Here is a 57173-nt window from a genome sequence, read left to right on the forward strand (position 1 = left end):
TCAACCTGGCCGTCCGGCAGGTGCACGCGGCCGGCCTGGTCGACGAGGTCAGCGCGCTGCTGGACCGGAGCGGCCTCCCGCCGCAGCGGCTGCAACTGGAGATCACCGAGAGCACCATGATGAGCACCGCCGAGGAACCGGTACGCGCCCTGCGGATACTCAGCGACCTCGGCGTCCGGATCGCCATCGACGACTTCGGCACCGGCTACTCCAACCTGGCGTACCTGCGCGACCTGCCGGTCAACGAGCTGAAACTGGCCGGGTCCTTCGTCACCGGGCTGCGGGCCCCGGCGGACGACCCGGCCAGCCGGACCGACGAACGCATCCTCGCCTCGCTGGTCTCCCTGGCGCACGCCCTCGACCTGACCGTGACCGCCGAGGGAGTGGAGACCCCGACGCAGGCCGAACGGCTGCGGGCGATCGGCTGTGACGCGGCGCAGGGCTGGCACTTCGGGCGGCCGGCACCGGCGGAACACATCCTGGAGCGGCTGCGCTGACAGCGGCGGGCCAGCGCCGGACGTGGTCGGGGTGAGGGTGACCTCGACGGTGGACCGGTCCCCGGCTACCCGCTGCCGAGCAACGCCGCCATCCGCTGGGCCTGGGTCTCCCAGCGCCATTCCCGTTCCACCCAGGCCCGGCCGGCCGCCCCGAACCGCCGGGCCAGGTCCCGGTCGGCCAGCAGGGTGGCCACCCGGTCGGCCAACTGGGTCAGGTCCCGTCCGGAGACGACGTACCCGGTCTCCCCCTCGCGGACCGCGTCCGGCGCGCCACCGGAGTCCCCGGCGACCACCGGCAGCCCGGTCGCGGACGCCTCCAGGTAGACGATGCCCAGCCCTTCCACGTCCAGGCCACGGTTGCGGGTACGGCATGGCATCGCGTAGACGTCGCCGGCCGCGTAGTGGGCCGGCAGCTCGGCGGCCGGCACGGACCCGGTGAAGACCACGTCCCGTTCCACACCCACCTGCCGGGCGAGTTTCTGCAACGTCGGGCGGTAGGGACCACCACCGACGATGAGCAGCGCGGCATCCGGTACCCGCCGACGGATCTGCGGGAACGCCCGGATCAGCGCGTCCTGTCCCTTGCGCGGCACCAGCCGGGAGACACAGACCACCACCGGCCGGTCGGTCAGCCCCAGTCGGGCCCGGACCGGCTCACCGTCGACCCCCGGGTGGTACGCGTCGACGTCCACCCCGGGTGCCAGCCGTTCCAGCTCGGTCACCCCGTGCAGCGCCCGGTCCAACCGGACCCGGGTGTACTCCCCGAGGTAGGTGGTGACGTCCACGCCCCGGCCGATGCGGCGCAGCGCCGCACGCGCCCCGGGCAGCGCGGCCCAGCCGATCTCGTGCCCGTGGGTCTGGGCCACCGCCCGACGCACCCCGGCCCGGCGCCGCAGTCCGGCGGCGAGCAGGCCGAGCGGGGCCGCCGCGCCGAACCAGACGGTGTCGCAGTCGTACCGGCGGGCGAGCCGGGCCGCCCGGCGGGCGATCAGCGGGGTGGGCAGCAGGACCTTGGTCCGCTCCCGGATCACCTCGAACGGCTGGTCGGCGTCGAACTTCTCGGCCCCCCGCCAGCTGGAGGCGTAGACCACCACGGAGCCCGGGGGTTGCCGGACGGCCAGGTTGTGGACGAACGACTGGATGCCGCCGGGCCGGGGCGGGAAGTCATTGGTGATCAGCAGCGTCCGGCTCAACGACCGGCTCCCCTCGCGTAGGCACGGGCGGCGGCCATCCGTTCCACGGTGGAGGGATGGGAGGCGGAGTAGAGGTACTCCCAGCGGGGTGGGTCCGGGTCGCTGAGGTTGACCGTGGCGAGCCGGCGCTGCATCGCCTCGAAGGTGGCCGGGTCCCGGGTGAGCGCCAGGGCGTGCGCGTCGGCGCGGGCCTCCACCTGCCGGGACATCAGCGCCTGCACCGGGGCGGTGACCAGCCCGGCGACCGTGACCATCGCGATCAGCAACGGGAATGCCCGCGGGTCGGCGACCGAGTCGACCCCGGCCAGCCGGAGCAGGCCACCCCACGAGCCGAGCAGGTAGAGCGCGACCACGGCGAGCGCGGCACCGAGGGCGCCGGTCAGCGTGCCGGCCACCACGTCCTGCCGCTTGGCGTGCCCCAGTTCGTGCGCGACCACGCTGGTGACCTCGGCCGGGGTCGCCTCGGCCAGCAGGGTGTCGTAGACGACGATCCGCCGGGTCGGGCCGAAGCCGGAGACGTAGGCGTTGACCGCCCGGGTCCGTCGGGAGGCGTCGGCGACCAGCACGTCCCGCACCGGTACGTCGTCGGCCTCGGCGAGCGCCAGCAGTTCGGTACGCAGCGGCCCCGGTGGCATCGGGGTGAACCGGTTGAACACCGGCTCCACCAGCACCGGCAGGACGAACGACAGCAGGACCACCAGGGCGGCGGCGCCCGCCGCGCCCCAGGCCCACCACCAGCGCGGGGCCAGCCGGATCACGGTGTAGAACCCGAGCAGGGCGGCCGCACCGATCACCGCGCTGACCGCGTACGACTTGAGCAGGTCCACCGTCCAGCCACCCCAACCGGAGGTGGCCAGCCCGTACCGGGTCAGCACGGCGTGCCGCCAGGCCGCGAACGGCAGGGTGAGCAGGTCGGCCAGGAGTACCACCGCCATACCGCCGAGGACGGCGCGGGCGATCCAGTGGTCACCGAACGGCCGGCCGGCGAACTCGACCAGGCGGGCGCCCAGCGGGGTGAGGCCGAGCAGCAGCGCCACCAGCAGTCCGACGACGAGTGCGCCGTACGTGCCGGGGCGCAGCGTGGAGCGGAACTCCCGGGCCCGGTCGACGTCGGCCGGTGGCAGCTCGCCCAGGGCGGCGAGCTGGTCGGCCCGGGGTGCCGGCGGCCGGCCCCACGGGATCAGCAGCGCGGCGACGGCCACCAGCGCGACGACCAACGCGGCGAACACCAGCATCGCCCAGCCGCGCGGGGTCACCCGCGCACCGTGCTGTTCCCGGCCATCGCGCCGCTCCTCCCACCACCGTGAGCGCCCATCCTATTGCCCTTCGGTGGTGCTGCCGGCGTGACCGTGGGTGGGCGGCGGCTCTGCCGCAACCGGCCCCCTGACCAGGGCGGGAGTCGTCCGGTCAGGACCGGGCCAACCGGCGCAGCAGCGAGTCGGCGCCCAGCGGGTACGCGCCGTGCCGGCGCACCCCGTCGGCCACCTCCCGGTCGGACGAGATCACCACCACCGGCCGCCCGGGTGGTTCGGCGCGGACCAACCGGCGGATCAGCTCGTCGGCGGTCTCCCCCTTGCGGGAGAAGAGCACCCGCACGCCCCGGGGGGCGGGTGGCAGCCCGTGCATCCGTTCCGCGCCGTCGAAGACCACGGTCACCTCGTCCCCGGTCTGCGCGGCGATGCCGCCGAGGCCGCTGATCAACCGCTTGCGCTGCTGCTCCAGCGACATCTCACCGAAGCCGCGCTTGGTCACGTTGTAACCGTCCACCACGAGGTGGGTACGGGGCAGGGCGAGCAGTTCGTCCAGGCGGGCCGGGTCGTCGGTGTCCCGGGCGCGGGCCGAGGAGGTGGTGGTCGGCTGCTCGGCGAACGCCTCGGCGACGAAGTCGGCCGGCCGCCGGTCGGTGGGTTCCAGGGCCAGCTCCCGGCGCAGCCCGACCGCGGCCTGCCCGATGGTCTCCAGCAGCAGCCAGAGCCGGGCGTCGTCGACCGAGCGGGCCTCCTTGGCGTTCTGCCGGGCGACCCCGGCGACGGCCTCCGCCTCGGCCAGCCGGGCGCGTACCCGCCGCAGTTCCGCGTCGTGGTCGGCGGCGGCCCGGTTGGCCCGCCCGCGTTCGGTGGCCAGCAGTTCGGTGGCCCGGCGTTCCCGGGCCTGGGTCTCGCGCAGCGACCGGGCCACTACCCGGGCCTCCTCGCGGAGCTGACCCAGCTCCTCGCGTACCCGGGCCAGCTCGTCGCGGAGCTTGTCGGCCTCGACCCGGGCCACCGCCCGGTCGTGTTCGGCCCGGGTGGCCCGCTGCTCGGCCTCCCGGATCAGTTCCGCCACCACGGCGCTGTCCACCTCGGCCCGGACCGCCGCACCGCTGGCCTCGACGAGATCGCGCCAGCCGGTCGGGCGGGCCAGGTAGCCCAGGGCTGCCACCTCGACCGGGTCGGCGGCGGCCGGCGCCGTCCCCTCGACGACGGCGGCACCCAGTTCCCCCGCCTCGGCGATGACCCGCGAGGCGACCCGCTGCCGGAACAGCGGGTCACCGGCGAGCTGGGTGGCGATCGCCGGGGCGCCCAGTCGGGCCCGCCGGTTGGGAGCGAACTTGGCCACCCGGCGCAGCGGCACCGGCAGCTCGTCGGTGGGCAGGCCGGGGAGTACCGCGGCGGTGAGGGTCACGATCCGCTGCCGGACCGGTTCGGGGAGCGTCGGCTCCGGCTCGGCGTCCCGCCCAACCTCCGCTCCGGCGTCCGATTCGGTGGCCGGCCCGGCGTCCGCCTCGGCGTCCCGCCCGCCGTCGACGTCGGTGCCGTGCGCGGCCTCCGCGCCGACATCCCACATACCGTCCGGGTCGGCGCCCCGCGCGACGTCGACCGACTCCTTCTCAGGAAGGTGGTCGTCGAACGGCTCGGTGAGGGGCATGTGGTAAGTCTCCCACCGGTACCGGGCCCACCGCCGGGTGAGTGAGCCGATCTCTCATCGTAAGCGGATCGTCGCCACTCGCCCCTGCTGGGGTCTTCCTACGGTTAGCGGGCGGGTCGTCCGGATCTGGCGCGGTCCGCGACCCCGTTCGGACATCGACACGATACCGTGCCCCGTGACGGCGGGTCATCCACCGGGGCCGGCGGGTGACCCCGACCCGGCCGCACCACTCGCCGCCCTGGCCCGCCGGTGCCGGTCCACTCCGGTCCGGAGCCGAGGTCGCGGCCGGTGTGTCGTACCGGGACGCTAGCGTGCCCGGCGATGGCCGCACCGGAATACGTCCAGCAGACCCTGGCCGGGCTCGGCACCGCCGGGTCCGGCGGGGTCGACCCGGCACTGCCGCTGTACGCCACCACGTTCGTGGTGGTGGACCTGGAGACCACCGGCGGTCCGCCGGACGGCGGCGGGATCACCGAGATCGGCGCGGTCAAGGTCCGGGGCGGCGAGGAGCTGGGGGTACTGGGCACCCTGGTCAACCCGGGTCAGCCGATCCCGCCGTTCATCACCGTGCTGACCGGGATCACCCAGGCGATGCTGCTGCCCGCGCCACCGATCGAGCAGGTGCTGCCGAGCTTCCTGGAGTTCATCTCCGACGCGGTGCTGGTCGCCCACAACGCCCCCTACGACGTCGGCTTCCTCAAGGCGGCCTGCGCCCGGCACGGCTACCGCTGGCCCAACCCCCGGGTGCTCGACACGGTGACCCTGGCCCGCCGGGTGCTGACCCGCGACGAGGTGCCCAACCACAAGCTCGGTACGCTCGCGGCCCACTTCCGCACCCCGCGCCAGCCGACCCACCGGGCGCTGGCCGACGCCCGGGCCACGGTGGACGTGCTGCACGGACTGATCGCCCGGCTCGGCGGGCACCGGGTGCACACCCTCGGCGACACCATCGAGTTCGCCCGGGCGGTCACCCCGACCCAGCGGCGCAAGCGGCACCTGGCCGAGGGGCTGCCCCGGGTGCCGGGGGTCTACATCTTCCGGGCCGCCGACGACCGGCCGCTCTACGTGGGCACCTCCGGTGACATCGCCACCCGGGTCCGCAGCTACTTCACCGCCGCCGAGAAGCGCGCCCGGATGTCCGAGATGCTCGCCGCCGCGGAGCGGGTCGAGGCGGTCGAGTGCGCACACGCGCTGGAGGCGGAGGTACGCGAGCTGCGGCTGATCGCTGCGCACGCCCCGCCGTACAACCGCCGGTCGAAGTTCCCGGAGCGGGTGCTGTGGCTGAAACTGACCGACGAGCCCTACCCACGGTTGTCGGTGGTCCGCGCGATCGGGCCGGACGACCGGGCGTACCTCGGCCCGTTCGGCTCCCGCCGCGCCGCCGAGCTGGCCGCCGCCGGGTTCCACGACGCGGTGCCGCTGCGCCAGTGCACCCACCGGCTCTCCACCCGCACGGTCACGCCGGCCTGCGCGCTGGCCGAGCTGGGCCGGTGCCCGGCGCCCTGCGAGCACCGGATCACCCCGGAGGAGTACGACGTACGCGCCGCCCGCCCGTTCGCCACCGCCACGACCGCCGACCCGCAGCCGGTGGTCGACGCGCTGCTCGCCCGGATCGAGGCCCTCTCGGACGGTCAGCGCTACGAGGAGGCCGCCGTGGTCCGGTCCCGGTTGGCCGCGGTGCTCCGGGCCACCGTACGGATGCAGCGGCTGGCCGGGTTGACCGGCATCGCCGAGCTGGCCGCCGCCCGGCCGGCCGCCGCCGGTGGCTGGGAGCTGGCGCTGGTCCGGCACGGCCGGCTGGCCGGCGCGGGGGTGTCCCCACCCGGTGTCCACCCACGACGGACGCTGGAGCTGATCCGGGCCACCGCGGAGACCGTCTCCCCCGGCCACGGTCCGGTGCCGGCCGCCACCGCCGAGGAGTCCGAACGCGTCCTGTCCTGGCTGGAGCGTCCGGAGACCCGGCTGGTGGAGATGTCGTCCGGATGGTCCTCCCCGGCCGACGGTGCGGCCCGCTTCCGCGACCTGCTCGCCAGGGCCGAGGGCGCCCCGTCGGCCCAAGTTACGTCCAAACGCCCATGAGCAACTGACCGATCGGACTACGTCGACTCACTTAGGCTGTTAGAGAAGTGCAGTCCTGCCCGTTTCGTGGGCCTGCTCCCGGTTACTCAGATAGACGGGTACCGTGGAGCCGGGGTGAGGAGGTGTCCCAGGTGGACCTCGACGCCGGTCAAGGCGCCGCCCTCGGGGGCGCCCTCCCCACAGGCCTGCCGCTGACCCGCCGGCTGCGGTCCCTGCTCTCCTGGCCTGCGGCGGAGCCCGACCCGGTGAACCACCTGGTCCGCTCGCACCGGGCCATCCACCCGGGCGTCGACCCGTCGGTGCTGCGCCGCGCGTACAAGATCGCGGACAACATGCACCGGGGCCAGTTCCGCAAGAGCGGTGAGCCGTACATCACCCATCCGCTGGCGGTCGCCGAGATCTGCGCCGACCTCGGCATGGACAGCACCACCCTGGTCGCCGCGCTGCTGCACGACACCGTCGAGGACACCCGGTACACCCTGCAGGCCCTCGCCGGGGACTTCGGTCCGGAGGTGGCCCACCTGGTCGACGGGGTGACCAAGTTCGACAAGGCGTTCTACGGCAAGGCGGCCGAAGCCGAGACCATCCGCAAGATGATCATCGCGGCCGGCAAGGACGTCCGGGTGCTCATCATCAAGCTGGCCGACCGGCTGCACAACATGCGCACCCTCGGGGTCCGCTCCGCCGCCTCCCGCAACCGGATCGCCAGCAAGACCCAGGAGGTCCTGGTCCCGCTCTGTGACCGGCTGGGCATCCAGGCCCTCAAGCGGGAGCTGGACGACGTGGTGCTGCTGCACCTGGAGCCCGACGAGTACGCCCGGATCGACCGGCACGTACAGCACCGGCCGGGTTGGCACGAGTACCTGGACGCGGTGGTCGCCACCGCCCGGGGCGCGCTCCGGCGGGACCGGGTCGACGCCGAGGTCAAACCCCGCCCCCGGCACTACTACTCGATCTGGAAGGACACCGTCGCGGGCAGGCACAGCGAGCCGTTCGACCTGCCCCGCATCGTGATCATCGTGGACGGCCCGGCGACCGACTGCTACGCCGCCCTGGGCGCGGTACACGGACTGTGGCGCCCCATCCCGGGCCGGTTCAAGGATTTCATCGCCTCCCCCAAGAACAACCTCTACCGGTCACTGCACACCAGTGTCGCCGGCCCGCAGGGGCGGACCGTCGAGGTGCTGATCCGGACCCAGGACATGCACCGGTCGGCGGAGTACGGCATCGCCGCCGACTTCCGTTTCCCCCGCACCCGGGACCAGCGGTCCGTCCACGCCGAACAACTCGACTGGCTGCGCCGGGTACTCGACTGGGAGCACAAGACGACGGATCCGGCGCAGTTCCTGGAGACGCTCCGCTGCGACCTGACCGAGGCGCAGATCCAGGTCTTCGCCGAGGGCCGACAGGTGGTGCTGCCGGTCGGGGCCACCCCGGTCGACCTCGCCTACGAGCTGGGCCGGGAGCGGGGTGACCGGTGCCTCGCCGCCAAGATCAACGGCCGGCTCGCCCCGCTGGCGTCCCAGCTCGCCGAGGGCGACGTGGTGGAGATCTTCACCGAGAGCGACCCGCAGACCGACGTGGACGTGCGGGTCGCGCCCCGGGGTCCGCGCCGGGAGTGGCTCGACTTCGTGAAGAGCCCGCACGCGCAGATGCAGATCAACCGCTGGTTCGCCGAGCACTCCGAGCCGGGGATCTCCATCGCCGACAAGGTCCGCCTCGGCCGGGCCACCATCGGGCTGGCGCTGCGTAAGCAAAACCGTGGTCTGGCCAGCGATCTGCCACTGTTGCAGCTCTCCGAGGAGCTGGGCTACCCGGACCTGGAGACCATGCTGGTCGCCGTGGTGGACCGCAGCATCGAACCGGACGAGGTGGTCCGGCAGCTCATCGAGCTGGTGGACCAGCGCCCGTGAGGCCGGCCGCCCCGGCTGCCGCGCGACGCCGCCCCGACCTCTAGCCTGGTGTGGTGACCCCCCGCCGCAGTCCCGCCCTCCGCGCCCTGGTCTACCGCGTCTTCTACCGCCTGCCCGTGCCGGTACGCCGCCGGCTGGTCCGGCTGGCCGTACCGAAGTACATCGTGGGGGCGGTCACCCTGGTGCGGGACTCCGAAGCCGGCGGCGCGGGCCGGTTGCTGCTGCTGCGCCAGCCGCCGGGGCACAGTTGGACACTCCCCGCCGGCCTGCTCCAGCGCGGTGAGGCCCCGGTGGTCGGCGCCGCCCGGGAACTGGCCGAGGAGTCCGGGATCCGGTTGTCCCCCGACGCGCTGCGGCCCGCCGTACCGAACGCGGTGGTGCACGCCAAGGGCTGGGTCGACGTGGTCTTCGAGGCATCCGTACCGGCCTCCCGGACCGAGCTGGTGGTGGACGGCGCGGAGGTCTTCGAGGCCGCCTGGCACCCCCTGGACGATCTGCCCCGGCTGAGCCGGGCCACGGCCAACCTGCTCGGGTACTACGGCATCGGGCCGAACGCCGGGCAGCCCGGGGCCGAGCCGGGGACGGGCGGACCGGCAACGACTTCCGGGCCGGAAACCGGGGACAGGGGCACCGCCCGGTGAGCGCAGCGGGCAGCGGGGCGCCCCGGGTCGAGGTCTGCGCGGTGGTCCTCGCCGCCGGCGAGGGCACCCGACTGCGGCCCCTGACCGAGCGGCTACCCAAGGCTCTCTGCCCGGTCGGCAACGTCCCGCTGCTGGACCGGGTACTGGCCCGGCTGGCCGGTCTCGGCCTGACCGGTCCGGAGCGGGTCGCGGTCAACGCCTGCTACCTCGGCGAGCAGGTGGTGCAGCACGTCGGCGGCCGGGCCACCCTGTCGGTCGAGCCGGGTGCGCCGCTGGGTACCTCCGGTGCTCTGGGCAACCTGCGGAACGTCATCGACGGGCGCGGGGTGCTGGTCGGCAACGCCGACGGCTACCTGGCCCACCCGTCGCTCGCCCCCGGCCCGGACATCGCGGCACTGCTCGCCGGCTGGGACGGGGAGACGGTACGCCTGCTCGGGCAGCCCGCCGACAATCCCGGTGAACCCGGCACCTTCTCCGGCCACCGCTTCGCCGGGTTCTCCCTGCTGCCGTGGCGGCTGGTCCGTGGCCTCACCGCCGAACCGGGTGACCTGGTCCGGACGGTGTGGCGACCGGCGGAGGCGGCCGGCACGTTGGAGGTGGTCCCGTTCGACGGCACCTACCTCGACACCGGCACACCGCGCGACTACCTGGCGGCGAACCTGCACGCCGCAGCCGGCGGCAACCTGGTCGGTGCCGGTGCCACGGTCGACGGCCGCTGCACCCGGGCGGTGATCGGCGCGGGCGCGGTGGTGCACGGCGAGGTGACCGACGCGGTGGTCTGGCCGGGCGGGACGGTACACCGGGGCGAGCGGCTATGTCGGGTGATCCGCGCCGGTGTCGACCTGACCGTTGCGGGGTAGATGCGACGTCCTGATCCGGCCGTCCCGATCAACCTCTAGCATGGGCCACGACGTCGACGAGAGGAGTCCCTCGGTGATCACCGCGATCGTGCTGATCGACTGCGCCACCGATTCGATCCCCGAGGTGGCCGAGGCGCTGGCCGCCCTGCCCGGCGTCAGCGAGGTCTACTCCGTCGCCGGCCACGTGGATCTGGTCGCGATGGTGCGGGTCCGCGAGTTCGAGCAGATCGCCAAGGTGATCGCCGGCCGCATCTCCAAGGTCCCCGGCGTGCTCAACACCGAGTCGCACATCGCGTTCCGGGCGTACTCCCAGCACGACCTGGAGGAGGCGTTCGCGATCGGGCTGGCCAGCGCCGACTGAGCAGGGACGGCCCGGCGGGACGACCGGACCGGCAAACGGGTACGTCGTCAGCCCGCGCACCGCAGGCTGACGACGTACCGCCGGTGGATCAGCTACCGTTCGGGGTCGGTACCTCGGTGGGGGTACCACCCGGATCCGGCGACTCAGTGGTGCCACCCGGATCCGGCGTGGTGGTCGTACCACCCGGGCTCGGCGTGGCGCTACCGCTCACCTGCGGGACCGGGATACCCAGGCTCTGGGCCAGGGCCACCAGCGCGTCGTAGTGCGCCTGGAGCACCGGCAGGGCGTCCTGCGCCAGCTGGATCACCGACTGGTCGGAGCCCTGGGAGATCTCGGTCTGCACGGCCTGGATGGCCTGGACGTGACCCGCCAGCTCGGCGGTCACCCACTCGCGGTCGAACTCGGCGCCGTTGACCTTGTTCAGCTGATCGAGCACGGACTGCTCGTCAGCGGTCGGCTTGTCCGGCAGCGTGATGCCCAACGACTGCGCGACGCTCTGGACCGTCTGGTCGACCTGCGTGTGGTCGGTGACGAACCGCTGACCCAGGTCCTTGACCTGCTGGTTCTGCCCCTTCTGCTGGGCCAGGTTACCGGCCTCGATCTCCGCCAGGTTGACCTGGTGGATCGCCTGCACGAACTGGGTGTCCTGGGTCGACGGCTGTACCGCCGCCTGCGCTGCGGCGGCCGGTGCCAGTCCCAGCACCACCAGGGCTGCCAGCAGTCCCAGGCGTTTCATACCCAACATGCTTCCCCCCCTTATTCGTTGGACCGCACGGATACCCGGCTGAGCCGGTTTAACCCCGGCGATCCGCCCCTTCCGGGAACCCCGCGCGGATCGATCATGGAGTTGTCCAGCCCCGCAAAGGTCGCAAAGGGGGTCTTTCCTCCCACCACAACTCCATGATCGGCGGGGCTCGTCGGGGCGGGAGGGGGTGGTGGGAAAAGCGACGTGGCGCCCACCGGGATCGGTGGACGCCACGTCGGCGCATTCTCACGGGTGGGTGCACGCCCACCCGACCGGTCAGTGGCTGGACTTGCCGCTGCCGATCTCCTGCCGCTCGGGACGCGGCTCGACCGGGGGGTGCCCCGGCGAGACCGGCGCCTCGGCCGGCTTCTCGATCGGGTAGAAGAAGCCCTTGATGGCCGGGCCGAGGGCCCCGAGCCGGTTCATCTTCTTCGGTACCACCCAGCCGACGTACTCCAGGCCGTGGCCGTCGTGGCCGTCGACCTTGCTCAGCGGCTGGTGCACCTCCTCGAACCGGCCGTCCGGCAGGCGCCGGATGATGCCGGTCTCCACACCGTGCGCGAGCACCTCCCGGTCGTGCTGCTGGAGACCCAGGCAGAGCCGGTGGGTGAGGTAGTACGCCAGCGGCGGGACGATGAGCAGACCGATCCGGCCCGCCCAGGTCATCGCGTTCAGGCTGATCCGGAACTTGTCCGCGATCACGTCGTTGGCGCCGGAGAGGGTGAGCACGACGTAGAACGACACCGCCATGGCACCGAGCGCGGTCCGGGCCGGAACGTCCCGGGGACGCTGGAGCAGGTGGTGCGTGCCCTTGTCCTTGGTCAGCCGGGCCTCGATGAACGGGTAGAAGATCGGCAGCATGGTCAGGATGCCGGGGAGTACCACCGTCGGCCAGAACAGCGGCGGGATGACGTACCCGTCGCCGATCGGGATGTTGATCTCCCAGGCCGGCATGAGCCGGGTCGACCCGTCCAGGAACATGACGTACCAGTCGGGCTGGCTGGCCGCGGAGACCACCCACGCCTCGTACGGGCCGAAGAGCCAGATCGGGTTGATCTGGAACAGACCACCCATCAGCGCGATGACCCCGAAGACGACCATGAAGAAGCCGCCCTGCTTGAGCGCGTAGCGCGGGAACATCCGCTCGCCGACCACGTTCTCGTTGGTCCGGCCGGGGCCGGGCCACTGGGTGTGCTTCTGCTTGAAGACCAGACCCAGGTGGGCACTGATCAGGGCGACCAGCAGACCCGGGATGAGCAGCACGTGGGCGATGAAGAACCGGCTGATGATGATCTCGCCGGGGAACTCCCCGCCGAACACCGCCGCGGTGGCCCAGGAGCCGATCACCGGGATGGAGAGCATGATCGCCGAGGCGATCCGCAGACCGGTGCCGGAGAGTCCGTCGTCCGGGAGCGAGTAACCGGTGAAGCCGGCCAGGAAGCCGATCCAGAAGAGCAGCGTACCGATGATCCAGTTCGCCTCACGCGGCTTGCGGAACGCGCCGGTGAAGAAGACCCGCATCATGTGCACCACGATGGCCGCCATGAACAGCAGCGCCGACCAGTGGTGCATCTGCCGCATGATCAGACCGCCCCGGACGTCGAACGAGATGTCCAGGCTGGAGGCGTACGCGGCGGACATGTGGGTGCCCCGCAGCGGCGCGTAGCTGCCGTTGTAGGTCACCTCGGTCATCGCCGGCTCGAAGAAGAAGGTCAGGAAGACACCGGTCAGCAGCAGGATCACGAACGAGAAGAGCGCGATCTCGCCGAGCAGGAACGACCAGTGGTCGGGGAAGACCTTGTTGAGCAGGCGGCGCAGCGGGGTGGCCACCTGGAACCGGTCGTCGACCCCGATGGCGGCCTTGCCGGGGAGGGCCCCCACATCTACCTTTCGGCGCTTCACGGCCGCTCCCAGAAGTCTGGTCCGACAGTCTCGGTGAAGTCGGACTTGGCCACGAAGAATCCCTCGTCGTCCACCTCGATCGGCAGCTGGGGCAACCGACGGCTGGCGGGGCCGAAGACGGGCTTGGCGTTGTCGGTGATCAGGAACTGCGACTGGTGGCACGGGCAGAGCAGCCGGTTGGTCTGCTGCTCGTAGAGGCTGGCCGGGCAACCCGCGTGGGTGCAGATCTTGGAGAACGCGGTGTAGTTGCCCCACATGTAGCCCTCGTGCCCGACCTTGGCGTTGGCCTGCCGGGCGCTCTGCGCATCCGACTCGCGCAGGTGGATCAGCAGGGTCGGCGAGTCGGCGTGCCGGTTGCTCACCCCGTGCGGGATGCCGGGGAAGACGGTGATCTGACCGCCGGCGCTGACCTCCTCCGGCCGGACCGGGGTGCCGTCCTCGCGGACCAGCCGGATCAGCTCGCCGTTGTGCGGGGCGAAGCCGGTGGTGAACATCTGGTTGTTCTTGTGCGGCTGGTTGATCAGGCCGCCGAGCAGCGGTGCGGCCGCGACCGCACCGACCGGCGCGAGACCGGCGAGCAGCGAGATACCCAGCAGCGGGCGGCGCTTCACGCCCAACTCGTCAGCCATGTAGAGCATGGTGTTACCGACGATCTTGCGGTCCTCGTCGGAGGTGTGGACCAGGTGCCGGTCCTGGATCGACACCTCCTTGGGCAGGAGCTTCTTGCCCCAGGTCAGGATGCCGAAGCCGACGAAGAGCAGCGCGAGACCGAGGGTCAGACCGAGCAGCGGGGTGTAGAACTTGTCCGCGCCCGCCCCGGCCTCGTACTTCCACGGCCACCAGATGTAGATCACCAGGAACGCGGTGGCCGCGAGCCCGGTCAGCAGGAACATGCCGGCGACCGTCCGGGTCATCCGCCGCTCGGCCTTCGTGCCGGCCACCGGGAACTGCGGCTCGTAGTGGACGATCTCGATGTCGTCCCGACGGGCACCTTCCTGGACGATCTGGAACCGGGTCAGCTTCGGGTCGTCGATGTCGAACGCCGCACGGTCCGTGCCGTTGGCGGCGCTGTCGGTGTGGGTGCTCATGACTTACCCGCAATCCACAGGCTGGCGAAGACGAGCGCGACGATGCCGACCAGGAAGATGGCCAGCCCCTCGGTGGAGGGCCCGTACCGGCCCAGGTTGAAACCGCCCGGGTCCCGGTCGTGCTTCAGCGTCTCCTGGATGTAGGCGATGATGTCGGCCTTCTGCTCCGGACGGAGCTGGTTGTCACCGAAGACCGGCATGTTCTGCGGCCCGCTGAGCATCGCCGCGTAGATCTGCCGGTCGGTCGCCGGGTTCAGGCTCGGGGCGAACTTGCCCGACGACAGGGCACCGCCGCCACCGCCGAACGCGTGGCAGGACGAGCAGTTGATCCGGAAGAGCGCGCCACCGGCGGCCACGTCACCCTCGGAGGAGAGGTCGTTGCCGGCGGGGACCTGCGGACCCCCGCCGAGTTCCTGCACGTACTGCCCGAGCTGGCGGACCTCGTCGCTGGTGAAGACCCGCGGCTTCCGCTCGGCCTGCGCCTCCTGCCGGGCCATCGGCATCCGACCGGTGCCGACCTGGAACTCCACCGACGCGGCGCCGACCCCGACGAGACTCGGCCCACGACCCTCGATCCCCTGCGCGTTGCGGCCGTGGCAGGAGATGCAGCTCACGTCGAACAGCGCCTTGCCCTCGGCGGCGGCACCGGACAACTGCGGGGTGTCCTGCGCCTGCAGCCCAGGCGCGAAGACGGTATAGGCGCCACCGGCCAGCATCAGCGCGGCGAGCAGGCGTACCGCGGCACCCAGCCGGCGGCGGCCCCTGCTGCGCGCTGCGGCGCGCCGGCGCAACCGCGCGAGCACACCGCGATGGCGGTCAGGGGTGTCAGAAGTCATGGCCTGTGTCCTTCGGTTTCTGGACCTTGTCTCAGGGACTTGAAGCAGCGGGGGCTAGGTGACGCCAAGATCACTGGAGCCAGTAGATCATGCCGTAGAGGCCGATCCACACGACGTCGACGAAGTGCCAGTAGTACGAAACGACGATCGCCGCGGTGGCCTGAGCCGGGGTGAACCGGCCCATGGTGGTACGGATCATGAAGACGACGAAGGCGACGAGACCGCCGGTCACGTGCAGGCCGTGGAAGCCGGTGGTCAGGTAGAACATCGACCCGTACCCGTCGGCGTTGATCTTGATGCCCTCGTGGACCAGCTCGCGGTACTCGTTGACCTGACCGAGCACGAAGATCAGGCCCATCACGAAGGTGATCGTGAACCAGCGCCGCAGGGCGTGGACGTCACCCTTCTCCGCCGCGAACACGCCGAGCTGGCAGGTCACCGAGGACGCCACCAGGATCACCGTGAAGGTGGTGGCGTAGGGGATGTTCAGTGCCTCGGTGTGTTCCGCCCACTGCTCCGGGGCCGCTGCGCGGATGGAGAAGTACATCGCGAACAGCGCCGCGAAGAACATGAGTTCGCTGGAGAGCCACACGATCGTCCCGACGCTGACCATGTTGGGTCGGGTCAGCGAGTGGATCCGGCTCTTGTCAATGGCTGGGGCCGCAGTCACGCGGTCATTATTGCCCCTGACCGGCGCCGCCGATCGGCGGGGTGGCAATCCAGTGGCATTCCCGGGCCGGCGGAGCTGCCCGGGTTAACCTGGCATAGCCTGAAAAGCGTGCTGCACCTCGATCCGTACCCCACCGACGGCCTCCACCCTGCGGGCGGTCCGGCGATCCTGGCATCGGGCGGCGAGGTCCCGCCCCCGTTCAGCGTCACCACCGTCGTGACCGAGGCCAGCCTGGACAACTGGTTGGCCGTGGGTCTGGTGGTCGCCGCCGGGCTCTACCTGTACGGCGTACACCGGTTGCGGTTGCGGGGTGACCGCTGGCCGGTGCTGCGGACGGTGTTCTTCCTCGGCCCCGGCCTCGGTGGCATCGCCGCGGTGACCGTCTCCGGGCTCGGCGCCTACGACACCACCCTGCTCTCGGTGCACATGGTGCAGCACATGGTGCTGTCGATGGTGGCCCCGATCTTCCTGGCCCTGGGCGCCCCGGTGACCCTGGCGCTGCGCACCCTGCCGATCCGACCCCGTCGGGTGCTGCTCGCCGTGGTGCACAGCCGGTACGCCCGGGTGGTCGCCTTCCCGCTCACCGCGTTCGCGATCTTCGTGGTGAACCCGTTCGTGCTCTACTTCACCGACCTCTACCGGCTGACGCTGGAGAACTCCTTCGCGCACGAGCTGGTACACCTGCACTTCATCATGACCGGCTGCCTGTTCTTCTGGCCGCTGGTCGGGCTCGACCCCCTGCCGGGCCGCTGGCCGTACCCGGCCCGGGCGCTGCTGATGGTGCTCTCGGTGCCGTTCCACACCGTGCTGGGGCTCACCATCATGGAGAGCAGCACGCTCTTCGGCGGCGACTGGTACCCGTCGCTGGGGCTGGACTGGGCCGACCCGTGGACCGACCAGGAGGTCGCCGGCGGCATCCTCTGGGCGGGCGGGGAGTTCGTCAGCATCACCATGCTGGGCGTGCTGGTGGCGCAGTGGATCCGCCAGGCGGAACGGGAGGCCCGGCGGATCGACCGTGACCTGGACCGCCAGGAGGCCCGGCAGGAGGCCCTGGCCCGGCAGGAGGCCCTGGACCGGCAGGAGGCCCTGGACCGGCAGGAGGCCCTGGACCGGCAGGAGGCCCGGCAGCGGGCCGCCGAACCGGCCGCCCGATCCGGCGCCGAGGTGACCGGACCGGCCGGGTGACGGCCGTGACAACCCGACCGGCAGCACCGGATGACGCCGATCACGGCCCCGGATCGGCTCCGGCGGGACGACCGGTACGATCAGCGGGCAGCTACGACGTGGGAGCCTTGCGACCGATGAGCGATCGTCTTTACACCGTCCTGCTCTACAGCGACGACCCGCAGGTGCGTGACCGGATGCGGCTCGCCGTCGGCACCCGGCCCGCCGCCGACCTCCGGGTCGAGTTCGTCGAGGCGTCGAACTACGCCGAGTGCGTCCGCCTGGTCGACGACTACGAGATCGCCCTGATGCTGCTCGACGGTGAGGCGACCCCCGGTGGTGGGATCGGCATCGCCCGGCAGATCAAGGACGACCGGGACGACGCCCCGCCGACCTGCGTGGTCATCGCCCGGGCCGCGGACCGCTGGCTCGCGTCGTACGCCGAGGTCGACGCCACCCTCATGCATCCGCTCGACCCGGTAACCACCGGTCAGGCCATCGCCGAGCTGCTGCGCACCCACGCGACCGCCTGAGGCACCACCGGCCCCGGCGCCGGTAGCCCGTCGCGCCCGTCCACGATCCACCCTCGTACGGGAGGCCCACCATGGGCGAACGGACCTGGCCGAGCCTGCTCGCCGCGCTGCTGCGGGCCGAGGAGCTCTCCACCGCCGACACCGCGTGGGCGATGGGCGAGATCATGGCGGGCTCCGCCACCCCGGCCCAGATCGCCGGTTTCGTGGTGGCGCTGCGCGCCCGGGGCGAGACCTCGGCGGAGCTGGCCGGGCTGGTGGAGGCCATGCTGGCCAACGCGGTACCGGTGGAGCTGCCCGAGGAGCTGCGGGCGACCGCACTCGACGTGGTCGGTACCGGCGGTGACCTCGCCCACACGGTCAACATCTCCACGATGACCGCCCTGGTGGTGGCCGGGGCCGGGGTCCGGGTGGTCAAGCACGGCAACCGGGCCGCGTCGTCGTCCTGCGGTACCGCCGATCTGCTGGAGTTCCTCGGTGTCCCGCTCGACCTCGGTCCGGTCGGGGTGGCCCACTGCGTCGCCGAGGCGGGCATCGGGTTCTGCTTCGCCGCCCGGTTCCACCCCGGCATGCGGCACGCCGGGCCGGTCCGGCGTGAGCTGGGCGTGCCGTCCGCGTTCAACTTCCTCGGCCCGCTGACCAACCCGGCCCGGCCCCGGGCGGGTGCGGTCGGCTGCTTCGACTCCCGGATGGCACCGGTGATGGCCGACGTCTTCGCCGCCCGGGGCGACTCGGTGCTGGTGATGCGGGGTGAGGACGGTCTCGACGAGTTCAGCACCGCCGCCCCCACCCGGTTCTGGGTGGCCGCCCAGGGGTCCGTCCGGGAGTGTGTCGTGGACGCGGTGGACCTCGGTGTCCCCCGGGCCACCCTGGCCGACCTGCGGGGCGGGGACGCGGCGTACAACGCCGGCGTGGCCCACCGGCTGCTCGCCGGTGAACGGGGCCCGGTCCGGGACGCGGTACTGGTCAACGCGGCCGCCGCGCTGGCCACCCAGGGGCCGCTCGACGGCGATCTGGCCGAGGCGATCCGCGCCGGTCTGGACCGGGCCGCCGAGTCGATCGACTCGGGTGCGGCAGCCCGGGCGTTGGCAGGCTGGATCGCGACGGCGCAGGCCGCCCGCACCATGGACTGATCTTCCCCGGCAGGCGTACCCGGCACCCCGGGTGGGACGCCCGTGCCCGGTGTCCACCAGCGGCCATGCGAAACTACACGCTGGTAATTCCGCTGGCACCCGGGAGGAGACACGACATGGGTGACCGCGAACTCTACTGCGACGGCTGCGACGCCGATATGCCGTTCGAAATGCCACCGTGCCAGGACGGGCACGGCGACGACTGCCCCGAACTGGTCTGCACCGGTTGCGGTGCCGCGCTGCTGATCGCCACCTTCCCGCCGGTCCGGACGGCCCGGAGCACACTCCGGCGTGGCGACGCCGTCCGCAGGCACCGGGCGGCCTGACGGCTCAGCCGTCCCGGCGGTACAGCGGTCGCCGCACCACGATGACGAAGAGCCGGTGCCCCCACGATCGGGGCACCGGCTCTTCGGTGTATGTATGTGTCCTGCTGCCGGCAGGTCAGTGCTCGGCGGTCCGCCGGGTGCCGGAGTAGTACTCGAAGAGCAGGCCACAGGCGGCGAAGATCACCGCGACCAGACCGAGACCGAGCAGCCAGAACTGCCAGAACACCAGGCCCAGGCCGGCGATCGTCGCCGACAGCGCCAGACCGAACGGCCAGTAGCTGCCCGGGCTGAAGAAGCCGATCTCACCGGCGCCGTCGGCGATCTCGCCGTCCGGCCGGTCCTCCGGCCGCAGGTCGATCCGGCGGGAGACGAACCAGAAGAAGCCGCCGCACATGGCGCAGAGCAGGAACGACAGGCCGAGTGCCACGGTGCCGACCCACTCCACCCGGTCGCTCGCCCCGGCCGTCCAGCCGGCGTAGACGAGCGTGATGAAGAGCAGGAACCCGGCGACGACGCCGAAGATCTTCCACTCAGTCTTCATGCCGGATCCCTCAGCTTCCCGAGCCGGCCGGAGCGCTGTCCGGGTTGAAGTTGCTTTCCGTACGGCGGGTCTCGAACGGGAAGGTCGTCTCGGCGAGCGGCTTCTCACCGATCGACTCCAGGGCCTCCTGGGTGGACTTCCCGGCCCGCTTGGCGGCGAGGAACTGGTCGTACTTCTCCGGCGAGACGACCCGCAGCTCGAAGTTCATCATCGAGTGGTACGTGCCGCACAGCTCGGCGCACCGGCCGACGAACGCGCCCTCGGTGGTCAACTCGGAGACCTCGAAGACGTTCCGGACCTTGCCGGGGAAGACGTCCCGCTTGAACAGCATCTCCGGCACCCAGAAGGAGTGGATGACGTCCTTGCTGGTCTCCTCGAAGCGGATGCTCCGGCCGGTCGGCAGCACCAGGACCGGGATCACCTCGGTGGTGCCGAGGGTGGAGGCGACCGTGTTGGCTTCCGGGCCGACCCCGTCGCGGTAGTTGAACTGCCAGTTCCACTTGAAGGCGACGACCTCGACGGTGACGTCCGGGTTCTTGGTGACCCGGTCGACGTCGGTCTGCACGATCGCCGTGTAGTAGAAGAGGACCGACACGATCAGGATCGGCGCGATGGTGTAGAGGAACTCCATCGGCATGTTGAACCGGGTCTGCACCGGCAGCTCGTTACCGCGCTTGCGGTAGCGGATGACGCACCAGAAGATCAGGCCCCAGACGAAGACGCCGACCGCGAGCGCGGCGATCGTCGACGCGATCCAGAGGTCGTACATCCGGGTCGCCTCCGGCGAGATGCCGCCCTGCGGCCAGCCGAAGCCACCGAAGGCCGCACCGACGTCACAGCCGGTGAGCAGGAACAGCAATGCCGTCCCCCCGACACCGAGCCCGGCGAGTCGACCCGCACCACGCCGCCGGCCGCGCCCACCGGCCTGCGGGGAAGCGCTGTGCCGTACGGCCGACGGCCGTACATCCGAACTCCTTGCGACCACCTGGTCCTGCCTCCCTAGCGCGCCGCCGGCATCCGTTGATCAGCTCCGGCGGCAAAGGCGTCACCGACGGTCGCAGATTACTCGACCATGCCGGGCTGGACGGCCTTGGGGTGGCGTCTCCGCCCCATTGGGGGATCTTGAGCGTCAGGTGCACGCTACCGTTCCATCCGTGAACGTTCCCGGTGTCTACCTGGACGCGGCGAGCGCCGCGCCGCTGCACCCCGTGGCCCGGCAGGCGCTGCTGGCCGCCCTCGACGACGGCTGGGCCGATCCCGGCCGGCTGTACCGCCAGGCCCGCCGGGCCCGCCAGCTCCTCGACGCGGCCCGGGCCGCGACCGCCGAGACACTCGGGGTACGCCCGGACGAGGTCTCCTTCACCGGCAGCGGCACGACCGCCGCGCACGCGGCCGTGCTGGGCGGGCTCGCCGGTCGCCGCCGCGCCGGGGGCACCCTGGTGCACTCGGCGATCGAACACTCGGCGGTCCTGCACGCGGCGCAACGGCACGTCGCCGCTGGTGGCTCGGCGGTACCGGTGCCGGTCGACCGGCTCGGCCGGCTCGATCTGCCATCCTGGGAGGCGGCGGTCCGGTCGCCCGGGGTGGCGCTGGCCGCGCTGATCAGCGCCAGTCACGAGGTGGGCACCGTGCAACCGGTGGCGCAGGCCGCGCAGGCGTGCCGCACGGCGGGTGTACCGCTGTACGTCGACGCCGCCCAGTCGGTCGGCCGGGTACCCGTCCCCCCGGGCTGGTCGGTGCTGAGCGCGAGCGCGCACAAGTGGGGTGGACCGCCGGGGGTGGGGTTGCTGGTGGTCCGGAAGGGCACCCGGTGGGAGTCGCCCTACCCGGCGGACGACCGGGAGGACGGACGTGCCCCGGGGGTGCTGAACCTGCCCGCGGTGGTCGCGGCGGCGGCGGCGCTGCGCGCGGTGGCGGCGGAGGCCGTGGCCGAGGCCCGCCGGCTGGCGCCGCTGGTGGACCGGATCCGGTCGACGGTGCCGGCGAGCGTGCCGGACGTGGAGGTGGTCGGCGACCCGGTGGACCGCCTCCCGCACCTGGTCACCTTCTCCTGCCTGTACGTCGACGGCGAGACCCTGCTGCACGCGCTGGACCGGCGCGGTTTCGCCGTCTCGTCCGGCTCGTCGTGCACCTCGTCGACGCTGCGTCCGTCGCACGTGCTGGAGGCGATGGGGGTGCTCTCCCACGGCAACGTGCGGATCTCCCTGCACCGGGAGACCACCGAGGCGGAGGTGAACCGGTTCCTCGACGAGCTGCCGGGGATCGTCGGACAACTCCGCGCCGAGGCAGGGGTGGTGGGACTGTGACCGCCGACGCCGTACCCGGTGGACCCGGTGGGCCTGGTGGGCCTGGTGGACCTGCGGGGCCGGCCGAGACGCTGGACTGCCGGGGCCAACGCTGCCCGCTGCCGGTGATCGCGCTCGCCCGCCGGCTGCCGGAGGTGCCGGTCGGCGCGATCGTCCGGGTACTCGCCGACGACCCGGCGGCGGCCAACGACATCCCGGCCTGGTGCCGGATGCGCGGGCAGGAGTTCGTCGGTGCGCCGGAGCTGGTCGGGGGACCCGCCTTCGACATCCGCCGGATTCACTGACCTCGGCTGACCTGCCCCGGAGCCCGACGCGCAGCTCGCCGGAGCCACCGCCGGTCCTGGAGCGGAACAGCACCTGTGCGCACCATCCGCCCGGGACCGGGCAAAGGGAGCGCGCACCATCCGCCCGGGACCGGGCGGACAGCGTGCCGACAGGATGCAGGGGTGCGTCGCCGGGACCCCTGGCGGACGGAGCTCAGTCGAGCAGGTGCGGGCGGACCTCGTCGGCCGCCGCTTCGCCGTACGACTCGGCCAGGCGTTTGACGAACAGATCCCGGCGGACGTCGTACTCCTGACCGCCGAAGCTCTCCAGCACGAGGGTGGCGAGCAGGCAGCCGACCTGGGCGGCCCGTTCCAGCCCGAGCCCCCAGGAGAGCGCGGTGAAGAACCCGGCCCGGAAGCCGTCGCCCACGCCGGTCGGGTCGACCGCCTCGATCTCCCGGGCGATCGGGACGTGGATCCGCTCGACGTCCCGGCCGACGATCTCCACGCCGTCCTTGCCGAGCGTGGTCACCCGGACCTGCACCCGGTCCAGCAACTGGTCGTCGGTCAGCCCGGTCTTGCTCTGCAGCAGCGACTTCTCGTAGTCGTTGGTCATCAGGTACCGGGCGCCGTCGATCAGGCCGAACACGTCGGCGCCGTCCATCCGGGCGAGCTGCTGGGAGGGGTCGGCGGCGAAGGCGTACCCCCGCTCACGGCACTCCTCGGAGTGCCGGATCATCGCCGCCGGGTCGTTGGGGCTGATCAGCACCAGGTCGAGGCCGCCGACCCGGGCGGCCACCGGGGCCAGCTCGATGTTGCGGGCCTCGCTCATCGCCCCGGCGTAGAACGAGGCGATCTGGCACATGTCCTGATCGGTGGTGCAGACGAACCGAGCGGTGTGCGCGACCTCGCTGACGTGCACCGAGTCGCAGTCCACCCCGTGCCGCTCCAGCCACGAGCGGTAGTCGGCGAAGTCGGTGCCGACCGCACCGAGCAGGATCGGCCGCAGGCCGAGCTGACCCATCCCGAAGGCGATGTTCGCGGCGATGCCGCCCCGGCGCAGCACCAGGTCGTCGACGAGGAAGGACAGCGACACCTTGTGCAGCTGGTCGGCGATGAACTGGTCAGCGAACCGGCCCGGGAAGGACATCAGGTGGTCGGTCGCGATGGAGCCGGTTACGGCGATCTTCATGTCGGCCCTCAGGGTCGGGTACGGGAGCACGGCGCGGGTCAGCCTACCCGTCCCCGTCGTCGTCGCATCGTCCGTCTGTCAGCCGCCGGCCACGCTGTCGACCGCCCCCGTTCACCGGATGTCACCGACCTGCGGTGCGCCGGTGCCGCGGACGGAAAACGGCGGGGCCGCCCCTGCCCGGGGCGGCCCCGCCGTTCATGCTGGTCGGACGGGCACGGCCCGATCCGCTGGCGCGGTCGACCGCACCGGCCGGCTCAGTGGAACGAGTCGCCGCAGGCGCAGGAGTTCTGCGCGTTGGGGTTGTCGATGGTGAAGCCCTGGGCGTCGATCCGGTCGGCGAAGTCGATGGTCGCGCCGGCCAGGTAGGGGGCGCTCATCCGGTCGACGACGACCTCGACACCATCGAAGTCGGAGACGATGTCACCGTCGAGCGAGCGCTCGTCGAAGAAGAGCTGGTACCGCAGGCCGGAGCAGCCGCCCGGCTGCACGGCGACGCGGAGCCGCAGGTCGTCGCGGTCCTCCTGCTCGATCAGGGCCTTGACCTTCTGCGCCGCGACGTCGGTGAGGACGATGGCGGTCGGGGCCTGGGCCTCGGTCGACTCGGTCTGCGCTGGCGTGGTCACGTGGCATTCTCCCTGCGCGCGTTCGGTCTGGTCCGTACCGGGCAACGCTAGCCGCCGGTCCTGTGATTCCCAATCTGGTGCGAATTCGATTGTAGGCCGCAGCGATGAAGGTCACCCGGCGGCCGGCGTGAACCGCCACCGAGCCCGGGGCGGGAAGGGGTCAGCGGCTCCACTGGCCGGCCAGCCGGGTGCCCAGCGCCCGCAGCCCCTCCACCGGCCGGGCCATCGCCGTCTCCACGTCCCCGAAGTGCTCCACCAGGCTGTACGCCTCGGTGACCCCGGCCGCCGCCGCCTCGCGTCGGCCGGCGCTGACCCGACCGGCCAGCACCACGCAGGGCAGTCCCCGGTCCCGGGCCGCCCCGGCGACCCCGGCCACCACCTTGCCGCGCAGCGACTGGTGGTCGAACGAGCCCTCCCCGGTGATCACCAGGTCCGCCGCGTCGAACGCGGCGTCCAGCCCGATCAGCCGGGTGACCAGGGCGATCCCCGACTCGCACCGGCCACCGAGGGCGAGTACCGCCGCGCCGAGCCCACCGGCCGCACCGCCGCCGGGCAGTGCGGCCAGCCCTGCCGGGCAGGCGGGCAACTCCCGCTCCAGCACCGTCGCGAAGCGCTCCAGCGCCGCGTCGAGCAGCAGGATGTCCTCCCGGGTGGCGCCCTTCTGCGGGCCGTACACGTTGCTGGCGCCGTGCAGACCGACCAGCGGGTTGTCCACGTCGGTGGCGGCCACGAGTTCGACGCCGCGCAGTCGGGGCGTACCGGCGAGGGCCTCGACCGCGGTCAGCGCCGCACCGCCGTAGGGCAGGGCGTGCCCGGCGACGTCCAGCGGAGCGGCGCCGAGGGCGGCGAGCATTCCGGCGCCCGCGTCGTTGGTCACCGAGCCGCCCAGCCCGATCACCACCCGCTGGGCGCCGCCCTCCACCGCTGCGGCGATCAGCAGGCCCAGCCCGTACGAGGTGGTCACCTTCGGGTCGCGCTCCGCCGCGTCGAGCAGGTGCAGGCCGCACGCCTGGGCGCTCTCCAGGTAGGCGGTGCCGTCGGTGGTGAGCAGGATCTCCCCCGGCACGGCCCGGCCGAGCGGGTCGACGGTCGGCACCGGTACCCGCCGGCCGTCGACCGCCCCCGCGAGTACCTCGACGAAGCCGGGCCCGCCGTCGGCCAGGGGCCGGGCGATCAGGTCGTCGTCCGGGGCGACCTGGCGCCAGCCGTCCGTGACCGCGGCCACCACCTCGGGGGCGGACAGGGTGCCGGCGAACTTGTCCGGGCAGAACAGCACGCGCATGGTGGGTCAGTGTGGCAGGCCACACCGGGGGCGGCTGCGCCACGTCCGGGTCGTGGGACACCATGGAGTACGTGAACGCGCCCTGGGTTGAACCCTCCCCCACTGCCACCGCCCTGCTCCTGCTCGGCCGGGGCGGCGATCCCGGGACCGAGCGGGGCGTCGAGTGCCCGGGCGACCTGCCGGCACCGAGCGACCCGGACCTGGTGGCCCGCGCGGCGGCGGCCAGGGCGGCGCTGGGTGACCGGGTCTTCGTGCTGGGTCACCACTACCAGCGGGACGAGGTGATCCAGTTCGCCGACGTGACCGGCGACTCGTTCAAGCTGGCCCGCGAGGCGGCGGCCCGGCCCGACGCGGAGTACATCGTCTTCTGCGGCGTGCACTTCATGGCCGAGAGTGCCGACATCCTCACCTCGGGCCGCCAGGCGGTGATCCTGCCGGACCTCGCCGCCGGCTGTTCGATGGCCGACATGGCGGTGCTGTCGCAGGTCGAGACCGCCTGGGAGCTGTTGCAGGACCTCGGCATCGCCGGGGAGACGGTCCCGGTGACCTACATGAACTCGTCGGCGGACATCAAGGGCTTCGTCGGCCGCAACGGCGGGGTGGTCTGCACCTCGTCGAACGCCAAGCGGGCGCTGACCTGGGCGTACGAGCAGGGGCAGAAGGTGCTGTTCCTGCCCGACCAGCACCTGGGCCGCAACACCGCCGTGCTGGAGATGGGTTTCTCGCTGGACGACTGCGTCCTCTACGACCCGCACAAGCCGAACGGCGGGCTGACCCCCGAGCAGCTACGGGCCGCCAAGATGATCCTCTGGCGCGGGCACTGCTCGGTGCACGGGCGGTTCACCCTGGACAGCGTCAACGAGATCCGGGAGCGGGTACCGGGGGTGAACGTGCTGGTCCACCCGGAGTGCCGGCACGAGGTGGTCACCGCCGCCGACCAGGTCGGGTCGACGGAGTACATCATCAGGGCCATCGAGGCCGCGCCGGCCGGTTCGGCGTGGGCGGTGGGCACCGAGCTCAATCTGGTACGCCGGCTCGCGCTCGCCCACCCGGACAAGCAGATCATGTTCCTCGACCGGGCGGTCTGCTACTGCTCGACGATGAACCGGATCGACCTGCCGCACCTGGTCTGGGCGCTGGAGGAACTGGTCGCGGGTCGGGTGGTCAACCAGATCACGGTTGACCCGGTTACCGCGCACCACGCCCGGGTAGCACTGGACCAGATGCTCGCCCTACCCTGACCCCAACTTAACCCTGAGTGACCACAGTCGTACGGATAATCACCGTCGTCCCTTTTTTGTGCCATCGGAACGGTCTGAACCGCTCGGGTGGATAACCGAGGGCTATGCTGCCCGGGCGACAACGAGCCAACCGTGACGACGGTTGCGCCCCCCTCGGGCAGCGGCAGTGGTCGATCGCCCGCCCCTTAACTTTCCACAGCAGCACCGACGCGCTGGAGGTTGCGTTGACCGACGACGTACTGGTCGTACACGGAGGCACCCCCCTACAGGGACAGATCCGGGTCCGCGGCGCGAAGAATCTCGTGTCCAAGGCGATGGTCGCGGCACTGCTCGGCGACTCGCCGAGCCGGCTCTACGACGTACCCCGTATCCGGGACGTGGAGGTGGTCCGCGGCCTGCTCGACCTGCACGGCGTCCGGGTCACCGACGGCGACGAGGACGGCGAACTGGTCTTCGACCCGGCGAACGTGGAGAGCGCCAGCACCGACGAGATCAACGTGCACGCCGGGTCCAGCCGGATCCCGATCCTGTTCTGCGGCCCGCTGCTGCACCGCCTCGGCCACGCCTTCATCCCCGACCTGGGCGGCTGCCACATCGGCCCCCGGCCGATCGACTTCCACATGCAGGCGCTGCGGGAGTTCGGCGCGGTGGTGGAGAAGCGCCCCGAGGGGCTGCACCTGACCGCCCCGAACGGCCTGCACGGTACGAAGTTCTCGCTGCCGTACCCGAGCGTCGGCGCCACCGAGCAGGTGCTGCTCACCGCCGTGATGGCCGACGGGGTCACCGAGCTGCGCAACGCCGCCGTCGAGCCCGAGATCATCGACCTGATCTGCATCCTGCAGAAGATGGGCGCGATCATCAAGGTGCACACCGACCGGGTGATCGAGATCCAGGGCGTGCCGCGCCTCGGCGGGTACCACCACCGGCCGATCCCGGACCGGATCGAGGCGGCGAGCTGGGCCGCCGCCGCGCTGGCCACCCGGGGCGACGTCGAGGTGCTCGGCGCGCAGCAGGTCGACATGATGACCTTCCTCAACGTGTTCCGCTCGGTCGGTGGCGCGTACGAGGTCACCGATGCCCGCCCGCCGCGGCTCGGCTCCGCCGGCCAGGAGGGCGGCATCCGGTTCTGGCACCCGGGCGGTGAGCTGAAGTCGGTGGCCCTGGAGACCGACGTGCACCCCGGGTTCATGACCGACTGGCAGCAGCCGCTGGTGGTCGCGCTGACCCAGGCCCGGGGCCTGTCGATCGTCCACGAGACGGTCTACGAGCAGCGGCTGGGCTACACCGAGGCGCTCAACTCGATGGGCGCCAACATCCAGGTCTACCGGGACTGCCTGGGCGGTACCCCGTGCCGCTTCGGCCGGCGCAACTTCAAGCACTCTGCGGTGATCGCCGGGCCGAGCAAGCTGCACGCCGCCGACCTGGTCATCCCGGACCTGCGGGCCGGTTTCTCGCACCTGATCGCCGCGCTGGCCGCCGAGGGCACCTCGCGGGTCTACGGGGTGGACCTGATCAACCGGGGCTACGAGGACTTCGAGGCGAAGCTGGCCAGCCTCGGCGCCCACGCCGAGCGTCCCTGACCGACCGGCGGAGGCCGTCGCGGGACCGGCCATGACGGCCCGCTGACCGACCTGCCGGACCGCCCGTAACGGACCTCACCCGACGCCCGGTGCACCTTGATGTGCACCGGGCGTCGACGTTTGGCTACCCTTCACCCCGTGCCGTCGCTGTTTCGCCGCAAGTCCAGCCAGCTCGTCGACGAGGCCGTCCCGCAGGAGACGCCCGACGAGCAGCCCACGTCCGTCCGCTCCCGGGGGTACACCCCGAGCAAGAAGGAGCTGGGCAGGGTCACCCCGAAGCGGCCGGCCGCCGGTCGCCGGTTGACCGCTGATCCGGTACCGGCGAACAAGCAGGAGGCGCGTGAGCGGCGCCGGGCTGCGCGGGCCCAGGCCGCCGAGGAGTTCCGCCGGGAGGGCGGGCCGCGTGACCGGGGGCCGGAACGGCTGCTGGCGCGCAACGTGGTCGACTCCCGCCGTACCGTCGGCACCTGGTTCTTCGGCGGCGCGCTGATCGTGCTGATCGGTTCGTCTCAGGCGATGCCGCCGGTGGTCCGGCTGGTCTCGAACCTGCTCTGGGGGGCGCTGGCCATCGGGGTCGTGATCGACTCGGTGCTGATCTCGCGGAAGATCAAGAAGCTGGTCCGGCAGCGGTTCCCCAAGACCGACCAGCGGCTCGGCTCGCTCTACCTGTACGCGATCATGCGGTCGATCACCTTCCGCCGGATGCGGACCCCGGTCCCCCAGGTCAACATCGGCGACCCGATCTGACCCGCCCCAGGTGTTAACAAGGGCCCCTTCCTATACCGGAAACGATAGGAAGGGGCCCTTCCTTACGTTCCATACAGCCGGGCGACGACCTCCTCGATGTCGGGTTCGACGATGGAGATGTCGCGCAACGTGGCAAGGCCGGCCAGGGCGGCCACGACCTGCGCGGCGGTCACCGACTCGCAGGCGAAGACCAGCCGGTGACCGTCGGCCTCGGTCCGCAGCAGCGGCGCGCCGGGTAGCACGGGCGGGTCGGCCAGCGGAGTGTCCAGCTCGGCGACCACCAGCCGGGGTGAGCCGTACCGGGCGTGCAGCGCGGCGATCGACCCGTCGTGCACCACCCGCCCGTGGTCGATGACCACCAGGCGGCGACAGAGCCGCTCGATGTCGGCCAGATCGTGGGTGGTCAGCACCAGGGTGGTGTCACCGGCCCGGCCCAGCTCGGCCAGGAATCCCCGAACCGCCTGCTTGCTCACCACGTCCAGGCCGATGGTCGGCTCGTCGAGGAAGAGCACCTCCGGGCTGTGCAGCAGGGCGGCGGTCAACTCCCCGCGCATCCGCTGGCCGAGCGAGAGCTGGCGGACCGGGGTGTCCAGGAACGCGTCCAGGTCGAGCAGGTCGCGGCAGCGGCGCAGTCGGGCGGCGTGGGTGTCGGCCGGCACCCGGTAGATGTGCCGGAGCAGGTCGAAGGAGTCCCGCAGCGGCAGATCCCACCAGAGCTGGGAACGCTGACCGAAGACCACCCCGATGCGCAGCGCGAGCCGGGTACGCTGCGGTACCGGCCGCAGACCGCAGACCCGCACCGTACCGGCGGACGGGGTCAGCACGCCGGTGAGGATCTTCAGGGTGGTGGACTTGCCGGCCCCGTTGGGGCCGATGTAGCCGAGCATCTCGCCCCGGGCCACCCGCAGGTCGACCCCGTCGACCGCACAGACGGTCCGCCTGGTCCGGCGCAGCCGGCCGGCCCGGACCCGGACGGTGAACTCCTTGCGCAGCCCGCTGACCGCGATGACCTCGTCGCTCAAGACCCCGTACTCCGGTAGTGACGGATACCGAACCGCCAGGCCAGGGTGGCCACCCCGGCAGCGGCCAACGCGACAACCGGCGCGGCCCAGCCCGCCCAGCCCGGCAGGCCGAGCGGATCGGACCGGCCGAGTAGGGCCAGCGCCGGCTGGTAGGCGACGAAGGCGAAGCCCAGCCCGTACGCGAAGATGTTGCGGAACCAGCCGTCGTAGACGGTGACCGGGTACGAGGTGAAGTCCCGTCCCCCGTAGGTCACCGCGTTGGCCAGCTCACCGGACTCCACCCAGAAGAACGACACGGCGGCCGAGGCGACGAAGACCGCACCGAAGAAGACCACCCCGGCGAGCGGTGCGACGACGGCCAGTGCGACCCGGGCCGGGGTCCAGTCGATGTTGGCTGAGCCCAGCGCCACCAGCAGGACGGTCAGGCCGAAGATCGCCCGGGAGACCTTACGCAGCGGCAAATCCATCAGCAGCAGTTGCGGCAGGGCGCCGAGCGGCCGGACCAGTACCGCGTCCAGCAGGCCGGTGCGGACGTACCTCGGGATCCGCTCGATGTTGCCGACCAGCAGGTCCGCGGTGGCGAAGGAGCAGGCGGAGATCCCGACGATCACCATGGCCTCACGCAGGTCGAATCCGCCGAGGCTGCGGGTGACCCCGAAGAGCACCAGTACGGTGAGCACGTCGAAGACGGTGGCGCCCACGTTGCCGGTCAGGTCGACCAGGAACGACGTCCGGTAGGCGGCCTGGGACCGGGCCTGCGCGCCGAGCAGAGCGCGATAGGCCCTGAACACCCCCGTCCGGTCAGCCACCCTGGATCACCAGCCGGCGCTCGGCCCGCCGCTGCACCGTACGGCAGGCGCCCAGGAGCAGCACCGCCCAGGCGATCTGCACCCCGACGATGCCGACCTGGATGCCGACCGGGTCGCGTTCGACGAGTACGTCGAGGGGCGCCTGGAGCAGGCTGGGAAACGGGGTGGCCAGCCAGAGCGGCACGTAGCACCACTCCGGCAGGAAGCGCAGCGGGAAGTAGAGCCCGCCGAGCACACCGGAGCCGAGGGTCCAGAGGATCATCGGGCCGCGTACGTCGTGCAGCCAGTAGGCGGTGGTGTTGACCAGGAACCGGCAGCCGAAGCTGATGAGCACGGCGAGCAGCACGGAGAGCGCGAAGAGCGGACCGGTCGCCCATCGGGTGGGCAGGTACACGTCGAAGAAGAGCGGACCGACCAGTACCGGCGGCACCAGGCGGGTCAGCAGCGCGTACCCGGCCCGCCCGAGGTCGACGGCGAGGTAGCTGGTCACCGGGTGCACCGGGCGGAGCAGGTCGGTGGCCACGTCGCCGGTGCGGATCCGGTCGGCCAGGTCGGTCCAGCCCCAGAGGAGCACCACGGCGAGCAGGCCCTGCCCGGCCCAGACGAAGGTGACAAGCTGGGCCGGGTCGTACCCGGCGGCGACGCCGGCATTCTGGGCCACGGCGAGCAGGACGTAGCAGCGCAGGAAGCCGAAGACGGTGTTGACCAGCGCTCCGGCGACGGCGGCCTGGCGGTAGGTGGCGTACCGACGAAAGCCAGATGCGGCAATTACCCGAAATATCCGGAACCACAGGATAACGTTTATGCGCTGGGGGGATGCCACAGTGGCGGTGAGCCAGGCCACGCCGTTACCCTCCTTCCGCGAGCACGCTGCACCGGTCGGGTGACCCTACCGGTGCCCCCGGCCGCCCAGCGCGACAATTTCCGACGAGGTGACACCGCCGTGAGCGAGCGACGCGAGCCGGTTCCCGGGCCGCGGCACGCCGACCGGGTTGCCTCATGACCGACCGGTACCTCGGGCGCTGGCACGATCCGGCCGAACCAGCCTGGGTCGTCGCGCCCACCTCGGAGTGGCATCCCCAGTTCCCCGGGCAGCGCTACCCCGGCGACATCGGGCTACGGGCCACCCCGCGACCGGCGGTACGCGGCCGGGCCGCCGTCCCCGGCCGGACCAGCACCCCGAACAACGGGGAGGACCGCTGGAACGTCGACGAGTTCCGGCACCGCCCGGAGCGGACCGACCGGTTCGACGGGCACCCGCCGCAACGACGCGGCGCGACGTACCCGTCGTCCGGCGCCGGTGAGGTGTACCCACCGGAGCGGCGGCACCGGGGGCAGGAGTGGCCTGATCCACGGCCGGTCAGTCCCGGCTGGTCCACGCCCCGGGACCCGGCCGGCGAACGGCCGCCTTCCTGGGACCCGGTCACCGGCTGGTCGGCACCCCGCGACCCGTTCCACGACCGGTCCGCAACCCCGGATCCCTCCCACGACCGGTCCGCGACCCGCGAACCCTCCCACGACTGGTCCGGCCCGGCCTCCGGCTGGCGTCGTGAGGCTGAGCCGACCTGGTCGGAGCGGCCCGACCGGCCCGGAACCCCGTACCGGCGGGGAGGCTGGTCGGACGACGCCGACCCGGGCGACACCCAGCCCCTGCCGCCCGGGCACCGGGCCACTCCGGGGGCCCGTACTCCCCGGCCGCCGGAGACCGAACGGCCCGGACCGGGCTGGACCGAGCGCTGGCGGGAGACGTACCCACCGGATGACCGGCCCCGCCACCCGCACCCGGCGGCCGGGACCGGCGGGTACCCGCCGGACGGTGACGATCACCGACGCAGGTTCCCGGTGCCGGGATCCCCCGGATCCCCCGGGACGCCGGGCCACCGCCCCGATCAGCGTCCGCTGCCGGGATTTCCCGGAACGCCGGACCACCGCCCCGATCAGCGTCCGCACCCGGCTCCCGGGCGGGAAGCCGCCTGGCACGGTTCGCCGTCGGACGGGCGACCCCGTTCCGACGGATCGGTCGGTCGGCCACCGGTGCCGCCCGAACCGGACCGGGCCGGGCAGATCCGGCCGGCTGATCCCGGCCCGCTGCCCGGTCAGCCCCGACCGGTCCGCGACGAACCGTTCCCCGGTCAGCCCGCCCCGACGTCGTGGGCCGAGTCCCGACGTCCGGTCGAGCACACCCCGGCGGCGCAGCCGGCCGCCCCGGACCCCCGACCGGCACCGGACCCGTGGTTCACCGCCGCACCGACGTCCGGCGCACCGGTATCGGGCGTACCGGTCTCCGGCGCTCCGACGTCGGCACCGGTCTCCGGCGTGCCGACCTCGGGTGCGCCGGTCTCGGACACGCCTGTTTCCGGTGCTCCGGTCTCGGGGATGCCGGTCCCGGACGCTTCGGTCCCGGATGCTCCGGGCTCGGGGGCACCGGTCTCCGGTGCTCCGGTGCGAGGTTGGGCGGGTCCGGTCAGCGCACCACCAGCCGCACCATCTCCGGTGCCACCCCGCGTCGAGAGCCCGGCCACTCCCCCGGCACCGGTCCGTCCCGACGCCCCACCGCCGGCGCCGCCGATCGCCGGTCTCCGCCTGGAGTTCCTCCCGACACCGGAACCGGCTCCGGCTCCGGCGACCCTGGACACGGCTGCCGTACCGGCACCGGAGACGGCTGCCGTACCAACTCCGGAGGACTCGGTCCTGCCCGTGGTGGAAACCCCCGTGGCCGCGACCGACGAGGTACCGGCACCAACCGTCCCCGCCCCGGCCATGGACACGCCGGCACCGACCGTCCCCGCCCCGGTCGTGGACACGCCGGCACCGACCGTCCCCGCCCCACCGGCAACGGAGGCGGTTCCCGGCCCCGACGCACCGACGACCGGCGCGCCGACGGGCACTGACGCGCCCGCCGGCAGCTCCAGCAGCGGGATCGAAGCCGCAGACATCCACGCCACGCCCGACATCGCACCTCCGGTGGTCGACGCTCCGATCGACCTCGACCTGCCGGTCGCCGGTACCCCGATCAACCTCGACCACGTCCCGGCCGATGCCCCGATCGGCGTCGAGGTCGACCTCGCCGACGCGCCGGTCCGCGTCGACCTGCCCGTGGTCGGCGCCCCGATCGGTACCGCCCAGGGCGGAGCCGTGGTGCCAGAGTTCCGCTGGTCAGCCGTACCGGCCACCGACGAGCCGGTGGCCGGCCCGCCGATCCCGTGTCCGCCGGCCCCCGAACCGGCGACCGGCGCCACGGTCGCTGCTCCCATCCCGGTGGAGGCACCGGTCTCGGCACCACCCGTCACCGACCTGCCCGACTCCGCACCCGCCGCACCGGTCTCCGCACCACCGGCCGCCCCCGTCACCGCGCCACCGGCCGGTGACGCCGCCGGCCCGGTCCCGCCGGTCGCGGAACCGTCCGGGGACTCGCCGGCAGCGGAGCCGGTGGTCACCGGCGACGAGCCGAACCCCGCGCCGGAACCGGAGGACCACCTCGACGACCGGGCGGCGACACCCGGTGACCGGGCGCCGGAAGGGAGCGGCGACGGTACCCCGGAGGTGGCCCCGCTCCCCTCCACCAGCGGGACGGAACGCCCCGTACCCGTGGCGTCGACGCTGCCGACGACGGACCCGGAGCAGACCCTCGCGGCGTACCGGTGGCGGTTGGATCCGGACACGTTGCGCGAGGTGGCCGACGAGCCGGACACGCTGCGGGCCGTTCGGGAGCAACTGGGCGCGAAGCTCGACGCCGCCAGCGACGACCGCGCCCGCGCCCGGCTGCTCAGTCTCCGGGCGGTGGTCTCGCGGATCCTCGGCGACCTGGACCGGGCCCTGGCCGACGGCACGCTGGCGCTGACCCACGCCGAGGCGACCGGTGAGCTGCGCCGGATCGCCATCGTGAAGGCCCGGCTGGCCCACGTGCACCAGTGGCGGGGCGAGTTCGACGAGGCGGACCGGCTCTACACCGAGGCCAACTCGTCCGAACTGCCCGACCGGCTCCGCGCCACGATGCACGAGCACGCCGGCCGGTGCTGTCTGGAGCAGGGCCGCTACATCGAGGCGTGCACCCACTTCGAGCGGGCCCTGGACCTGCGTACCGTGGTCGACGCCGACCTGGTGGCCCGGACCGAACTCGCGCTCGATGCGGTGTTCAACCGGGTCGCCGCGAAGGGCTGGGGTCCGTATCCGCGTACGCCGGAGGAGATCCGGTACGCGCACCGGCCACCAGTGCCCTGCTTCGACCAGGACACCCGCCGCTGGGGGTACGCCGACGTGCACGGTGAGCTGACCATCACCGCCGACTACGCCGAGGCCCAGCCGTTCCGGGACGGGGTGGCCTGGGTACGACGCCCCGAGATGGACGCGTGGACGCTGATCGACGAGACCGGGACCTGCCTGATCGGGGCCACCGCCGGGTACCGGGGGGTCGGGTCCTTCTCCGACGGGATCGCCTGGGTCTCCCACAACGGGGCCGGTGACTGGCTGGCGGTCGACAAGTCGGGCACGGTGCTGATCCCGGCCGGCTTCGATGACGTACGTCCGTTCCGGCGGGGCGTGGCGGCGGTACGCCGGGGCGGTTGGGGTGCGGTCGACCGGACCGGGCAGGTGGTGGTACCCACGTCGTACTCGGGGTTCACCACCGCCCTGACCGACGGCCGGTACATCGACGGCTTCACCGACGAGGGGCTGGCCGTGGTGGACGTCAACGGCCGCAAGGGTGTCGTCGACCGGGCCGGCCGGGTGGTGGTACCCCCGACCCATCCGGCGCTGGTCATCCACCCGGTGGCGTTCCTGGTCGGTGACAGCGGTCAGTGGGGCGCGCTGGACCGGCGTGGCCGCCGGCTGATCGACCCGGTGCACCGCAGCCGGTTGGATGTCATGGCGGAGATCGACCGGCTGCTCGCCGACACCACCCCCGTGCTCTAGCCCACACCTGGTATAAAGGGGCCCTTCCTCTACCAAATGCGTTAATAGGGGGCCCTTCCTTACCCCGTGGCCGCGGTTAGGGTCGGGGTATGGAATTCCGTCATCTGGGCCGCTCAGGCCTCATGATCAGCGAGATCTCGTACGGCAACTGGATCACCCACGGCTCGCAGGTCGAGGAGGACGCGGCGCTCGCCTGTGTCCGGGCCGCCCTGGAGACCGGCATCACGACCTTCGACACCGCCGACGTCTACGCCGGCACCCGGGCCGAGGAGGTGCTCGGTCGGGCGCTGCGCGGCGAGCGCCGGGAGGGCCTGGAGATCTTCACGAAGGTGTACTGGCCGACCGGTCCGGGTCGCAACGACCGGAGCCTGTCCCGCAAGCACATCATGGAGTCGATCAACGGCTCGCTGCGCCGCCTACAGACCGACTACGTCGACCTGTACCAGGCGCACCGGTTCGACCACAGCACTCCGCTGGAGGAGACGATGGAGGCGTTCGCCGACGTCGTGCACTCCGGCAAGGCGCTCTACATCGGGGTGTCGGAGTGGAAGGCGTCCGAGATCCGCGCGGCCCACGGGCTGGCCCGCGAGCTGAGGATCCCGCTCATCTCCAACCAGCCGCAGTACTCGATGCTCTGGCGGGTGATCGAGGCCGAGGTGGTACCCGCCAGTGAGGAGCTAGGCGTCGGTCAGATCGTCTGGTCGCCGATGGCGCAGGGCGTTCTCTCCGGCAAGTACCTGCCCGGCCAGCCCCCGCCGGCCGGCTCCCGGGCCACCGACGACAAGTCCGGCGCGCAGTTCATCGCGAAGTTCCTCAGCGACGACGTGCTGACCCGGGTGCAGCAGCTCAAGCCGCTCGCCGAGCAGGCCGGGCTGACCATGGCCCAGCTCTCCATCGCCTGGGTGCTGCAGAACCCGAACGTCTCGTCGGCCATCGTCGGTGCGTCGCGCCCCGATCAGGTGCACGACAACGTCAAGGCCGCCGGGGTGAAGCTGGACGCCGGGCTGCTCAAGGCGATCGACGAGGTCCTCGACCCGATCGTCGAGCGGGATCCGGCGGAGACGGTCAGCCCGCCCCGCCGGCCGTAGTACCCGCCCGCCGGGCACCGGCCCGGCCGCGGCACCGGGGGCACGGGTTGGCCGCGACACCGGGGCGCACACGGGGTTGGCGGCGGCACCGGGGCGCACGGGGTTGGCGGCGGCACCGGGGCGCACGGGGTTGGCGGCGGCACCGGGGCGCACGGGGTTGGCGGCGTTTCTGATCGCGCGGAACGCTGTCAGCCCCGTGCGCAACCGGACGGAGCAACCGGGTCAGCCCTGCCAGAAGCGGATCAGGTCCAGGCCGTATGCGTAGAACGGGGCCGGCAGGCCGAGCAGGTTCGCCAGGGCGAAGACCGCATCGAAGAACCATCCGCCGACGCGCGGGTTCCACAGCAGGGCGAAGAGCAGCAGGAACCCGAAGGGCGCCATCAGGTCGTAGCCACGCTGCCACTGCGGCGACAGCCAGGGCTGGATCATGTTGCCGCCGTCCAGGCCGGGGACCGGCAGCAGGTTGAGCAGGCTCGCGGTGAGCTGGAGGAAGGCTAACAGTGCGACCCCGGCCCAAAATTCCGGGTACGCGTCGTCCGCGCCGAGCCGCAGCGCCACCACCAGCACCACGGTGAAGAGGACGTTCGTCGCCGGGCCGGCCAGGCTGACCAGGGTGTGCCGCAACCGCCCGGGGATCCGGTGCCGGTCCACCCAGACCGCCCCACCGGGCAGCCCGATCCCGCCCAGCAGCACCACGACCAGCGGCAACGCGATGGAGAGCAGCGGGTGGCTGTATTTCAACGGGTTCAGGGTCAGGTAGCCCCGGTGGGCGACGCTGCGGTCGCCGGCCCGGAAGGCCACCAGCGCGTGCGCGTACTCGTGCAGGCAGAGCGAGACCAGCCAACCGGAGACGACGAAGAGAAAGACATCCAGCCGGACGTTGCCGACCCGGTGCCAGGTGAGCGCGCCGCTGGTGACGAAGAGGGCCACCAGCGCCAGGAAGACCGGGCTGGGCCGCAACGCCGCCCGGGGTACGCCGAGCAGCAACGGCTCGCCGTATCCCGGGCGGTCGTTGGTCATGCCGGTCACTCAGCCGTGGGCAGCAGGCTCATCTGGTACTCGACACGGTCGTCCTCGACGAGCGTGACCGACGTGATCCCCGACGCCGTGAGCTGCCGCCAGGTCTGACCGATCCACGACTCGGCATCCGCCTGACTGCCGAACGTCTCGGCCGGTCCGCTGACCGCGCCGCCGTCCGCGCCCTCGTACCGCCAGCTCCACGCCATGCCGTCTCCCCTCGTCGATGCGCCCGTGCGTCAACCGGTGCAAGCCTAGTCGGCCGTACCCGCCCGCCGCCCGCTCCACATCCCCCGCCCCGGCACCGCCCGGTCGGCCGTCGTTCCCGCCGATCCGGGGTCCCACCTGCCAGTCCGGTACGCCGGTGGTGGCTCTAAGGTTTGAACATGTCCGTTGACGGGTGGAACACGGTCCTGGTGCTGGGCGGCATCCGGTCCGGCAAGTCGGAGTTCGCCGAATCGCTGGTCGCCGACGCTCCGGCGGTCCGGTATGTCGCCACCTCGGCGGATGTCGGCCCCGACGACCCGGAGTGGGCGGCCCGGATCGAACGGCACCGGGCGCGCCGTCCGGGCGGCTGGACCACCGAGGAGACCGCCGCCGACCCCTCCCGGCTGGCCCGGGTGATCGCCGAGGCCCGGCCGGACGAGACGCTGCTCGTCGACGACCTCGGCGGCTGGGTGACCGTGCTGCTGGACCCGGCCCACCAGCCCGCCGACGATCTCACCACCGTCGCCGAACTGGCCGCCGCGGTGCGGGACTGCACCGCCCGTCTGGTGCTGGTCAGCCCTGAGGTGGGACTCTCCCTGGTGCCGACCACGCCGCTGGGCCGGGCCTTCACCGACGCCCTCGGCGCCACCAACCGGGCGGTCGCCGACGCCTGCGACGCGGTGGTCCTGGTGGTCGCCGGCCAGCCCTCGTGGCTGAAGCCGGGCGCCCCGCTGCGCGCGGCGAGCGTACCCAGCCAGGCCGAGCCGAGTGCGGCGGAGGGCGTACCGGGTACCGGCGCGGAGCCGACCCGGTCGCCGGAGGTGCTCAGCCCGGAGCCGCCCGCGCCGGCGGTCACCGCCACCGAGGCCCCGGCGCCGTGGGCGGCACCGACCATGGCGCTGCCGATGGTCGTCACGGGTCTGGTCATCCAGCCCGGCATGGATCTGCCGATGCCCGACGAGTACGCCGGTCCGCAGGCCCTCGACCGGCTCGCCACCCTGGACGTACCGGGCACCGGCCTGGGCGTCCTGGAACGGGTCGTCGGGTTCGCGGCGGCCACCCAGGGCACCCCGACCCCGGCCCCGTGGGGCGCGGTGCGGGTCCTGCTGCTGCACGGTGACCACACCGGTGGTGCCGCCGCCGGGACCGTCCCCGGTGAGTCGACCCGCCGGGCCGATCAGGCGCGGGCCGGCGTCGGGCCGCTGGCCCGGCTGGCCGCCGAGAGCGGGGCGGGTCTCCAGGTGGTCGACGCGCCGACCGCCGCGCCGATCGAGGAGGGCCCGGCGTTGACCGCAGAGGCGGTCGAGTCGGCCCTGCGCTACGGCTGGCGGCTCGCCGACGAGGCGGCCGACGCCGGCGTGCAACTGCTCGTGATCGGGGCGTGCGGCGCCGGTACCGAGACGGCGGCGGCGGCCGTGCTCGCCGCGACCGCGGGCGCGGAGGCGCCGGCGGTGCTCGCCCGGGTGGTCACCCCCGGTGGTCACCTGGACGACAATGCCTGGATGGCCCGCTGCGCCGCGGTCCGGGACAGTCTGCGCCGGATCCGCAGTTCGTCCCGGACGGCCAAGGAGATCCTGGCCGAGTTGGGCGGTGGGGACATCGCGATCGCCACCGGTGTGCTGCTCGGCGCGGCGGCCCGGCGGTTGCCGGTCCTGCTCGACGGGCCGGTCGGCCTGGCGGCCGGCCTGGTCAGTCGGGACCTCGCCGGGCAGGCCCGGCACTGGTGCCTGCTGCCCGACCACGGCGGCCACCCGGCGGTCTCCCTCGCCGCCGACGTGCTCGGCCTGGCCCCGCTGCTGGACCTGCGCCTCGACCTCGGCGAAGGGGCGAACGCGCTGGCCGCGCTGCCGCTGATGCGGTCGGTACTCGCCCTGGCCGCCGCGTTGCCGGCGCACCCCGGCCTGGCCGGCCCCGGCTCGGACGGGCCGGGCGACGGACCGAACGACGGACCGGGAGACGGGTCGGACGACGGGCCCGGCGACGGGCAGCCGGCCGGGGAGGACGAGCCGGACTTCACCGAGCCGGAGCCGAGCGGGCCGGGACCGACCACCACCGGACCGACCCGTCCGGACAGCACCGGGCCGGGTGACCCGACGGGTACCGAGCCCACCGGCATCGACCCGATCGACCGGCCCGGCATCGACGGGGCGAGTGCCGCCTGGCGTGCCGGCTGACCGGCGGCTGGGCGCCGGCGCGCGGCTGGCCCTCACCACCTTCACCACGCTGCCGGTCCGGTCCGGCCGGATCGACCGGGCGGTCGCCGGGGTCGCGATGTCCCTCGCCCCCGCCGTGGGCGTGCTGCTCGGCGTGCTCCTCGGTGCGTTGCTGACCGGGCTGGTCACCGTCGGCGCCACTCCCCTGCTGGCCGCCGCGGTGACGGTCACCGCGGCGGCACTGTGCACCCGGGGACTCCATCTGGACGGGCTGGCCGACACCGTCGACGCACTCGGGTCGTACCGGTCCGGTCCCGGCGCGCTGGAGATCATGAAGAAGCCGGACGTCGGCCCGTTCGGGGTGGCCGCGCTGGTACTCGTACTCCTGATGCAGGTGGCGGCGCTCGCCGCGCTGGCCGACCGGTCCTGGCCCGCGACGCTCGCCGCAGTGGTCACCGCCGTCGCCGCCGGCCGGCTCGGGGTCGGCCTGGCCTGCCGGCGCGGGGTGCCGGCGGCCCGGCCGGACGGGCTGGGTGCCCTGGTGGCCGGTACCGTCGGCCGGCCGGCGCTGGCCGCCGGCACGGCCGTCGTCGGACTGGCCGCGCTGGCGGCCGTGCCGGGCCGCCCGTGGCAGGGTCCGCTCGCCGTCCTCGTCGCCCTCGCCGTCGTGGTGCTGCTGCTGCGCCACGTGGTACGCCGGCTCGGCGGGATCACCGGCGACGTGCTCGGTGCCGTGGTGGAGATCACCACCCTCCTGGTCCTGCTGCTGCTCGTGCCGGTCTGACGGATGGCTGTGGGCCGATCCGGCCCGGCTTCAACGGTGATCGGCGCAGCGGTGGGCGACGCGGCAGGTAGCGTTTCGTTGACAGCACCGGCGACGTCTCGTGGGGGACGACAATGCTCATCACGGACGATTTCCTGCCCGTTCCGGTACCGGAGTCGCTGACCGCGACCTACCTGGTGCCGCTGACCGGCCTGCCGCCCACCAGCCCCCGACGCGCGGTCGAGGCCCTCGCGGGCCGGATCGCCGAGCCGGTGCACGGCCTGGCCCGGCAGATGCTGGACAGCCCGTTGATGAGCGTGGACACCCGCTCGATGAGCGAGTTCCCCCGGCTGCCCCCGGATCTGCTCACCGCGTTCGGGGCGAGCCCCGAACAGCTCGCCCGGCTCGGCGAGGCGACCCACCTGGTGGTGGTGCAGGCCGAGTACCGGCCGGGCTGGCCACCGGCGCACGAATGGGCCGCCCGGGCGGTCGCGGCAGCGATGGCCGAGCAGGTCGGCGGGAACGTCGTCGACGTCTTCGGCCTGCAGTTCCTCACCCCGGACGCGGCGCTGCGCTCGCTGCCCGACGAGCGGGGCCGGGTACGCCTCGTCGACTGGGTCCTGGTGCCGTACTCCTCGGACGCCGACGGGCTCTGGTTCACCACCAAGGGGCTGCGCCGCTTCGGGCTGATGGAGTTGCAGGTGCAGGGAGTGCCGGACCATCTCACCCGCGCCTGGGGGGCGGTGATGACCGGCGCGGCCCGTCGGCTGCTACGCACCTTCACCGACGGCATCGCCACCGAGGAGGTGCCCGCGTTCGTGCAGCTACCGGTGCTGGCCACGATCACCGGGCACGACATCGCGGTGGCGTACGGCAACCCGGAGCAGCAGGTGGCGACGGCGCCGGTGCTGCTGCGTCTGGAACTGGACCCGGCGACCGACCCGGACGCGGACTCGTTCCTCAGCCTGCGGCCACCGGCCGGGCACACCGGCCCGGCCGGGCGGTACTTCGCGGCGGTCTGCGCCACCCTCTTCGGCTCCGGCTCCGGCTCGGGGCAGCCGGACATCCACTACGCCCGGCCGGGCGACGCGATGGCCCGGGCCGTGGCGACCGCCCGGGAGGGACTGCCCGGCATCCGGCGCCGGTTCCTCGCCGGTGAGTTGCCCGACGGGACGCAACTCGTGGTCAAGTACGGGCTGCCCACCGACGACGGCCCCGAGTTCGTCTGGGCAGGGGTGCGGTCCTGGGCCTCGCCGGAGCGGATCGTCGGGACCAGCGCCAGTGACGCCACCACCGACCCCACGGTCCGCATCGGCGCTCCGGTGGTGGTCGCCGCCGCCGAGGTGGTCGACTGGGCGCTGCTCGGCGGCGGCGGGGTGATCGAGGGTGGCTGGACCCAGGCGGTCCTGGACGCCGGTGACCGGGGCGACACCCCGCCGCCGCACTGACCTACCGGGCTACTTCACCGACGGTGTGACGAAGGGCGGGCGGACCACACGTACCGCCGCCCGCCGGCCCCGCACGTCCAGCTCGACGGTCTCCCCGTCGGCGATCCCGGCCGCCGTGTCGAGCAGGGCCAGGGCGATACCGACCTTGCGGGTCGGCGAGAAGGTGCCGCTGGTCACCGTGCCGATCGCGGTGTCGCCCGCGTACGCGGTCATCCCGGCGCGCGGGATGCCCCGGTCGACCGCCTCCAGCCCGCGCAGGGTACGGCGGGGACCGGCGGCCTTCTCGGCCAACAGCACGTCCCGGCCCCAGAAGGCCGGCTTCTGCCAACCCACCGCCCAACCGGAGCGGGCCTGCACCGGGGTGATCTCCAGGGAGAGGTCCTGCCCGTGCAGCGGGTAGCCCATCTCGGTACGCAGGGTGTCCCGGGCACCCAGGCCGCAGGCGCGCAGCCCGTACGCCGTACCGGCGGCGTGCAGCGCGTCCCAGACGGCGACCGCCGACCCGGCGGGTACCACGAGTTCGTAGCCGTGCTCGCCGGTGTAGCCGGTCCGGCAGACCACCACCTCGGCGCCGTCCAGGATGCCGGTGGAGAAGCTCATGTACTCGTGCCCGGTGGGCAGCCCCAGCTTGTCGAGCAGCTCCGCCGACTGCGGCCCCTGCACGGCCAGGACGGCGTGCGCCTCGTGCTCGTCGGTCACCGTCACCGACGGCGGAGCGGCGGCGCGCAGTCGGCGGACCACCTCGGCGGTGTTGGCCGCGTTCGGGACCAGGAAAACGTGGTCGTCGGCGTACCGGTAGGCGATGATGTCGTCCACCACGCCGCCGGTCGCGTCGTCGCAGCAGAGGGTGTACTGCGCCTTGCCGGCCGCGATCCGGTCCAGGTCGTTGGTCAGGCAGGAGTTGACGAAGTCGACCGCCCCCGGGCCGGTGACCCGGGCCTTGCCCAGGTGGGACACGTCGAACACACCGACCGCCGTACGCACCGCGGTGTGCTCGGCGAGCACCCCGCCCCCGGCGTACTCCAGGGGCATCTGCCAGCCGCCGAAGGCGGCGAACTTGGCACCGAGTGCGGTGTGCCGCTCGTGCAGCGGCGAACGGCGCGGCGGGGCAACGGGAACGTCGGCGGTCGCGTTGGTCATGGGTCGCAACTTACCGGGGGTATCCCCGCTGGTTAGCATCGCGTCATTCCTCCGACGCCAGTCGGTAGGACAGCCCGGGGTCCGGCGGGTAGGTTGCGCCGGAGACCTTCATCGCCGGTCCGCGCGCAACGCGACCGGCCAGCCCGTCCGGAGACGCCGAGTGACATCGTCCAGCACCACCCTGAGCCTGGTCGACACCGACCCCGCCGAGCTTGCCGTTGACGCGATCGTGATCGGCGTGCACAGCCAGACGACCGGGTCGGACGACGTTGTGCCCGCCGGGAATGGCAGCTACACCGCGACCCTGCTGCTGGCCAGCGGCGCGGAGAGCATCGCTGCCGCGTTCGACGGCAAACTGACCGAGACCCTGGCGCTGCTCGGTGCCACCGGCAGTCCGGGTGAGGTGATCAAGCTGGCCACCCTGGGTACGGTCACCGCCCCCCTGGTGGCCGCGGTCGGCCTCGGTCCCGAGCCGACCGGCGCCGCGCCGGCGCCGGAGACGCTGCGCCGCGCGGCGGGTGCCGCGGTCCGGGCGCTGGCCGGGGCCGAGCGGGTGGCGTTGACCCTGCCGCTGCCCGACGACGCCGACGCGCCGGCCGCGCTGCGGGCGGTCGCCGAGGGTGCCCTGCTGGGTGGTTACCGCTTCGCCGGCTACAAGACCCGGCCGCAGCCGACCCGCCGCCCGCCGGTGGCCGAGGTCGCGGTGCACGTACCGGATGCCGGTGACCCGACCGCGCAGGCCGAGGTGGCCCGGGCCCGGGCGGTGGCCGCCGCGGTGCGGCTGACCCGGGACTGGGTCAACATGGCGCCGAACGAGCTGCGCCCGCCGGACTTCGCCGACGCGGTCGCGTCGGCGGCGCGGGAGGCCGGCCTCGGCGTCGAGGTGCTCGACGAGGCCGCGCTGGCGGCCGGCGGGTACGGCGGCATCGTCGCGGTCGGTCAGGGTTCGGAGGCGCCGCCCCGCCTGGTGAAGCTCAGTTACACGCCGGAGGGGGGCGGGTCCGGCAGGACCGTCGCGCTGGTCGGCAAGGGCATCACCTTCGACACCGGTGGTATCACCATCAAGCCGGCGCAGGGCATGTGGGAGATGAAGTCCGACATGGGCGGCGCGGCGGCGGTCGGCGCGGCGATGCTGGCCGTCGCGGCGCTCAAGCCGGCGGTGACGGTGCACGCGTACCTGCCGATGGCGGAGAACATGCCGTCCGGCACCGCGTACCGCCCGGGTGATGTGATCACCATGTTCAACGGCAAGCGGGTCGAGGTGCTGAACACCGACGCCGAGGGACGGATGGTCCTCGGTGACGCGATGGCACGGGCCTGCGCGGACGGCTGCGACTACCTGCTGGAGACCTCGACCCTGACCGGCGGCCAGGTGGTCGCCCTGGGCAAGCGGGTCGCCGGGGTGATGGGTACGCCGGAACTCTGCGAGCGGGTCCGGGTGGCCGGTGACACGGTGGGCGAGCCGGCGTGGCCGATGCCGATGCCGGAGGACGTCCGCAAGGGCATGGACTCCGATGTGGCGGACATTTCCCAGGTCAACGCGGGTATGGACCGGGCCGGCCACATGATCCAGGGCGCGGTGTTCCTGCGCGAGTTCGTGACCGACGAGGTCGCCTGGGCGCACATCGACATCGCCGGGCCGAGCTACCACGTCGGCGAGCCGTTCGGCTACTGGACCAAGGGCGGCACCGGGGTACCGGTGCGGATGCTGCTCGAACTGGTCGAGGACATCGCGGCGAACGGCTGACCGGACGCACCAGGCACCGACCCCGGCCCGACGGCCCGGGGTCGGTGCCGTTCCGGGCGGCGCCGCGGTCAGTACAGCCACGGTCAGTACAGCCACGGTCAGTACTGCCGCGGTCAGTACAGCTCCGGCCGGCGCTTGCGACGCTCGTTGAAGTCCCGCATCCGTTGCGGGTAGCCGACCAGGCGCACGTCGTAGATCGGGATGCCGAGCCGGTGGGCGAACCGGCGTGCCCCCTCCGGGGAGTCCACCCGGCGGCGGGTCCACTCGCCGTCGAAGGCGATCAGCATGACGGTGGTCTCGGTCACCGTGGTACGCGGTTCGATGAACGCCTCGACCCCGGTCCGGGAGCGGACGAACTGTTCGAGGTGGTCCAGGTCGGCGCGGGTGGCGCCCCGGTCGCCGGAGGCCGCGCCCCCGTCGGGTCGCCTGCGTCGTCGGAACAGGCCCACCGGGCATCCCCTCCATGTGCCGTCGTCGAAGCCTGGGGCAAGCGTACGTCCGGTGAACGTGTCGTTGGGCACCTCGTGGCGCGGCCCGGGCGGGTAAGTGACAAGATGACCGAGGCGAGTATGCCCGTTTCCCTGGCATGACCCTCGTAGCAGCGACGCGACCTGGGAGTTAACTGTGAGCGAGCCGAACGACGCGACCTTCGACGTTGTCATTCTCGGAGGTGGTAGTGGCGGCTATGCCGCAGCCCTGCGCGCCGCCCAACTGGACCTGTCGGTCGCGTTGATCGAGAAGGGCAAGCTGGGCGGGACCTGCCTGCACAACGGCTGCATCCCGACCAAGGCGCTGCTGCACGCCGCCGAGATCGCCGACAACACCCGGGAGTCGGAGCAGTTCGGGGTCAAGGCCGAACTGGTCGGCATCGACATGGCCGGGGTCAACGCGTACAAGGACGGGGTGGTCTCCCGGCTCCACAAGGGCCTGCAGGGCCTGGTCAAGGGTGCCAAGATCACCTACGTCGAGGGCGCCGGCAAGCTGGTCGGCAAGGACACCGTCGAGGTCGACGGCAAGCGCTACACCGGCCGGAACGTCATCCTGGCCACCGGCTCGTACGCGCGCAGCCTGCCCGGCCTGGACGTCGACGGCGAGCGGATCATCACCAGCGACCACGCGCTCAAGCTGGACCGGGTGCCGACCTCCGCGATCGTGCTCGGCGGCGGCGTGATCGGCGTGGAGTTCGCCAGCGTGTGGCGCTCGTTCGGGGTGGACGTGACCATCATCGAGGCGCTGCCCCGGCTGGTCGCCGCCGAGGACGAGGAGTCGTCGAAGGCGCTGGAGCGGGCGTTCCGCAAGCGGAAGATCAACTTCAAGGTGGGCAAGCCGTTCGAGAAGGTCGAGAAGACCGACTCCGGCGTAGAGGTCACCATCGCCGGTGGCGAGACCGTCGAGGCCGAGCTGCTGCTGGTCGCGGTGGGCCGGGGTCCGGTCACCGCCGACCTGGGCTACGAGCAGCAGGGCATCCGGCTCGACCGGGGTTACGTGCTGACCGACGAGCGGCTGCGCACCGGGGTGGGCAACATCTACGCCGTCGGTGACATCGTGCCGGGCCTCCAGCTCGCACACCGTGGCTTCCAGCAGGGCATCTTCGTCGCCGAGGAGATCGCCGGGCTCAACCCCGCCGTGATCGACGAGGCCGGTATCCCCCGCGTCACCTACTCCGACCCGGAGCTGGCGTCGGTCGGGCTGACCGAGGCCAAGGCCAAGGAGCAGTACGGCGCCGACAAGGTCAAGGTCTACAACTACAACCTCGGCGGCAACGGCAAGAGCCAGATCCTCAAGACGGCCGGCTTCGTCAAGCTCGTCCGGGTGGAGGACGGCCCGGTGGTCGGCGTACACCTGGTCGGCGCCCGGGTCGGCGAGATGATCGGCGAGGCCCAGCTCATCTACAACTGGGAGGCCTACCCGGCCGAGGTGGCGCAGCTCGTGCACGCGCACCCCACCCAGAACGAGGCCCTCGGCGAGGCACACCTGGCCCTCGCCGGCAAGCCGTTGCACGCGCACGCCTGACCACACCTATTCCGCGACGTCCGGCGGCAGCGCGGGCGACGTTCGCACCAGGGGATTGAAGGAGTCGTAGAAGATGCCGGTATCGGTCACCATGCCCCGGCTTGGCGAGAGCGTCACTGAGGGCACCGTCACGCGCTGGCTGAAGCAGGAGGGCGAGCGGGTCGAGGTCGACGAGCCGCTGCTCGAGGTCTCGACCGACAAGGTCGACACGGAGATCCCCTCGCCCGCAGCCGGCGTGCTCAGCCGGATCGTGGTGGGCGAGGACGAGACCGCCGAGGTCGGCAGCGAGCTGGCGGTCATCGCCGGTGAGGGCGAGTCGGCCGAGCCTGCCGGTGGCGCGCAGCCCGAGGAGCAGGCCGCCCCGGCCGAGGAGCCGCAGCAGGCGGCCCAGCCGGCCGAGCAGCCGCAGGCCGCCGCCGAGGAGCCGGCGCCGCAGGCCGGGGCCGCCCCGACCGCCAAGGGCACCGCGGTGAAGATGCCTGCGCTCGGGGAGAGTGTCACCGAGGGTACGGTCACCCGCTGGCTCAAGGAGGTCGGCGACCCCGTCGAGGTCGACGAGCCGCTGCTGGAGGTCTCCACCGACAAGGTCGACACGGAGATCCCCTCCCCGGTCGCCGGTACCCTGCTGAAGATCAAGGTCGCCCAGGACGAGACCGCTCCGGTCGGCGCCGACCTGGCGGTGATCGGAGCCGCCGGTGCCGCCCCCAAGGCGGAGCCGAAGCCCGAGGCCAAGCCCGAGCCGAAGCCCGAGCCGAAGCCGGCCCCGCAGGCCGAGGCCAAGCCCGAGCCGAAGGCCGCCGAGCCGACGCCGGGCCTGTCGTACAACGAGCCCGCCGCCGAGGCCGAGACGGCCGCCCAGCCGACCCGGGCCGAGCAGGCCGCGCAGCCGTCCGCGCCGACCACGCCCCCGCAGCGCCCGTCCGCGCCGGCCCAGGGTGGTGGCGAGGAGGCGGCGGGCTACGTGACCCCGCTGGTCCGCAAGCTCGCCAGCGAGCACGGGGTGGACCTGTCCACGCTGACCGGCACCGGGGTCGGTGGCCGGATCCGTAAGCAGGACGTGCTGGACGCGGCGGAGAAGGCCAAGGCCGCCAAGGCCGCCAAGGCGGCGGCTCTGGCCGCTGCCCCGGCCGCCCCGCCGGCTGCCCCCGCCCAGCCGGCCGCCCGGCCGCAGCCGAGCCCGAAGCGGGGCAGCACCGAGAAGCTGCCCCGGATCCGCGCGGTCATCGCCAAGCGGATGCAGGAGTCGCTGCACGAGATGGCGCAGCTCACCACCGTGGTCGAGGTGGACGTCACCAAGGTGGCCAAGCTGCGGGCCCGGGCCAAGGACGCCTTCCTCGCCCGGCACGGCGTGAAGCTCTCCTTCCTGCCGTTCTTCGCCCTGGCGGCGGTCGAGGCGCTGCAGACCTACCCGGTGGTCAACGCCCGGATGGACCTGGAGGCCGGGACGATCACCTACCCGGACGCCGAGCACCTGGGCATCGCGGTGGACACCGAGCGGGGCCTGATGGTGCCGGTCATCCACGGTGCCGGTGACCTGAACCTGGGCGGCATCGCCAAGCGGATCGCCGACCTGGCCGAGCGCACCCGGACCAACAAGGTCAGCCCGGACGAGCTGGCCGGGGCGACCTTCACGCTGACCAACACCGGCAGCCGGGGGGCGCTCTTCGACACCCCGATCGTGCCGTCGCCGCAGTCGGCGATGCTCGGTACCGGTGCCGTGGTCAAGCGCCCGGTCGTGGTCAACGACCCGGAGCTGGGTGAGGTCATCGCGGTCCGCTCGATGGTCTACCTGGCCCTCTCCTACGACCACCGGCTGGTGGACGGCGCCGACGCGGCCCGCTTCCTGGTGGCGGTCAAGGAGCGGCTGGAGGCCGGCAACTTCGAGGCGGAGCTGGGCCTGGCCTGATCCGTCCGGTACGCCGCAAGGGGCGCGTGGCTTCGGCCACGCGCCCCTTGCGCATCCAGGGCCGGCCGGCCCGCTCCTCTCCATCCACCCCCGTTTTCCAGGAAGTCGCGGTGTCGACGCCGATCGGACCCCCCGACATCCCGAAATTCGTGGGCGCCCCTCCTGTCAGAATCCGGGGATGCGCGCCGACCGCCTCGTGGCCATCCTGTTGCTGATGCAGGCCCGGGGGCGGGTCACCGCCGCCGAGCTGGCCCGGGAGTTCGAGGTCTCGGTGGCGACCGCCCGGCGCGACCTCGACGCGCTCTCCGCCGCCGGCGTACCGGTCTATCCGCAACCCGGTCGGGGTGGCGGCTGGTCGCTGCTCGGCGACGCCCGCACCGACCTGAGCGGCCTCACCGCCGCCGAGGCGCGGGCCCTGTTCCTGCTGGTCGGTCCGGCTGCGACGACGAACGGGCCGGAGATCCGGTCGGCGCTGCGCAAGCTGGTCCGCGCCCTGCCCGGCACGTTCCGGGCCGCCGCCGAGGCCGCCGCCGATGCCGTGGTCGCCGACCCCGCGCGGTGGGGCGAGCGCGACCCGGAGCGGCCCGACCTGGTGGCGGTGCTCCAGACCGCGGTGGTGCAGCGCCGCCGGGTGGAGCTGGAGTACGCGGACCGGACCGGTGCCCGCAGCCGGCGACTGGTCGATCCGCTGGGTCTGGTCGCCAAGGGGGACGTCTGGTACCTGCTGGCCGGGACGGCCAACGGTCAGCGGACGTTCCGGGTGGACCGGATCAGCGATGCCGTCCCGACCGGGCTGCCCGCCGAGCGGCCGGCCGACTTCACCCTGATGCAGGCGTGGGAGCGGGTGGTCGACGAGGTGGAGCAGCACCGGTCACTGCTCTCGGCGACGCTGCTCATCGAGGCCCGCTTCCTGCCCGTGCTGCGTACCCACTTCGGGCGGCACTGCGACACCGAGGGCACCACCGACGACGGCCGGGTACGGGTGCGGGTGGCGGCGCCGACAGCGGTGTCCATCGCCGAGCAGCTCGCCGGCTGGGGTGACCGGGTCGAGGTGCTCTCCCCCGCGAGCGTCCGGGTCGAGCTGGCCCGGATCGGTCGGGAACTCATCGCCCGCTATCCGCCGGTATAGTCACGCCAGCGTCGCGGTGTACCCGGCAAGCAGACCGCCGAGGGCATGGAGGCGCGGGCAGCATGGGACACACATGCCACACTCCATCCGGCCGGGCAGCGACCGCCTGAGCGCGTTCGGTCAAGAGTTGATCGAGATCCACCGTTGGCTCCGCGAGGAGCTGGCCCGCCTCCGGGAGAACGTCGAGGCCCACCTGACCGGTGGCGCCGACCTTCCCACCAGCGACCCGCACACGAGCGGCCTCCGTACACGCGACCTGCGGGCGCACTGCCTGGCCTCACCGCCACGCCGGTCTAGGAGGTTGCGTAAGGAGCCTTACGCGGTGGTTAAGCTCTGAGGATGCTCACCCGGTTGGAGGTGCACGGCTTCAAGAACCTCCTCGACGTCGACATCGCATTCGGCCCCTTCACCTGCATCGCCGGAGCGAACGGGGTAGGCAAGTCGAACATCTTCGACGCGATCGAGTTTCTCTCCTACCTTGCCACGGACACCCTGGTCGAGGCGGCACAGCGGATCCGCGGATCGTCGGGCTCGCGTGGCGGCGATCCGCGGGACCTGTTCTGGGACGGCTACCGCGACCACCAACACCGGATCCGGCTTGCCGCCGAGATGATCGTGCCGGCCGAGGTGGAGGACGACCTGGGTACGCCAGCCGAGGCGACCACGACCTTCCTGCGGTACGAAGTCACTCTCGGTTTTGAGCCGCCGGTCAAGGAAGGCAGCATCGGCCGGTTGAGTCTGCTCGGTGAGGAGCTGCGGCACATCACCCGTGGTGAATCGGCACGCCATCTCCGTTTTCGGCACAGCGCGGGGAAGTTCCGCAACGCGGTCGTCCGGGGCGAACGGCGCGGCGGCGCATTCCTGTCGACCGAATCGCGGGACACCGGCACCGTCATCAACGTGCACGGGGATGGTGGCAGCCGGGGCAAACCGCAACCCCGGGCAGCCTCCCGGGCCGGCCGGACGGTGTTGAGCACCGTCACCACCAACGACTATCCGACCATCCTCGCCGCCCGGCGGGAGATGCAGAGCTGGCGACGGCTGGCCCTAGAGCCGTCGGCACTGCGTGCGCCGGACGGTTTTGCCGACCCCCGGTCGCTGGCAGCTGACGGCCGGCACCTGGCCGCCACCCTCTACCGGATCGCCAACGAGGCGGGCGGGGACGACCAGAAGGGTGACCCCGAGGCGGTCTACGCCCGGGTTGCCGGTCGACTCTCCGATCTCGTGGGCGTCCGGGTCAGGGACGTGGTCGTCGAGTTGGACCGGGTCCGTGAGGTGTTCACGCTCTTCCTGGAGGAGCGGGGTGATCTCCGGCTACCGGCCCGGGCGCTCTCCGAAGGGACGCTGCGCTTCCTCGCTCTCTGCGTACTACTCGAAGATCCCACCTTCACCGGCCTGATCTGCATGGAGGAACCGGAGAACGGGATCCACCCCGCCAATCTCTCCGCCATGCTCGACCTGGTGCGTGACCTGGCCGTCGATCCGCTGGGCTCCCCCGGCGAGACCAACCCGTTCCGCCAGGTCATCGTCAACACCCACTCGCCCTGGGTCGTCCAGCTCTGCGACCCCGCTGATCTGTTGCTCGCCGACGTCAGACCACGCCCAGGCCCGGACGGCACAGTAATCCGATCGCTGTCGCTGCTGCCCTACCGGGACAGCTGGCGGGCGCTCCCCGGTCAGCCCACATTCTCCGAGGCGGACGTGGTCGCCTATCTCGCGGCTCCACCGGATGCACAGCTTCGGCTCCCGTTCGACCTGGCGGAGTGAGAAAATGCGGTCATACTCCGGACTGTTCGTCGCGGAGGGCAGCTCCGATCTGCCGGTTGCTGATCTCGTCGAGTCGCTCTTCGTCAACCTCGGTGTCACAGTGCATCTGAGCAGGCCCGACTTCGCCCTGCTCGGCAAGGTTCCCAAGGACGTCCGGTCACGCGTCGCAGCCGGCCTCAAACTCATCGGCGGGCCGGTCGATCTGATCGTGGTGCACCGGGACGCGGACAACGCCGGGCACCACGCCCGGCAGCAGGAGATTCGTACGGCGGTGACGGCAGTCGACGGCTCTGCCGCACTGGTACCCGTGGTCCCGGTGCGGATGACTGAAGCCTGGTTGCTGCTGGACGAGACAGCGATCCGTCAGGTCGCCGGAAACCCGCGTGGCCGAACGAGGCTGACGTTACCGAAGATCCACGAGGTGGAGGCGGTGGCCGACCCGAAGGACCTCCTCCGCGACTGTCTGCTGAAGGCGGCCGACGTCAGCGGCAGACGCCGGGAAGCAGCGGTAAAGAGGTTCAACCAGCACCGCCGGCAGTTGCTGGAACGGCTCGACCCCACCGGTAACGTCACCCGACTCGACAGTTGGAGCCGGTTGGTATCGGACGTGGAACGAGTGATCAAGACCTGGGGCGCGGCCGGCACCGTCTGACGACCGGAGGCGCGCTCCAGGCGTACCCGGTCCGGCGGGAGGTGACGCGGGTCATGGCGACATTGGACATGGTGCGCGCACCACACCGGGCCCGACCGGTTCGGTACCGGGGCCCGGCACGGAACGTCCGACCGTGCCGACATCCTGCGAACCGGGCGGCCGGCTGGCTGACAGGACCAACGGACGGACCGTTCGGCCGGTGCGTCAAGATCGTCCACAGTCGAGACTGTGGCCGTGACGTATCAGAACCACTACTCGCCGTGGCAGGGCCAGGAGTCGCCCGGGCCGGCGGCCCCGGTACCGCAGTACCTGCCGGCGCCCCTGCCGTCCACACCGGTACCGTACGCCGCGCCGATGGTGGTGGCCGTACCGCAGAAGTCGGCCGGCGCGGCCGTCGCGCTAGAACTGGTCCTGGGCCTGTTCGGGGTGTTCGGCGTGGGCAACCTCTACGCCGGCCGGACCACCGCCGGGGTGATCCTGATGTTCTCCTTCTGGGGCATGTTCTGGATCAACTTCTTCCTGCTCTTCCTCGCGGTCGGCATCGTGACCATGCCGCTGACCTGGATCGCATACCTGGTGACCGGGGCGCTGCTGGCCGCGCAGGGCATCGAGCGGCACAACTCGGGCCTGGCGCTGGCCAGGTCGTACTGAGTCGTACCGGCTCGGCTCTGGCGGGTGGCCGCCCGCCGGGGCCGCGTTGTCGGGTTCGGCACAGCCGCGTCCGGACGGGGCGGTGTGGCCGAAGATAAGGACATGCGGATCCTCATGGCCGGCGCGTCCGGCTTCCTCGGCACCCGGCTGGCCGGTCGACTCACCGCCGACGGCCACCGGGTCGTCCGGCTGGTACGCCGCCCTCCCCGGGGCACCGACGAGGTCCGGTGGGACCCGTCGTCGGCCCACCTGGACCCGGCTGCGGTGGCCGAGGCGGACGCGATCATCAACCTGGCCGGCGCCGGGGTCGGCGACAAGCGGTGGAACGACACGTACCGGGCGCTGATCCGGTCCAGCCGGGTGGACAGCACCACCACGCTGGCCGTCACCATCGCCGGCCTGCCCGCCGACGACCGGCCGAAGGTGCTGCTCAACGCCTCTGCCGTCGGTTGGTACGGCAACACCGGCGACCGGCCGGTGGAGGAGGACGCGCCAGCCGGCAACGGGTTCCTCGCCGACGTGGCCCGGGTCTGGGAGGCGGCCACCCGACCGGCCGAGGACGCCGGGGTACGGGTGGTCCGGCTCCGGACCGGCCTACCGTTGCACCGGGACGGCGGCCTGCTCAAGCCGCAGCTGCTGCCGTTCCGACTGGGCATCGCCGGGCGGCTCGGCAGCGGCCGGCAGTGGGTGCCGTGGATCGCGATGACCGACTGGCTGGGAGCCCTGCGGTTCCTGCTCGACGGGGCGGACATCGCCGGGGCGGTCAACGTGGTGGGCCCGCATCCGGTGACCAACGCCGAGTTCACCCGGCAGTTGGCCGCCGCCGTGCACCGGCCTGCGGTCATCCCGATCCCGGCGCTCGCCCTCAAGGTGGCCCTCGGCGGGTTCGCCACCGAGGCGTTGACCAGTGCCCGGGTCCTGCCCGGGGTACTCTCCCGGGCCGGGTTCACCTGGCGGCACCCGGACCTGGCCGGCGCGCTGCACGCCGCCCTCACCGACTGACAGGTGTAAGGAAGGGCCCCCTGTTATCGCTTTTGGTAGAGGAAGGGCCCCTTCCTAACACCTGACCCGTCAGCAGCCGATGACCCAGTGGTTGGCGGCGGTCTGTTTCAGGGTGGTCATGTTGAAGGTGTTGTAGAGGCCCATCCGCTGGTTGGAGCCGAGCGCGTAGGCGTACCCGAGGGAGGCGTAGGCCCGACCGGCGGCGACGTGCGCGTAGTTGCTCGCGGTGACGCAGACCGGCGTGGCGGTCGGGGACGGCGTGGGGCTGGCGGTCGCCGTCGGGGTCGGGGTCGGACCGCCGCCGGAGCCGTCGAGGCCGAAGAAGACGGCGTCCCGGTACGCCGAGCAGATGGTGTCCAGGAAGTACGCCCCGGCGGTGCCGCACTGGTCGGCACCGGAGCCCGGGTCGACCGGTGTGCCGTGGCCCATCCCGCTGACCCGGTAGACGCGCACCACGTCCGCGCCGTACCGCTCCAGGGTGGTGCCACCGGGCAGCGTGGCGGTGCCGGTCGGGGTCTGTGACACGCCGAGCACGTTGGTCCACTGGTCCCGGGACTCGGTGGCGTTGGCCACGGCCACCGTGTAGTCACTGGTGCCGTGCCAGACGGCCACCCTCGGCCGGGGACCGGTGTAACCGGAGTAGGCGTTGCGGACCAGGTCGCCCCACTGGGCGGGGGTCTTGTCGACGCCGGGGCTCATGCAGGTGAAGGCGGTGACCATGCTGGTGGCACAGCCGTAGGGCACGCCGGCGACGACCGATCCGGCGGTGAAGACGTCCGGGTACGCCGCGAGCAGCGCGGAGACCATCGCGCCACCTGCGGAGAGCCCGCTGACGAAGACCCGTCCCGTGCCGTAGCTGGTCCTGGCGTGGTCCACCATCTGCCTGATCGACAGTGCCTCGCCCTGACCGCGCCGGGTGTCCCCTGGCTCGAACCAGTTGAAGCAGGCGGTGGCGTTGTTGGCGGACTTCTGCTCGGGCACGATCAGCGCGAACTTCCACTGGTCGGCGTACTTGCGCCAGCCGGAGTTGGTGAAGTACGTGTTCGCGTTCTGGGTACAGCCGTGCAGCAGCACCACGGCCGGTGCGCCGGACGGCAGCCCGTCCGGACGGTAGGCGTACATGGCGAGGTTGCCGGGATTGGAGCCGAAGCCGGTCACCTGGGTGAGGGTGGCTGCCTGGGCGGGGGCGGTGCCGACCAGCACGGCGGCGGCCACCAGGACGGTACCGGCGACGACGCCGGCCAACCGGGTGAGCAGGGTCGAGGAGCGGCGGCGCATCGGCGGCCTCCTGAGCGTGGGATGTGAACTGGGTCACCCCGGGATTGCCAGGACGTTACGTCGATGTGTCAGAGCAATGACATGGGCCTGGTTCACACATTCACTGTCGTCGAGGTGTGCGCGATGCTCGGGTGTTAAGAAGGGGCCCTTCCTCTACCAAAAGCGATAACCGGGGGCCCTTCCTTACATGGTGGGTGGGGTTGCGGTTGGTAACGTCCGGCCCGTGCCGACATCGCCGTCTCAGGTCAGCGGGCCGCAGCAGCCCGACCAACCGTCCGGCGCCGCCGGGGTACGGGTGTCCCGCTCGGCCCGGCGGCGGGTCGACCTGGTGGTGCTGGTTGCCGCGCTCGCGCTGGCCGCCTGGGTGACCATCGGGTTGTGGCGGGACCCGGACGGGCGCGCGGTCACCGTCAACTCCAGCGACCAGGCGCTCTTCGAGTGGCTGCTCGCCTTCGGCGCGCACGCGCTGACCCACGGCGACAACCCGCTCTTCACGTACCTGCTCAACGTCCCCGACGGGGTCAACCTCGCGGTCAACACCTCGATCACCGTGTACGCGGCGGTCTTCGCCCCGCTGACCTACCTGGTCGGTCCGTCCGCCACCTTCCTGGTCATCCTGACGCTGAACCTCGCCGCCACCGCCGTGGCCTGGTACTGGCTGCTCTCCCGGCACCTGGTCGGCGACCCGGTCGCCGCCGCGGTCGGGGGACTCTTCATCGGCTTCGCGCCCGGCATGGTGTCGCACGCCAACGCCCACCTCAACTGGACCGCCGGCTGGCTGGTACCGCTGCTGGTGTGGCGGACCTTCGCACTGCGCGAACCCGGTCGCCCCGGGTCGGCGTGGCGCCGGCTGGGCTGGCTGCGCAACGGGCTGCTGCTCGGCGTGCTCGTCGCGGTCGCGTTCTCGATCGCCGCCGAGGGGCTGTTCTTCACCGCCCTCGCCGTCGGCGTGTTCCTGGCCGTCTGGGCCCTGCACCCGGCCCGGCGGGCCGAGGCCCGCGCCGCGCTGCCCACCTTCGTCCGGGGTCTCGCGGTGACCGGGCTGACCGCGGGGGTGTTGCTGGCGTACCCGCTCTGGCTGCACTTCGCCGGACCGCAGCGGTTCCACGGCACCGGGTTCGACCCGGTGATCCACGCCGAGGACATCGCCGCGTTCGGGGCGTACCCGCAACGGAGCCTGGCCGGGCTGGCCGGGTGGGACACCATGCTCGCCCCGAACCCGACCGAGGAGAACAGCTTCTTCGGGGTACCCCTGCTGCTGCTCGCCGTCGCCTGTTTCGTGCTGCTCTGGCAGTACGCCGGCCGGGCCCACCGGGCCACCCTGACCGCGATCGGGGTGACCGCGCTGGTCTTCACCGTGCTCTCCTGGGGCCCCCGGGCGAAACTCGACGGCGAGTACACCGACGTGCCCCTGCCCTTCGCGGTCCTCGGGCAGCTTCCGGTGATCAACGCGGCGCTGCCGTCGCGGTTGGCGCTGGTGGTCGCCCCGCTGCTCGGCCTGCTGCTGGCGTACGCGGTCGCGCTGCTGCGCGCCCGGCCCCGCCGCCGGTCGACCGTGCTGTGGTGGGTGGCGTACGCGGTGGCGCTGCTGCCGCTGCTGCCCACGCCGCTGCTGACCCGGGAACGGGAACCGGTCCCGACTTTCATCACCGCCGGCACCTGGCAGCGGTACGTCCCGCCGGGCGGGGTGCTCACCCCGGTACCGCTGACCGTGGACGTCACCCCGGACGGGCAGCGCTGGCAGGCGTACGCCCTGGCCCACCGGCAGGGCGCGTTCGCCCTGCCGGCCGGGTTCTTCCTCGGGCCGGGCGGTCCGGACGGCCGGGGCCGGATCGGTCCGGTGCCGCGTA

General features: G+C 72.4%; 49 protein-coding genes and 2 pseudogenes (2 of these 51 running past the window's edge). 30 read left to right on the top strand and 21 right to left on the bottom strand.

Annotated features, from left to right (window positions below):
• A protein-coding gene (locus tag V6U90_RS00525; protein WP_334430854.1) for a putative bifunctional diguanylate cyclase/phosphodiesterase crosses the window boundary here: on the top strand, positions 1-497 show its final stretch. Its footprint begins 1165 nt before the window's first position; the window shows 497 of its 1662 coding nt (coding positions 1166-1662); the start codon falls outside the window, past its left edge; its stop codon occupies positions 495-497.
• 65 nt (positions 498-562) lie between these two features.
• Here V6U90_RS00525 and V6U90_RS00530 read toward each other — a convergent pair whose 3' ends face one another.
• From V6U90_RS00530 to V6U90_RS00540, 3 genes are all read right to left on the bottom strand, one after another.
• On the bottom strand, positions 563-1690 hold the full coding sequence (locus tag V6U90_RS00530) for a glycosyltransferase family 4 protein (protein WP_334430470.1): 1128 nt from the start codon (positions 1688-1690) through the stop codon (positions 563-565).
• A complete protein-coding gene (locus tag V6U90_RS00535; RefSeq protein ID WP_334430471.1) occupies positions 1687-2946 on the bottom strand; it encodes a M48 family metallopeptidase in 1260 nt (419 codons plus the stop codon). Before V6U90_RS00535 ends, V6U90_RS00530 begins: the two co-directional genes overlap by 4 nt.
• A 151-nt stretch (positions 2947-3097) precedes the next feature.
• Positions 3098-4597, bottom strand: a complete 1500-nt coding sequence (locus V6U90_RS00540) for an NYN domain-containing protein (protein WP_334430472.1) — start codon at positions 4595-4597, stop codon at positions 3098-3100.
• Between the two features lie 321 nt (positions 4598-4918).
• Here V6U90_RS00540 and V6U90_RS00545 point away from each other — a divergent pair, with 321 nt between their 5' ends.
• The 5 genes from V6U90_RS00545 to V6U90_RS00565 all read left to right on the top strand — a co-directional run bounded on the left by V6U90_RS00545 (position 4919) and on the right by V6U90_RS00565 (position 10451).
• Positions 4919-6676, top strand: coding sequence for a DEDD exonuclease domain-containing protein (locus V6U90_RS00545; protein ID WP_334430473.1), 1758 nt, complete (start codon positions 4919-4921; stop codon positions 6674-6676).
• A 131-nt stretch (positions 6677-6807) separates the two neighbouring features.
• Positions 6808-8589 (top strand): RelA/SpoT family protein, encoded by a 1782-nt coding sequence (locus tag V6U90_RS00550; protein WP_334430855.1) that lies wholly within the window; start codon positions 6808-6810, stop codon positions 8587-8589.
• A gap of 53 nt (positions 8590-8642) precedes the next feature.
• The gene (locus V6U90_RS00555; protein WP_334430474.1) at positions 8643-9230 is read left to right on the top strand and encodes an NUDIX hydrolase; all 588 of its coding nucleotides are present in this window, start codon (positions 8643-8645) and stop codon (positions 9228-9230) included.
• Positions 9227-10090, top strand: a complete 864-nt coding sequence (locus tag V6U90_RS00560; RefSeq protein ID WP_334430475.1) for a nucleotidyltransferase family protein — start codon at positions 9227-9229, stop codon at positions 10088-10090. The genes V6U90_RS00555 and V6U90_RS00560 overlap by 4 nt, the downstream gene beginning before the upstream one ends.
• Positions 10091-10163: 73 nt before the next feature.
• On the top strand, positions 10164-10451 hold the full coding sequence (locus tag V6U90_RS00565; RefSeq protein WP_334430476.1) for an Lrp/AsnC family transcriptional regulator: 288 nt from the start codon (positions 10164-10166) through the stop codon (positions 10449-10451).
• Positions 10452-10539: 88 nt separating this feature from the next.
• Here V6U90_RS00565 and V6U90_RS00570 read toward each other — a convergent pair whose 3' ends face one another.
• The 5 genes from V6U90_RS00570 to ctaE all read right to left on the bottom strand — a co-directional run bounded on the left by V6U90_RS00570 (position 10540) and on the right by ctaE (position 15692).
• On the bottom strand, positions 10540-11196 hold the full coding sequence (locus tag V6U90_RS00570) for a DUF4142 domain-containing protein (RefSeq protein WP_334430478.1): 657 nt from the start codon (positions 11194-11196) through the stop codon (positions 10540-10542).
• A gap of 276 nt (positions 11197-11472) precedes the next feature.
• Positions 11473-13098 (bottom strand): cytochrome bc1 complex cytochrome b subunit, encoded by a 1626-nt coding sequence (gene qcrB / locus V6U90_RS00575; protein WP_334430480.1) that lies wholly within the window; start codon positions 13096-13098, stop codon positions 11473-11475.
• Complete coding sequence (gene qcrA, locus V6U90_RS00580) at positions 13095-14186, bottom strand: cytochrome bc1 complex Rieske iron-sulfur subunit (protein WP_334430482.1); 1092 nt, start codon at positions 14184-14186, stop codon at positions 13095-13097. The genes qcrB and qcrA overlap by 4 nt, the downstream gene beginning before the upstream one ends.
• Entirely contained in the window at positions 14183-15022 is an 840-nt protein-coding gene (qcrC, locus tag V6U90_RS00585) for a cytochrome bc1 complex diheme cytochrome c subunit (RefSeq protein ID WP_334430484.1), read from the bottom strand. The genes qcrA and qcrC overlap by 4 nt, the downstream gene beginning before the upstream one ends.
• 70 nt (positions 15023-15092) lie before the next feature.
• Positions 15093-15692 carry an aa3-type cytochrome oxidase subunit III gene (gene ctaE / locus V6U90_RS00590; RefSeq protein ID WP_334430486.1) on the bottom strand — a complete coding sequence of 200 codons (600 nt, stop codon included), beginning with the start codon at positions 15690-15692 and terminating at the stop codon, positions 15093-15095.
• A gap of 165 nt (positions 15693-15857) precedes the next feature.
• Here ctaE and V6U90_RS00595 point away from each other — a divergent pair.
• From V6U90_RS00595 to V6U90_RS00610, 4 genes and pseudogenes are all read left to right on the top strand, one after another.
• Positions 15858-16742: pseudogene (locus V6U90_RS00595) on the top strand (cytochrome c oxidase assembly protein); the annotation flags it as partial.
• A 251-nt stretch (positions 16743-16993) separates the two neighbouring features.
• Positions 16994-17389: a hypothetical protein gene (locus tag V6U90_RS00600; protein ID WP_334430488.1), complete on the top strand. Its 396-nt coding sequence runs from the start codon at positions 16994-16996 to the stop codon at positions 17387-17389.
• A 71-nt stretch (positions 17390-17460) separates the two neighbouring features.
• A complete protein-coding gene (trpD, locus tag V6U90_RS00605; protein ID WP_334430489.1) occupies positions 17461-18519 on the top strand; it encodes an anthranilate phosphoribosyltransferase in 1059 nt (352 codons plus the stop codon).
• A gap of 116 nt (positions 18520-18635) precedes the next feature.
• Positions 18636-18845 (top strand): hypothetical protein, encoded by a 210-nt coding sequence (locus V6U90_RS00610; protein ID WP_334430490.1) that lies wholly within the window; start codon positions 18636-18638, stop codon positions 18843-18845.
• Positions 18846-18960: 115 nt separating this feature from the next.
• Here the strand turns inward: V6U90_RS00610 and V6U90_RS00615 are convergent, their stop codons facing one another.
• Both V6U90_RS00615 and ctaC read right to left on the bottom strand, forming a co-directional pair.
• Positions 18961-19386 (bottom strand): cytochrome c oxidase subunit 4, encoded by a 426-nt coding sequence (locus V6U90_RS00615; RefSeq protein ID WP_334430492.1) that lies wholly within the window; start codon positions 19384-19386, stop codon positions 18961-18963.
• Positions 19387-19396: 10 nt separating this feature from the next.
• Complete coding sequence (gene ctaC, locus V6U90_RS00620; RefSeq protein ID WP_334430494.1) at positions 19397-20371, bottom strand: aa3-type cytochrome oxidase subunit II; 975 nt, start codon at positions 20369-20371, stop codon at positions 19397-19399.
• A 169-nt stretch (positions 20372-20540) separates the two neighbouring features.
• Here ctaC and V6U90_RS00625 point away from each other — a divergent pair, with 169 nt between their 5' ends.
• Positions 20541-21692 (top strand): cysteine desulfurase family protein, encoded by a 1152-nt coding sequence (locus V6U90_RS00625; protein ID WP_334430496.1) that lies wholly within the window; start codon positions 20541-20543, stop codon positions 21690-21692.
• Between the two features lie 71 nt (positions 21693-21763).
• Positions 21764-21976: a sulfurtransferase TusA family protein gene (locus V6U90_RS00630; protein WP_334430856.1), complete on the top strand. Its 213-nt coding sequence runs from the start codon at positions 21764-21766 to the stop codon at positions 21974-21976.
• A 193-nt stretch (positions 21977-22169) separates the two neighbouring features.
• Here V6U90_RS00630 and V6U90_RS00635 read toward each other — a convergent pair whose 3' ends face one another.
• From V6U90_RS00635 to V6U90_RS00645, 3 genes are all read right to left on the bottom strand, one after another.
• A complete protein-coding gene (locus V6U90_RS00635; protein WP_334430498.1) occupies positions 22170-23147 on the bottom strand; it encodes a carbohydrate kinase family protein in 978 nt (325 codons plus the stop codon).
• A gap of 254 nt (positions 23148-23401) precedes the next feature.
• On the bottom strand, positions 23402-23770 hold the full coding sequence (erpA, locus tag V6U90_RS00640) for an iron-sulfur cluster insertion protein ErpA (RefSeq protein ID WP_334430500.1): 369 nt from the start codon (positions 23768-23770) through the stop codon (positions 23402-23404).
• A gap of 160 nt (positions 23771-23930) precedes the next feature.
• Positions 23931-25052: a glycerate kinase family protein gene (locus V6U90_RS00645; RefSeq protein WP_334430502.1), complete on the bottom strand. Its 1122-nt coding sequence runs from the start codon at positions 25050-25052 to the stop codon at positions 23931-23933.
• Positions 25053-25123: 71 nt separating this feature from the next.
• Here V6U90_RS00645 and nadA point away from each other — a divergent pair, with 71 nt between their 5' ends.
• From nadA to V6U90_RS00660, 3 genes are all read left to right on the top strand, one after another.
• Positions 25124-26293 carry a quinolinate synthase NadA gene (gene nadA / locus V6U90_RS00650; protein WP_334430504.1) on the top strand — a complete coding sequence of 390 codons (1170 nt, stop codon included), beginning with the start codon at positions 25124-25126 and terminating at the stop codon, positions 26291-26293.
• Between the two features lie 104 nt (positions 26294-26397).
• Positions 26398-27873, top strand: coding sequence for a UDP-N-acetylglucosamine 1-carboxyvinyltransferase (murA, locus tag V6U90_RS00655; RefSeq protein ID WP_442933491.1), 1476 nt, complete (start codon positions 26398-26400; stop codon positions 27871-27873).
• Positions 27874-27972: 99 nt separating this feature from the next.
• The gene (locus V6U90_RS00660) at positions 27973-28620 is read left to right on the top strand and encodes a DUF3043 domain-containing protein (RefSeq protein WP_334430505.1); all 648 of its coding nucleotides are present in this window, start codon (positions 27973-27975) and stop codon (positions 28618-28620) included.
• Positions 28621-28682: 62 nt separating this feature from the next.
• On the opposite strand, the pseudogene V6U90_RS00665 reads toward V6U90_RS00660, so the two are convergent.
• The 3 genes and pseudogenes from V6U90_RS00665 to V6U90_RS00675 all read right to left on the bottom strand — a co-directional run.
• A pseudogene (locus V6U90_RS00665) lies at positions 28683-29594 on the bottom strand (ABC transporter ATP-binding protein); the annotation flags it as partial.
• A gap of 44 nt (positions 29595-29638) precedes the next feature.
• Positions 29639-30451, bottom strand: a complete 813-nt coding sequence (locus V6U90_RS00670; protein ID WP_334430508.1) for an ABC transporter permease — start codon at positions 30449-30451, stop codon at positions 29639-29641.
• Entirely contained in the window at positions 30444-31295 is an 852-nt protein-coding gene (locus tag V6U90_RS00675; RefSeq protein ID WP_334430510.1) for an ABC transporter permease, read from the bottom strand. Before V6U90_RS00675 ends, V6U90_RS00670 begins: the two co-directional genes overlap by 8 nt.
• Before the next feature lie 155 nt (positions 31296-31450).
• Between V6U90_RS00675 and V6U90_RS00680 the strand changes: the two genes are divergently transcribed.
• Together V6U90_RS00680 and V6U90_RS00685 are read left to right on the top strand one after the other, a co-directional pair.
• On the top strand, positions 31451-35362 hold the full coding sequence (locus V6U90_RS00680) for a WG repeat-containing protein (protein ID WP_334430512.1): 3912 nt from the start codon (positions 31451-31453) through the stop codon (positions 35360-35362).
• Between the two features lie 89 nt (positions 35363-35451).
• Positions 35452-36450: an aldo/keto reductase family protein gene (locus V6U90_RS00685; protein WP_334430514.1), complete on the top strand. Its 999-nt coding sequence runs from the start codon at positions 35452-35454 to the stop codon at positions 36448-36450.
• A 222-nt stretch (positions 36451-36672) separates the two neighbouring features.
• Here V6U90_RS00685 and V6U90_RS00690 read toward each other — a convergent pair whose 3' ends face one another.
• Together V6U90_RS00690 and V6U90_RS00695 are read right to left on the bottom strand one after the other, a co-directional pair.
• The gene (locus tag V6U90_RS00690; RefSeq protein ID WP_334430515.1) at positions 36673-37470 is read right to left on the bottom strand and encodes a site-2 protease family protein; all 798 of its coding nucleotides are present in this window, start codon (positions 37468-37470) and stop codon (positions 36673-36675) included.
• A 5-nt stretch (positions 37471-37475) separates the two neighbouring features.
• Positions 37476-37676, bottom strand: a complete 201-nt coding sequence (locus tag V6U90_RS00695) for a hypothetical protein (RefSeq protein WP_208817294.1) — start codon at positions 37674-37676, stop codon at positions 37476-37478.
• A gap of 177 nt (positions 37677-37853) precedes the next feature.
• Between V6U90_RS00695 and V6U90_RS00700 the strand changes: the two genes are divergently transcribed.
• From V6U90_RS00700 to V6U90_RS00710, 3 genes are all read left to right on the top strand, one after another.
• Complete coding sequence (locus V6U90_RS00700) at positions 37854-39848, top strand: bifunctional adenosylcobinamide kinase/adenosylcobinamide-phosphate guanylyltransferase (protein WP_442933492.1); 1995 nt, start codon at positions 37854-37856, stop codon at positions 39846-39848.
• Complete coding sequence (gene cobS / locus V6U90_RS00705; protein ID WP_334430517.1) at positions 39838-40611, top strand: adenosylcobinamide-GDP ribazoletransferase; 774 nt, start codon at positions 39838-39840, stop codon at positions 40609-40611. Before V6U90_RS00700 ends, cobS begins: the two co-directional genes overlap by 11 nt.
• A 113-nt stretch (positions 40612-40724) precedes the next feature.
• Positions 40725-42038, top strand: coding sequence for a DUF2314 domain-containing protein (locus tag V6U90_RS00710; protein WP_334430519.1), 1314 nt, complete (start codon positions 40725-40727; stop codon positions 42036-42038).
• A gap of 9 nt (positions 42039-42047) precedes the next feature.
• Here V6U90_RS00710 and gcvT read toward each other — a convergent pair whose 3' ends face one another.
• Positions 42048-43178, bottom strand: a complete 1131-nt coding sequence (gene gcvT / locus V6U90_RS00715; RefSeq protein WP_334430520.1) for a glycine cleavage system aminomethyltransferase GcvT — start codon at positions 43176-43178, stop codon at positions 42048-42050.
• A gap of 160 nt (positions 43179-43338) precedes the next feature.
• Between gcvT and V6U90_RS00720 the strand changes: the two genes are divergently transcribed.
• The gene (locus V6U90_RS00720; RefSeq protein ID WP_334430522.1) at positions 43339-44925 is read left to right on the top strand and encodes a leucyl aminopeptidase; all 1587 of its coding nucleotides are present in this window, start codon (positions 43339-43341) and stop codon (positions 44923-44925) included.
• Positions 44926-45038: 113 nt separating this feature from the next.
• On the opposite strand, the gene V6U90_RS00725 is transcribed toward V6U90_RS00720, so the two are convergent.
• Positions 45039-45374 (bottom strand): hypothetical protein, encoded by a 336-nt coding sequence (locus V6U90_RS00725; protein WP_334430523.1) that lies wholly within the window; start codon positions 45372-45374, stop codon positions 45039-45041.
• Between the two features lie 175 nt (positions 45375-45549).
• Here V6U90_RS00725 and lpdA point away from each other — a divergent pair, with 175 nt between their 5' ends.
• The 8 genes from lpdA (at position 45550) to V6U90_RS00765 (ending at position 54045) form a co-directional block, all read left to right on the top strand.
• Positions 45550-46938 (top strand): dihydrolipoyl dehydrogenase, encoded by a 1389-nt coding sequence (lpdA, locus tag V6U90_RS00730; protein WP_334430524.1) that lies wholly within the window; start codon positions 45550-45552, stop codon positions 46936-46938.
• A gap of 73 nt (positions 46939-47011) precedes the next feature.
• Positions 47012-48844 carry a 2-oxoglutarate dehydrogenase, E2 component, dihydrolipoamide succinyltransferase gene (gene sucB / locus V6U90_RS00735; RefSeq protein WP_334430525.1) on the top strand — a complete coding sequence of 611 codons (1833 nt, stop codon included), beginning with the start codon at positions 47012-47014 and terminating at the stop codon, positions 48842-48844.
• A 178-nt stretch (positions 48845-49022) separates the two neighbouring features.
• A complete protein-coding gene (locus V6U90_RS00740; RefSeq protein ID WP_334430526.1) occupies positions 49023-49973 on the top strand; it encodes a helix-turn-helix transcriptional regulator in 951 nt (316 codons plus the stop codon).
• 73 nt (positions 49974-50046) lie between these two features.
• The gene (locus V6U90_RS00745; protein ID WP_334430528.1) at positions 50047-50310 is read left to right on the top strand and encodes a hypothetical protein; all 264 of its coding nucleotides are present in this window, start codon (positions 50047-50049) and stop codon (positions 50308-50310) included.
• 2 nt (positions 50311-50312) lie between these two features.
• Positions 50313-51740, top strand: coding sequence for an AAA family ATPase (locus V6U90_RS00750; protein ID WP_334430530.1), 1428 nt, complete (start codon positions 50313-50315; stop codon positions 51738-51740).
• A gap of 4 nt (positions 51741-51744) precedes the next feature.
• The gene (locus V6U90_RS00755) at positions 51745-52392 is read left to right on the top strand and encodes a hypothetical protein (RefSeq protein WP_334430531.1); all 648 of its coding nucleotides are present in this window, start codon (positions 51745-51747) and stop codon (positions 52390-52392) included.
• Positions 52393-52626: 234 nt separating this feature from the next.
• Complete coding sequence (locus V6U90_RS00760) at positions 52627-53043, top strand: hypothetical protein (protein WP_334430532.1); 417 nt, start codon at positions 52627-52629, stop codon at positions 53041-53043.
• 102 nt (positions 53044-53145) lie between these two features.
• Complete coding sequence (locus tag V6U90_RS00765; RefSeq protein WP_334430533.1) at positions 53146-54045, top strand: TIGR01777 family oxidoreductase; 900 nt, start codon at positions 53146-53148, stop codon at positions 54043-54045.
• Positions 54046-54114: 69 nt separating this feature from the next.
• On the opposite strand, the gene V6U90_RS00770 is transcribed toward V6U90_RS00765, so the two are convergent.
• On the bottom strand, positions 54115-55323 hold the full coding sequence (locus V6U90_RS00770; RefSeq protein ID WP_334430534.1) for an extracellular catalytic domain type 1 short-chain-length polyhydroxyalkanoate depolymerase: 1209 nt from the start codon (positions 55321-55323) through the stop codon (positions 54115-54117).
• A 223-nt stretch (positions 55324-55546) separates the two neighbouring features.
• Here V6U90_RS00770 and V6U90_RS00775 point away from each other — a divergent pair, with 223 nt between their 5' ends.
• Positions 55547-57173 carry the 5' portion of a DUF2079 domain-containing protein gene (locus V6U90_RS00775; protein ID WP_442933493.1) on the top strand. Its footprint extends 245 nt past the window's final position, so 1627 of the gene's 1872 nt are visible here — the first part of the coding sequence; it begins with the start codon at positions 55547-55549; the stop codon falls past the right edge of the window.

Source organism: Micromonospora sp. CPCC 206060 (genome assembly GCF_036906895.1).
Lineage (GTDB): Bacteria > Actinomycetota > Actinomycetes > Mycobacteriales > Micromonosporaceae > Micromonospora.

What these genes read in the sequence shown, in the direction of transcription:
- V6U90_RS00540 (WP_334430472.1), bottom strand. Translation starts at nt 4,597, where the DNA reads ATGCCCCTCACCGAGCCGTTCGACGACCACCTTCCTGAGAAGGAGTCG.
- V6U90_RS00545 (WP_334430473.1), top strand. Translation starts at nt 4,919, where the DNA reads ATGGCCGCACCGGAATACGTCCAGCAGACCCTGGCCGGGCTCGGCACC.
- V6U90_RS00570 (WP_334430478.1), bottom strand. Translation starts at nt 11,196, where the DNA reads ATGTTGGGTATGAAACGCCTGGGACTGCTGGCAGCCCTGGTGGTGCTG.
- qcrA (WP_334430482.1), bottom strand. Translation starts at nt 14,186, where the DNA reads ATGAGCACCCACACCGACAGCGCCGCCAACGGCACGGACCGTGCGGCG.
- qcrC (WP_334430484.1), bottom strand. Translation starts at nt 15,022, where the DNA reads ATGACTTCTGACACCCCTGACCGCCATCGCGGTGTGCTCGCGCGGTTG.
- V6U90_RS00600 (WP_334430488.1), top strand. Translation starts at nt 16,994, where the DNA reads ATGAGCGATCGTCTTTACACCGTCCTGCTCTACAGCGACGACCCGCAG.
- trpD (WP_334430489.1), top strand. Translation starts at nt 17,461, where the DNA reads ATGGGCGAACGGACCTGGCCGAGCCTGCTCGCCGCGCTGCTGCGGGCC.
- V6U90_RS00610 (WP_334430490.1), top strand. Translation starts at nt 18,636, where the DNA reads ATGGGTGACCGCGAACTCTACTGCGACGGCTGCGACGCCGATATGCCG.
- V6U90_RS00615 (WP_334430492.1), bottom strand. Translation starts at nt 19,386, where the DNA reads ATGAAGACTGAGTGGAAGATCTTCGGCGTCGTCGCCGGGTTCCTGCTC.
- V6U90_RS00635 (WP_334430498.1), bottom strand. Translation starts at nt 23,147, where the DNA reads ATGAAGATCGCCGTAACCGGCTCCATCGCGACCGACCACCTGATGTCC.
- V6U90_RS00645 (WP_334430502.1), bottom strand. Translation starts at nt 25,052, where the DNA reads ATGCGCGTGCTGTTCTGCCCGGACAAGTTCGCCGGCACCCTGTCCGCC.
- murA (WP_442933491.1), top strand. Translation starts at nt 26,398, where the DNA reads ATGCTGCCCGGGCGACAACGAGCCAACCGTGACGACGGTTGCGCCCCC.
- V6U90_RS00660 (WP_334430505.1), top strand. Translation starts at nt 27,973, where the DNA reads ATGTGCACCGGGCGTCGACGTTTGGCTACCCTTCACCCCGTGCCGTCG.
- V6U90_RS00680 (WP_334430512.1), top strand. Translation starts at nt 31,451, where the DNA reads ATGACCGACCGGTACCTCGGGCGCTGGCACGATCCGGCCGAACCAGCC.
- V6U90_RS00685 (WP_334430514.1), top strand. Translation starts at nt 35,452, where the DNA reads ATGGAATTCCGTCATCTGGGCCGCTCAGGCCTCATGATCAGCGAGATC.
- V6U90_RS00690 (WP_334430515.1), bottom strand. Translation starts at nt 37,470, where the DNA reads ATGACCAACGACCGCCCGGGATACGGCGAGCCGTTGCTGCTCGGCGTA.
- V6U90_RS00695 (WP_208817294.1), bottom strand. Translation starts at nt 37,676, where the DNA reads ATGGCGTGGAGCTGGCGGTACGAGGGCGCGGACGGCGGCGCGGTCAGC.
- V6U90_RS00700 (WP_442933492.1), top strand. Translation starts at nt 37,854, where the DNA reads ATGTCCGTTGACGGGTGGAACACGGTCCTGGTGCTGGGCGGCATCCGG.
- V6U90_RS00710 (WP_334430519.1), top strand. Translation starts at nt 40,725, where the DNA reads ATGCTCATCACGGACGATTTCCTGCCCGTTCCGGTACCGGAGTCGCTG.
- gcvT (WP_334430520.1), bottom strand. Translation starts at nt 43,178, where the DNA reads ATGACCAACGCGACCGCCGACGTTCCCGTTGCCCCGCCGCGCCGTTCG.
- sucB (WP_334430525.1), top strand. Translation starts at nt 47,012, where the DNA reads ATGCCGGTATCGGTCACCATGCCCCGGCTTGGCGAGAGCGTCACTGAG.
- V6U90_RS00740 (WP_334430526.1), top strand. Translation starts at nt 49,023, where the DNA reads ATGCGCGCCGACCGCCTCGTGGCCATCCTGTTGCTGATGCAGGCCCGG.
- V6U90_RS00745 (WP_334430528.1), top strand. Translation starts at nt 50,047, where the DNA reads ATGCCACACTCCATCCGGCCGGGCAGCGACCGCCTGAGCGCGTTCGGT.
- V6U90_RS00750 (WP_334430530.1), top strand. Translation starts at nt 50,313, where the DNA reads ATGCTCACCCGGTTGGAGGTGCACGGCTTCAAGAACCTCCTCGACGTC.
- V6U90_RS00755 (WP_334430531.1), top strand. Translation starts at nt 51,745, where the DNA reads ATGCGGTCATACTCCGGACTGTTCGTCGCGGAGGGCAGCTCCGATCTG.
- V6U90_RS00765 (WP_334430533.1), top strand. Translation starts at nt 53,146, where the DNA reads ATGCGGATCCTCATGGCCGGCGCGTCCGGCTTCCTCGGCACCCGGCTG.
- V6U90_RS00770 (WP_334430534.1), bottom strand. Translation starts at nt 55,323, where the DNA reads ATGCGCCGCCGCTCCTCGACCCTGCTCACCCGGTTGGCCGGCGTCGTC.